The organism is Streptomyces sp. NPDC026538, assembly GCF_055567535.1.
Window position 1 is genome coordinate 1 of the sequence record NZ_JBVHQG010000001.1, and the last position, 54,351, is coordinate 54,351.

Consider the following 54,351-nt stretch of genomic DNA (forward strand, 5'->3'; position numbering starts at 1 on the left):
TGAGTTCTCAAGGAACGGTCGCTTCCTTTGTACTCACCCTCTCGGGCTTTCCTCCGGGCTTCCCTTCGTTCTTGCGTTTCCGACTCTATCAGATCCTTTCGGCGTCCGATTCCCGGTCGGCGGGATTGTCTGGGGCTTTCCGGCTTTCGCCTGTCGGCCTTTCGACATTCACTACGTTAGCCGATTCCCGTCGAGACTCATAATCGAGTTCCGCGAGTTCGAATTCGGGCATGCAGGCACGACGAATCCGACCCCGTCAGGGGAAGTCGTAGGTAGTGGGTGGCCGCTTCCGGCTGCTGGCGAATGCCGTACCCGGTTCAAGCGGCTCGGGCTACGTTACGCACCTTCCAGGGACGCGTCAACTTGAGCGGCGCCGGGGTACATGGGCCCGATAGGGGCTGACTGTCGGGTCATCCGCGATCCAGTATCGCCAGGGATGGACCTCACCGTTTCCTCCCTCGCCGGCGACTCCCGTGCGCGGACCGTTGCGTACCTGGTCGGAGGGGACGGGGGAACCGGTCAGCATCCGCAGCGGTGTCTCGCCGGCGGCACACGCGTCCGTGCCGTCCAGAGCCCGGTCGACGCCCAGGGCAGTGGCCAGCCGGGCCGGGCCTTTGGCCAGTTCCCTGTCGTATCGGGCCGAAAGTCGACGTTTGCGTGCGAGGTCGACGCCCTCGACGATCTCGCCGGCGCGCAGCAGGACCGCGCTGGCGGTGCCCACCGGACCGCAGACGAGGTTCATGCAGAACCACATGCCGTAGGTGAAGTAGACGTACACATGTCCGGGCGGACCGAACATCACCTCGTTGCGGGGTGTGGGCCCGCGATAGGCGTGCGACCCGGGGTCGTTCGGGCCGTCGTACGCCTCCACCTCTGTGATGCGGACCGCGATCGGACCGTCCGGGGTGGTGCGGAGGAGGATGCGGCCGAGGAGGTCGGGGGCGACCTCCAGTACAGGGCGGTCGAAGAAGTCCCTGGGGAGTGACGTACGGTCCGGGGGCGCGATCATGGCGTCCGAGCCTAGTCCAGGCCGAGGATGCCAAGGGGTGGTCAAGGATTCGTCTCCTTGCCAGGGTGTGGGCCGGAACCGGTCGCGGCCGGATCGCGTTTCTAGGGATCAAGGGTCCGTACTTAAAGGGAGAGTCATGGGGTTCAAGAAGCTGCTCGCGAGCCTGGGGGCCGGTGGGGCATCCGTGGAGACGGTGCTCACCGAGATCAACGTCGTGCCGGGTGGCGTCGTCCAGGGTGAGGTGCGGATCCAGGGCGGGTCGGTGAACCAGGAGATCCAGGGGCTGTCCGTCGGTCTGCAGGCGCGGGTCGAGGTGGAGCACGGCGACGAGGAGTTCAAGCAGAACATCGACTTCGGCAAGGTGCGGCTCGGCGGTGCCTTCGAACTGCAGGCCGGGGCGGTGCACGCGGTGCCGTTCGGGCTGGAGATCCCCTGGGAGACGCCGGTCACGATGATCGACGGGCAGGCGCTGCGCGGGATGCACATCGGGGTGACGACCGAGCTGGAGATCGCGCGTGCCGTGGACTCCGGTGACCTGGACCCGATCAACGTGCACCCGCTGCCGGCGCAGAAGGCGATCCTCGACGCCTTCATCCAGCTGGGCTTCCGCTTCAAGAACGCGGACCTGGAGCGCGGTCACATCCGGGGGACCCGGCAGACGCTGCCGTTCTACCAGGAGGTGGAGTTCCACCCGCCGTCCCAGTACCGGGGGCTGAACCAGGTCGAGCTGAGCTTCGTGGCGGACGCGCACGCCATGGACGTCATCCTCGAAATGGACAAGAAGCCGGGGCTGTTCAGTGAGGGCAGTGACACCTTCCGGTCGTTCCAGGTGGGTCTGCACGACTTCCACGGGACCGACTGGGCGGCTTATCTCAACCAGTGGCTGTCCGAGGTCGGCAGCAAGCGCAACTGGTTCTAGGCTCGGGAACCGCGGAGTCCGTTACGGCTTCCGTAAGCGATCAGTATCGATCAGGAGGTACCGAGGTGACCGAGCTCAAGCGGCGGCCGCTCCCCCATGACTTCCATCCGCCCGTCCCGTCGTTCACGGTGACGAGCGAGGACATCGAGGAAGGGGCGACGCTCAAGGACGCTCAGGTCTACGCCAAGGGCAACACCTCGCCGCAGCTGCGGTGGGAGGGCTTCCCGGCCGGGACCAAGAGCTTCGCCGTGACCTGCTACGACCCGGACGCCCCGACAGGGAGCGGGTTCTGGCACTGGACCGTGTTCGACATCCCGGCCTCGGTGACCGAGCTGCCGGCGGGCGCGGGCAGCGGCAAGTTCGAGGGCCTGCCCGATGGCGTGGTGCAGGTGCGCAACGACTACGGGTCGAAGGACTTCGGCGGTGCCGCGCCGCCGCCCGGGGACGGGCCGCACCGGTACGTCTTCACGGTGTACGCGGTGGACCAGGAGAAGCTCGGTCCGGACGCCGACGCGTCGCCTGCCGTCGTCGGGTTCAACCTGCGGTTCCACGCGATCGCCCGTGCGCAGTTGATCGGCGAGTACGAGAACCCCGAGAAGGGCTGACGCACCTCGCGAAATCAGCCAAGCGTTCATTGAACGTTTGCCCGTCCCTGGTCTTGGAAGTGATCAGGGGCGGGCAGTTTTTATTGCGTTGTCCATCTCGGCGCGCCCGTCCAGAGTTGATCCAAGCCCGCCGGGGGTGGGCACGGTGCACATGGGAGGTGGGCTGGATGCGTGACACGCTGGTGCTGAACGCGAGCTTCGAGCCGCTGTCTACGGTGACTTTGAATCGAGCCGTCGTCCTGGTGCTCCAGGACAAGGCCGTCGTGGAGCAGGCCCACCCCGAACTGCGCATGCGCGGTGCGGATGTGGACATACCCGCGCCCCGGGTGATCAGGCTGTGCCGTTATGTACGGGTGCCGTTCCGGAGACAGGCGCCCTGGTCGAGGCGGGGGGTGCTGGTCAGGGACCGGCACCGGTGCGCGTACTGCGGGCGGCGGGCGACGACCGTCGACCACGTGGTGCCTCGGGCCCAGGGCGGACAGGACTCCTGGCTGAACACCGTGGCCTCGTGCGCGGAGGACAACCACCGCAAGGCGGACCGGACGCCTGAGCAAGCGGGGATGCCGCTGCTTCAGAGGCCGTTCGAGCCTTCGCCGCAGGATGCGATGCTGTTGGCGATGGGGGCCGAGGACTTGGCCGCGCTTCCTGAGTGGCTGTCCGGAGATGTTGCGGCCTAGCCGTCTGCCTGGCTGAGTTCGTCGGGCGGCTGCAGGTCGTTCGCGCCCACGCGGCGGAGCCGCAAATCGAACAGCGCCCCGCGCCCCCAAAAATGGTGGGCACGGGGATCGTTCGTCTTCGGGAACCGTCAGTCGATGTGGGGCTTCTCCCGGCGTTCCTGGGCCGGGACGCTGCCGCTGCCACTACCGCCCGAACCGCCGCCCAGGTTGCCGAAGTTGCCCATCGCGCCGGACAGGCCCTTGAGGGCGTCCCCGATTTCGCTGGGCACGATCCAGAGCTTGTTGGCGTCGCCCTCGGCGATCTTCGGGAGCATCTGGAGGTACTGGTAGGAGAGGAGCTTCTGGTCCGGGTCGCCGGCGTGGATCGCCTCGAAGACCGTGCGGACCGCCTGCGCCTCGCCCTCGGCCCGCAGGGCGGCCGCCTTGGCCTCACCCTCGGCGCGCAGGATCTGGGACTGCTTCTCACCTTCGGCGGTGAGGATCGCGGCCTGCCGCGTACCTTCCGCGGTGAGGATCGCGGCGCGCTTGTCACGGTCGGCGCGCATCTGCTTCTCCATCGAGTCCTGGATGGAGGTCGGCGGCTCGATCGCCTTCAGCTCGACGCGGTTGACGCGGATGCCCCACTTGCCGGTGGCCTCGTCGAGGACGCCGCGCAGGGCCGCGTTGATCTCCTCGCGGGAGGTCAGGGTCCGCTCCAGGTCCATGCCGCCGATGATGTTGCGGAGCGTGGTGACCGTGAGCTGCTCGATGGCCTGGATGTAGCTGGCGACCTCGTAGGTGGCCGCTCGCGCGTCGGTGACCTGGTAGTAGATGACCGTGTCGATGTTCACGACCAGGTTGTCCTGGGTGATCACCGGCTGGGGCGGGAACGGTACGACCTGTTCGCGCAGGTCGATGCGGTTGCGGATGGTGTCTATGAACGGGACGACGATGTTCAGGCCCGCGTTCAGGGTCCGCGTGTAGCGGCCGAAGCGCTCCACGATGGCGGCGCTCGCCTGTGGGATGACTTGGATCGTCTTGATCAAGGCGATGAAGACCAACACCACCAGAATGACCAGGACGATGATGACCGGTTCCATCGTCGCTCCCCGTACCCTTCTCCGCCTCGGCGCTTCGGCAGATCTTATGGTTGTCGAAGATCTTGCTGGACGAGTCTGACAGACCCTCGCCCAACTCGGGAGTCCTTCCGCTGAGTTGCGTCGTACGAGGTCAGATGACGATGGCCGTGGCTCCCTCGATCTCCACGACATCCACTTCCTCTCCGGCTTCGTAGGCGCGCCCGGTGTCGAGCGAGCGTGCCGACCAGACCTCGCCGGCCAGCTTGATCCGTCCGCCGGAACCGTCGACGCGTTCCAGTACGACGGCCTGCTTGCCCTTCAACGCGTCTATGCCCGTGGCGAGTTGGGGTCGCTGGGCGGCGTGCCGGGCTGCGATGGGGCGTACGACGGCGATCAGGGCGACGGAGACGACGACGAAGACGAGTACCTGGATGACGACGCCCGCACCGAGTCCTGCGGTGGCCGCGGCGGCCAGTGCGCCGACCGCGAACATGCCGAACTCCGGCATCGCGGTCACCACGAGCGGGATTCCGAGCGCCGCCGCGCCGACGAGCCACCACACCCATGCGTCGATGCTGTTCACCTTGTCATGGTAGGGCCGCGGGTGCCGCCCCCGACAGGGTGCTTTCCCGGGACGGAGCGCCCGTCAGGAAGCCGTCAGGAACCCTCAGGACAGGGGGAGTCCGTGGGCCGTCCAGCGGTCGCCGAGCTGCTCGACGACGAGCGGGAGGCCGAAGCAGAGGGAGAGGTTGCGGGAGGAGAGTTCGAGCTCCAGCGGGCCGGCGGTGAGGACCTTGCCCTGGCGGATCATCAGGACGTGGGTGAAGCCGGGGGCGATCTCCTCGACATGGTGGGTGACCATGATCATGGAGGGGGCGATCGGGTCCCGGGCGAGCCTGCCGAGGCGGCGGACCAGGTCCTCGCGGCCGCCGAGGTCGAGGCCGGCGGCGGGCTCGTCGAGCAGCAGCAGCTCGGGGTCGGTCATCAGGGCGCGGGCGATCAGGGTGCGCTTGCGCTCGCCCTCGGAGAGGGTGCCGAACTTCCGGTCCACGTAGTCGGTCATGCCGAGGCGGTCGAGGAAGGCGCGGGCGCGCTGCTCGTCGACCTCGTCGTACTCCTCCTGCCAGTGGGCGGTCATGCCGTAGGCGGCGGTGAGCACGGTCTCCAGGACGGTCTGGCTCTTGGGGAGCTTCTCGGCCATGGCGATGCCGGCCACACCGATGCGGGGGCGCAGGTCGAAGACGTCGACCTTGCCGAGGGTGTCGCCGAGGATGGTGGCGGTGCCCTTGCTGGGGAAGAGGTAGCTGGAGGCGATGTTCAGGAGGGTGGTCTTGCCGGCGCCGTTGGGGCCGAGGATGACCCAGCGCTCGCCCTCCTTCACCGACCAGGAGACCTGGTCCACCAGAGCCCGGCCCTCCCGGACCACGGATACGTCCTGAAGCTCCAGAACATCGCTCATGAGCGCGTTGTCTCCCCTTGCAGTGTGGCCGGTCTCGGCTGGCGCGTACGCCTGTGGCTCGGGCGGCGGCGCCGGTGGGCGCGGCCCTTATGAAATCTACGCCACGAGTGCGGCGCTCCATTCCATCGGTCCGGTCCTTAGGGTGGAGGCATGCTTTCGGAACCACGCTCAGGACGCCTCGCCGCCTGGGGAAATGCCCTATTGGCCGGAGTTGTCTCTCCGGATGACGCCGTGCTCGCCATCGTCGACGAGGACGCGGTGCATCGGGTGGCGGGGCTGCCCGGGGAGTCCGCTCCGGTCGGGCTCACGCTGGCGCTCGGGCGGCTGCGGACGCTCGGGGCGACCGGGCTGCGGGTGGCACTGCCGGCGCCGGGGCATCCGCTGGGGCTGAGCGGTCCGCCGGAGTTCAACGCGCGGGCTCTGGAGGCCGAGGAGGCGGTGATCTGTTACGGCACCGCGTTGGGGCTGGTGCCGGAGGTGTCCGAGGCCGGTCCCGCCGGTGATGTGCATGTCGAGGTGGTCTGGCATGTGCTGCCGGTGCGGGAGGCGCCCCCCGCGGACGTGCCGTCGCTGGGCGAGGCCGAGCGGGAGCTGGCGGAGGCGCTCAGGGACGCGACCGAGATCTTGTCGAAGATGGACGTCGCCGGGTCGGGCCCGTTGGCGGAGGCGGCGATCGACGCCTACCGGGCGCGGGCCGAGCGGGGGCGGGAGGTACTGGCCCCCGGGTATCCCCCTCGGGCGGTGCGGGTCCTCGAGCTGGCGCAGCGGGTCGGGCTGCTGATCTCGCTGGCGCACGAGAACGGGCACGGGGGCGCGGTGAGCGCGTCGGAGATGGCGGCGCGGTCGCTGGCCCTGCGGCCGGTGGAGCGGACGGCCCGGCGCGCGCAGGTGGCGGCGTACAACTCGGTGGTGGAGGAGCGCGAGCGGGGGCGCTAGGACGCCCGGGCTGCGTGTGCGGGTCCGACCCGGCCGTGGGTCGTGCGCTGATCAACGCCGGAGGGGTCCTGGGTGGTACGGGGCGTCTGGCCGTGACTGCCCGTTCGGGCCATTGGGCGTAACAGTCACTGGACCTAGGAGCCGCCCAGCCCAGGAGTCGTCGGCCGTAAAGCCGATGGGAGTGAAAGCCGACCGGCCTTCCGGGGGCGCCCGGAAGGCCGGAGGTCGATGCCGCGGTGCGGCGCGGTCTCAGTGGTTGAGGCCGAGGTTGCCGAAGGCGGGGTTCAGCACGCCGATGACGTTGACGCTGTTGCCGACGGCGTTCACCGGGATGTGCACCGGCACCTGGATGACGTTGCCCGAGACGACGCCCGGAGAGCCGTGGGCCCCGCCGTCGGCGTGCGAGCCGCCGGTGTGGGCGGAGGCCATCCCCGCGCCCGCGGCCACGATCCCGCCGGCCACCATCGTCACGGCCGCTGCCTTCTTCAGGTTCTTCACTTCTTGAGCCTCCTTGGCGATCGCCACGGCGGTCGCCGCGGCACGCACTGAAGAACGCCCACGGCCGGGAGAGGATGCGCCGTCCGGGTGACATTCCCACGACGGTATGAATCTCAGCCCGTAGGACGACCCTTCATGTTGCCGTCGGTGAAGCGTTCCGGAGGACGTTTCAGCCGGTCACGCCATGGCGTACGGCCCACAGGGCGGCCTGGGTGCGATCGGCGAGGTCGAGTTTCATCAGGATGTTCGAGACGTGCGTCTTGACGGTCTTCTCGGAGAGCACCAGGGCGCGTGCTATCTCACGGTTGGAGCGGCCGTCGGCGATCAGCCCGAGCACCTCGCGCTCCCGCTCGGTGAGCGACCCTCCCCTGCCCTGGCCGGAGTTGGCCTCCTCCTGGGAGAGCAGGGCGCCGGCCACCTCGGGCTGGAGCAGGACGTGCCCCGCGTACACCGAGCGGATGGCGGTGGCGAGCGCGTCGGGATCGACGTCCTTGTAGACGTATCCGGCGGCGCCGGCGCGCAGCGCCGGGACCACCGTGCGCTGCTCGGTGAAGCTGGTGACGATGAGCACGCGCGCGGGGTTGTCGAGCTCGCGGAGCCGGCGCAAAGCCTCCACGCCGTCCATGCCGGGCATCTTGACGTCCATGAGGACGACGTCGGGGCTCAGCTCCTGGGCGCGCTCGACCCCTTCGGCGCCGTCGGCGGCCTCGCCGACGACCTCTATGTCGTCCTGGACCTCCAGGAAGGTACGCAGGCCCCGGCGGACGACCTGGTGGTCGTCGACCAGCAGGACCCTGATCGCGTCAGCCACCGGGGACCTCCATCTCGATCGTGGTGCCCTTGCCGGGCGCCGATTCCACGGTCAGCGTGCCGCCGGCCCCGCTCGCCCGGTCCCGCATGGAGACCAGGCCGAGGTGGCGTCCGGCACTGCGGGTGAGGTGCGGGTCGAAGCCGCTGCCGTCGTCCGTGACCCGCAGCACGGCCCCGCCGCCGCGCCGGTTCACGGTCACGTCGACGTGCTCGGCGCCGGAGTGCCGCAGGGCGTTGTGCAGGGCTTCCTGGGCCACCCGGAGCAGCGCCTCCTCCTGGGCGGCGGGCAGGGCGCGGACGCCACTGGCGGCGAAGGTCACGCGCGCGGCGTGGGCGCGGTCGAGGACCTGGATCTGGGTGCGGAGGGTGGCGACCAGTCCGTCCTCGTCGAGGGCGGCGGGGCGCAGCTCCACGACGGCCGCGCGCAGTTCGTCGGTGGCCTCGGCGGCGAGCGCGGCCACCTGCTGCAACTCACCCTTGGCGCGGGAGGGGTCGCGGTCGACCAGGGCGGCGGCGGCCTGGGCGGTCAGGCGCAGGGAGAAGAGTTTCTGGCTCACCGCGTCGTGCAGCTCGTGGGCGAGCCGGGAGCGTTCCTCGGCGATGGTCAGCTCGCGGCTGCGCTCGTAGAGGCGGGCGTTGGTGAGGGCGATCGCGGCGTGCTGGGCGAGGATGGAGAGCAGTTCCTCGTCCTCGGCGGTGAAGCCGCAGCCGCCCTCGGGTTTCCGGCAGTCCTTGTTGGCCAGGAACAACGCGCCGATGATCTCGTCGCCGTCCCGGATCGGCAGGCCCAGGAAGTCGGACATCTCGGGGTGCGCCGACGGCCAGCCCTCGAAGCGGGGGTCCTTGCGGACGTCGGCGAGCCGCTCGACCTTCGCCTCGTGGAGCATCGCGGCGAGGATGCCGTGCTGGCGCGGGAGCGGGCCGATGGCCTTCCACTGGGCGTCGGTGACACCGTCGACGACGAACTGGGCGAAGCCGCCGTGGTCGTCGGGGACCCCGAGCGCGGCGTACTGCGCGTCGAGCAGCTCACGGGCGGAGGCGACGATCGTCTTGAGGACGTCGCGCACCTCCAGGTGCCTGCTCATGGCCAGCAGCGCGGCGCTGACCGCGGCGAGGCCGGACCGGGGACCTTGACTCATGCCCTCACGGTACCGGCGGGGTGTGACACCGCGGATCGGCCGATGGTGGCGGGGAGCGGGCCAATGGCCGTAGGTCCCGGGTCCTAGGGCGCAGGCCCCGGACCGGCGGCGTAGTCCTAAGGGCCCCGCCGGATTGCGCCCCGCGTCCGAGGCGGCCGGGGCGGTGCCGTTCCTAGGTTGAGGTCACCGCCGACGCGGGCGGACGGAGCCGAGGGGACGGTTGTCATGCCGGTAGCGATCATCACGGGGGCGTCGAAGGGACTGGGGCGTGCGCTGGCGGAGGCGCTGGCGGCGCGGGGTTGGGACCTGGTGCTGGACGCCAGGGGTGTGGGGGCGCTCAAAGAGGCGGCGGAGGCCGTCGCGGGGGCCGGGACGCGGGTGGCGGCGCTGCCCGGCGACGTCACGGACGCCGGGCACCGGGCCGAGCTGGTGGCCGCGGCGCGCCGGCTGGGCGGGCTGGACCTGCTGGTGAGCAACGCCAGCGCGCTGGGTGCCGAGCCGCTGGTGCGTCTCGGCGAGCTGCCCCTGGCGGGGCTGCGCCGGGCGCTGGAGGTGAATGTGGTGGCCGCGCTGGGCCTGGCCCAGGAGGCGCTGCCGCTGCTGCGGGAGTCGGCGGCGGGGGCGGTGATCGCGGTCAGCTCGGACGCGGGCGCGGAGGCGTACGAGACCTGGGGCGGGTACGGCGCCTCGAAGGCCGCCCTGGACCAGCTGGCGGCGGTGCTCGGGGTGGAGGAGCCGGGGCTGCGGGTGTGGGCGGTGGATCCCGGGGACATGGCGACCGGCCTGTACGCGGCGGCCGTACCGGACGACGACGACCCACGGCCGGCACCGGAGAGCGTCGTACCGGCGTTCCTGCGGTTGCTCGACGAGCGTCCGGCGAGCGGCCGGTACGGGGCGCCGGCTCTGGTGGAGGGACGATGACGACAGCTCTGCGGGTGCCGGAGGAGTTGTCCGCGCGGGTGCCGGCCGAGCAGCGCGGGCCGGGGCTGGAGCGGGATGCCGTACGGCTGCTGGTGTCGCGCGGGACGGAGGTGTCGCATCACGCCTTCGCCGAGCTGCCGGTGCTGCTGCGGGCCGGGGACCTGCTGGTCGTGAACACCTCGCCGACGCTGGCGGCCGCCGTGGACGGACGGATCGGACACGCGCGCGTGGTGGTGCACTTCTCCACCCGCGGGGACGACGGGCGGTGGGCCGTCGAGCTGCGGGAGCCGGACGGCAGGGGGACGACACGCGCGCGTGCGGGCGCGTCCGCGGGGAGTGAGGTGCGGCTGCCCGGGGGCGGCCGGCTGGTCCTGACGGAGCCGCTGAGTGCGCGGGGCGAGCGGCTGTGGTGGGCGCGGGCCTCGGGGGACGTGCCGGGGATGCTGCGGGAGCACGGGCGGCCCATTCGTTACTCCTATACGGAGCGGGACCAGCCGCTGTCCGTCTACCAGACGGTGTTCGCGCTGCCCTCGGCCGACGGAGCCGGGAGTGCGGAGATGCCGAGTGCGGCGCGGCCCTTCACCGCGCGGCTGGTGGCGGAGCTGGTGAGCCGGGGCGTGCAGTTCGCGCCGATCACGCTGCACACGGGGGTGTCGTCGGCGGAGGCGCACGAGCCGCCGTACGCGGAACGTTTCGCCGTTCCGGCCGCGTCGGCGCGGCTGATCAACGCGGCCAGGGCGGGCGGCAGGCGGGTCGTCGCCGTCGGGACGACGGCCGTGCGGGCCGTGGAGTCGGCCGCGGGCGCCGACGGGGTGGTGCGGGCGGCCGAGGGCTGGACGGAGCTCGTCGTGACGCCCGGGCGCGGGGTGCGGGTGGTGGACGGGCTGCTGACGGGGCTGCACGAGCCGGAGGCCTCGCATCTGCTGATGCTGGAGGCGGTCGCGGGGCGGGCCGCGATCGACCGCAGCTACGAGGAGGCGCTGAGCGGGCTCTACCTGTGGCACGAGTTCGGCGATGCGCACCTCATCCTGCCGGAGGAGAGCCCTCACGCAGAGCATTGCGAGAGCAACTCCCGGTGAGATTCATGTCCCGCCGATGTGAGGCCGCACATAGGGCGCACATCACGTACGAACGGACATAGGAGATAAAGGGTCCTGCGGTGAACGGGACAGACGACCTAGTCTGTCCCGTTTTGCCCTTCCGGGGTGTACTACCGCGGATCGTACGTCACACCTTTGCCAGGGAATTTTGCGGCCGCTAAGAATTGCTCTCGTCGCTCAGCACCGCGGATTCCCCCCGCGGTGTTCGTGCAGGAGGAGCCGGTCTCCCCCGCGGACAACGAGCGACCTCCGCGCTATTCGAAGAGGTCCACTGCTATGCCCAAGCACGCCCACAGTCCCACGCTGACCAAGCATCACAAGATCGCGCTCGCCGGTGTCGCCACGCTCGGCGCCGCCGCCCTCGCCTTCTCCGCCGTGCCCAGCAGCGCGGAGACCGTCGCGACCGGGGCCCCCCAGGCCGCGGCCCGGGTGGCCTACGGCACGGAGCAGATCAAGGACGTCAAGGGCACGGTCACCGACCAGCTCGCCATGCAGAACGTCAAGGTCGAGGCGATCGCCGCCAAGAAGAAGGCGGCCACGCCCCACACCCGGCACCTGGCCCACGTGAAGCAGGCCCACGCCCTGCACGTGGCCCACGTCAAGAAGGTCCAGGCGGCGCACGCGGCCCACACGGCGCACGTGAAGAAGGCCCACGCGGCCCACACCGCCAAGGTCAAGGCCGCCCACACCGCCCACGTGAAGCACGTCGAGGCCGCCGCCAAGCAGGCCGCCCACGCCGCGCACGTGAAGCACGCCGCCAAGCAGGCCGCGAGCCGGTCCGCGCAGCGCCCGCAGATCCAGCAGGTCGCCGCGAAGACCTACTCGAACACCCTCGACGGCTGGATCCGCCAGGCCCTCGACATCATGAACGCCAAGGGCATCCCGGGCTCCTACAACGGCCTGCACCGCAACATCATGCGGGAGTCCTCCGGCAACCCGAACGCCATCAACAACTGGGACATCAACGCCATCAACGGCATCCCCTCCAAGGGGCTGCTGCAGGTCATCCCGCCGACCTTCGCCACGTACCACGTCAACGGCACGTCCTGGAACATCTACGACCCGGTAGCCAACATCACCGCGGCCGCCAACTACGCGGCGCACCGGTACGGCTCGATCGACAACGTCAACAGCGCGTACTGAGGCCTGCGCGGACCTCTTCTCGCCGACGCCGAAGGGCGGCACCCCCACTGCGGGGTGCCGCCCTTCGGCGTCGTACGGGCGACTACTTGCGCATGACCTCGGGCTCGTGGCGGCGCAGGAAGCGGGCCACCAGGAAGCCGCAGATCACCCCGAGGACGATCAACGCGGCCATGTCCATGGTCCAGGCGCCGGCCGTGTGGTTCCACAGCGGGTCCGTGCTGGTCGGGTCGTCGGTGTTGGGCGCGATGTTGTTGAAGTCCAGCGTGGCGCCGTCGGCGCCCACCGCCCAGCGGGACGGCATCAGGTACGAGACCTGGTTGACGCCGACCGCTCCGTTCAGGTTGAACAGACAGCCCGTGAAGACGACCTGGATGATCGCGAACATCACCAGCAGCGGCATGGTCTTCTCGGACGTCTTCACCAGCGAGGAGATGACCAGGCCGAACATCATCGAGGTGAAGCCGAGCCCCATGATCGGGATACAGAGCTCGAAGAGGGTGGAGTGGCCGAGGACCACGCCCTCGCCGGGGATCTCGCGGCTGGAGAAGCCGATCAGGCCGACCATCAGGCCCTGCAGCACGGTGATCACGCCGAGCACGACCACCTTGGACATCAGATACGCCGACCGGGACAGGCCGGTCGCCCGCTCCCGTTCGTAGATGACCCGTTCCTTGATCAGCTCGCGCACGGAGTTCGCGGCGCCCGCGAAACAGGCGCCGACGGCGAGGATCAGCAGGACCGTGGTCGCCGTGCCGTTCGGGACCGGCACCCCGGTCTTCGAGTTCACCGGGTTGACCAGCAGACCCTTGTCACTGTCGATCAGCAGGCTGACCGCGCCGAGCACCGCCGGCAGGATCACCGTCAGCAGCAGGAAACCCTTGTCGGAGGCGATGACCGCCACGTACCGGCGCACCAGGGTCAGCAGCTGCGACCCCCAGCTCTGCGGCTTCTTCGGCCGCATCGCCTGCATCGCGGGGATCTGTACGGACTGCGGGGCGATCGCGTCGATGTCCGCGGCGTACATCTGGTAGTGCTGCGAGCCCTTCCAGCGGCCCGCCCAGTCGTAGTCGCGGTAGTTCTCGAAGGCGGAGAAGACATCGGCCCAGGTGTCGTAGCCGAAGAAGTTCAGCGCCTCCTCGGGCGGGCCGAAGTAGGCGACCGCACCGCCCGGCGCCATCACCAGGAGCTTGTCGCACAGCGCCAGCTCGGCCACCGAGTGGGTGACGACGAGGACCGTGCGGCCGTCGTCGGCGAGGCCGCGCAGCAGCTGCATGACATCGCGGTCCATACCCGGGTCGAGACCCGAGGTGGGCTCGTCGAGGAAGATCAGCGACGGCTTGGTGAGCAGCTCCAGGGCCACCGAGACCCGCTTGCGCTGGCCGCCCGAGAGGGACGTGACCTTCTTGTCCTTGTGGATGTCGAGCTTCAGCTCGCGCAGCACCTCGTCGATGCGGTCGTCGCGCTCCTGCCCGGTGGTGTCGGCCGGGAAGCGCAGCTTGGCCGCGTACTTGAGGGCCTTCTTGACGGTCAGCTCCTTGTGCAGGATGTCGTCCTGCGGGACCAGACCGATGCGCTGGCGCAACTCGGCGAACTGTTTGTACAGGTTGCGGTTGTCGTACAGCACCTCGCCCTCGTTGGCGGGGCGGTAGCCGGTGAGTGCCTTGAGCAGGGTCGACTTGCCGGATCCCGAAGGACCGATGACCGCGATCACGGACTTCTCCGGGACGCCGAAGGACACGTCCTTGAGGATCTGCTTGCCGCCGTCGACCGTGACCGTCAGGTGCCGTGCGGAGAAGGAGACTTCACCGGTGTCGACGAACTCCTCCAACCGGTCGCCGACGATCCGGAAGGTGGAGTGGCCGACGCCGACGATGTCGTTCTGGCCGAGCAGCGCGGTGCCGCCCTTGGCGATCGCGACACCGTTGACGTACGTGCCGTTGTGCGAGCCCAGGTCGCGGATCTCCATGCGGCCGTCCGGCGTGGAGTGGAACTCCGCGTGGTGGCGCGAGACCTGCAGATCGGACACGACCAGCTCGTTCTCCAGGGCACGGCCGATGCGCATCACACGGCCGATGGAGAACTGGTGGAACGTGGTCGGGCTGCGGTCGCCGTAGACCGGCGGCGCCCCCGCGCCACCACCGGAGGCCATGGCCGGGGCGCCCTGCTGCTGCGGGATCGCCGGCGAGGCCTGCTGCCAGTCCTGTTGCGGAGCCGATGGCTGCGCAGCCGGCGGCTGGGACCAGCCCGGGCCGCCCGCGCCCTGCGCCGCGTACGGCTGCTGCTGAGGCTGGGGCCGGGCCACCGCGGCCGTGCCGGACAGGTTGAGCCGCGGTCCGTCGTTCGCGTTGCCCAGGTGTACGGCCGAGCCCGGGCCGATCTCGGTCCGCTGGACCCGCTGGCTCTGCACGAAGGTGCCGTTGGTACTGCCGTGGTCCTCGATGACCCAACTGCGGCCGTCGAAGCTGATCGTGGCGTGCCGCCAGGAGACCCTGGCGTCGTCGAACACGAGGTCCCCCTGCGGATCGCGTCCGAGGGTGTATGACCTGGACGGGTCGAGCGTCCAGGTGCGTCCGTCTGATTCCAGTACGAGTTCCGGCACTCCAAGCCCCATGAGTAGTCCCCCGAGTTACCCCCATCACAGGGAGTCTAGGGATGTCGAACATCGTCGGGAACTATTTCAGGCTCGGCCCTCTGACCGGAAGTCGGGCCTTGCGGAGGCCTCTTACGAGCGCTTCAACTCTTTCCGTTGACGGGGTTGAAACCGGGCCGGAGAGTGGTAATCCACGCGAGGGGGACAAGCGCGGCGGAGCGACCCGGCGCGTCCGCGGATCGGGGGGTCGGCGATGGGTTCTGGCACGTCCGGCACGGGAGTCGAGAACACGGGGCACGGCGCGCGGCTGCCGTGGGGCGACATCCTGCTGTCCGCGATCGCCGCGGTGAGCTGGGCGTTGATCGGCATGGCGGGTACCGCGGCGCTGGGTCTGCATCTGCTGCGGGCCGACGCCGCGGGCTCACTGGGCCCGATGACAGCGGCGGTTGTGGCACTCGGGGCAGGTGGTTCGGTCACGCCGGACGGAGATCTGTCCGCATTCGGCCTGAAAGGGGCTCAGGCCACCACGGCCATCGAGATCACGCCACTGGGTGTGAGTCTGGTGGGAGCCCTGCTCCTGTCCTGGTTCTTCTTACGGTCCCTGCGCACGGCCGGAGTGGTGATCGCACCGGCCGAACTGCTGGCCCGCGGGGGCGCGGTGGTGGTGCTGTTCGTGGCGATGCTGGGCGGGCTGGCCTGGGCCGGGCACTCGGTCGTGACCATCGACGGCGGTGCGCTGGGGCTGGACAAGCTGCCGGGTACCGGCGGTGGCGGCGGGGGTCTCAGGATTCCCGGCATCGGGGATGTCGGCGGGCTGCTGCCGGACCGCCTCGGCGACCTCGTGCACGCGAACGCGGCGGTCGGCTTCAGCGTGGACACGGCGGCGACCCTGCTCGGCGGCCTCGGCTGGTCGGTCGGGATCCTGCTGATCGCCCTGCTGGCGTCACGCCGCACTCCGCTGCCACGCGGCTGGGAGCCGGTGCACCGGGTGGTACGGCCGGCGGTCTCGGCGCTGGTGACGGTCCTGCTGGTGGCGGTCGCGGCGGGCTGGGCGGCGGCGGCCTTCGCGGCGGTCGGCGACCCGCATCCGGCCCGGATCATGGGCGCGGCCCTGCTCGGCGCCCCGAACGGCGTCTGGCTCGGCATCCCGATCGGCCTCTTCGTGCCCTTCGACGGCAGGGCGGCGGGCATCCTCACCATGTTCCTGCCGCACCCCCTGGACGACCTCCTGAACTCCCCGTCCGGCCAGTCGGTGACCCTGGGACACCTGGCCGACCTGGACGGACGGGTATGGCTGCTGGGTATCGCCGCGGCCCTGCTGATGCTGCTGGCCGGTGTGTTCACGGCGGTACGGACGCCGGTGACCGGCCGTGGCGCCGGTGCCGGTGCCGGTGCCGGTGGGGCGGAGATGCCGCGGGGCTCGCGTTCCGGCGCGCTCGGTTTCGCCGGGCGGTGCGCGGTGCGGCTGGGCATCGCGACCGCGCTCACGCTGCCGTTGCTGGCCTGGCTGACGGACGTGTCCGTGGACGCCTCCCTGTCGGTGCTGGGCTTCGACGCCTTCGGCGCCGGCATCCGACTGCACGGGCAGCTGGGCATGGCCCTGCTTCTCGGCGCGGCGTGGGGTGCGGCGGCGGGGGCGGCGGGCGCGCTGCTGGCGTGGGCCACCGGCGCCGCCGGCACGCGCACGGCACGGTTGGCACGGGGTGACGCGGCCGGCGAGCCGCTGGGTCCACCACCCGGAAGCGGCGGGAGGGAGGGACCTTACGCGCCGACGCCTCCGTACCGCCCGCCGAATCCGCACACCAATCCCTACCTCCGGGTACCGGACGAACTACGGGAGCCAGGGAGCGGCGACCGGGAACCCTGGCCCGACGCGCCGCGGGGCTCCGGGGCTGGGGGCGGACGGGGCGGTCGACCTGGGGATGCCTGGGAACCGCGGGATTCCCGGCCGGGAGACGGTCGGGGCCGCTGGTCCGAGGGACCGCAGGAACCCCGGGATCCGGCGGGGCCGTACGACAGTCAGCCGCAGGCGGGCGGCCGGGCGGGCGGCGCTCCGGGGTCGTCGGAGGAGTGGCCGCGCGACGGCGGCGGTGACCCCTCTGGCACACCGCCCGATGCCGGTGACGTGTACGGCGCACCCACCATGGCGCGGCCGGTCGACCCGCCGCCCCACTCGCCACGGCGCGGACCAGGGGTGCGGCGGCCGGACGGCCCGGACACGGGCCCGCCTCCCCCTCCTCCTCCCCCGCCACCCCCCAGGCGGCCCCATCGGTGAGGCTCCTCACCGCCGAGCCTCGTCTCGGCGGTGTCGCCAAGGCGTCCGGACCGTGCGTGGAGCGGCGCTGAACTGTGTGTGAAGGCGCGGGCCGGGAGTATGCCGCTCCCGGCCACCGACATCGCACGCACGTTCGCCCGTAGTGCGGACGCAAGGTCTCCGACACCGGTCCGACACTTATTGTTCCGTGTCCGTCAGGCGGACCACCTGCGCCGCAGGCACTGCGTGCCGGTTACGGTGGTTACACCATGAGCGATCCTCAGACCTCCGAGGTCCCCACTCTCCTCGTCAAGATCTTCGGCAAGGACAGGCCGGGCATCACGGCCGGCCTCTTCGACACCCTTGCCGCGTACATGGTCGACGTGGTCGACATCGAGCAGGTCGTCACGCGAGGCCGGCTGGTGCTGTGCGCGCTCGTGACCCAGCCCGCGGCGGGGCTCGAGGGCGACCTCAGGGCGACCGTGCACAGCTGGGCCGAGTCGATGAAGATGCAGGCGGAGATCATCTCCGGCCACGGCGACAACCGCCCGCGCGGTCTGGGCCGTTCCCTGGTCACCGTCCTCGGTCACCCTCTGACCGCCGAGTCGACGGCCGCCATCGCAGCCCGGATCGCCAAGGCGGGCGGCAACATCGACCGTATCTTCCGGCTCGCCAAGTACCCGGTGACGGCGGTGGAGTTCGCGGTGTCCGGCGTGGGAACCGAGGCACTGCGCACCGCCCTGGTCTCGGACGCGGCGGAACTCGGCGTGGATATCGCGGTCGTCGCGGCCGGCCTGCACCGGCGGGCCCAGCGTCTGGTAGTCATGGACGTGGACTCGACGCTCATCCAGGACGAGGTGATCGAGCTCTTCGCGGCGCACGCCGGCTGCGAGGACCAGGTCGCCGAGGTGACGGCGGCCGCGATGCGCGGGGAGCTGGACTTCGAGCAGTCGCTGCACGCGCGCGTGGCGCTGCTGAAGGGGCTGGACGAGTCGGTCGTGCAGAAGGTGCGCGCCGAGGTGCGGCTGACACCGGGCGCCCGGACCCTGATCCGCACGCTGAAGCGGCTCGGCTACCAAGTCGGCGTCGTCTCGGGCGGTTTCACCCAGGTCACCGACGATCTGCAGGAGCGGCTCGGGCTGGACTTCGCCCAGGCCAACACGCTGGAGATCGTCGACGGCAAGCTGACCGGCCGGGTGACCGGCGAGATCGTGGACCGTGCGGGCAAGGCGCGGCTGCTGCGCCGGTTCGCCGCGGAGGCGGGCGTGCCGCTGTCGCAGACGGTGGCCATCGGTGACGGCGCCAACGACCTGGACATGCTGAACGCGGCCGGTCTCGGTGTCGCCTTCAACGCCAAGCCGGTGGTCCGCAAGGCCGCGCACACCGCGGTGAACTTCCCCTTCCTGGACACGGTGCTGTATCTGCTGGGCGTCACCCGCGAGGAGGTCGAGGCGGCGGACACCCACGACGAGAGCTGAACCGCCCGGCGGTCCTGTCACAAGGGGCCCGGCACCGAGGAGACCGGTGCCGGGCCCCTTGCCGTCCGTGCCGGAGAGCGGTGGCCGTACGGTGGCGCCCGTCGCCTCAGTCGGAGGGGGCCCAGTAGTCCACGAGCGTGGTCACCCCGGGTTCCAGGCTCTTCCAGGTGCCCTCGAAGGTCACGACGGCGAAGGCGGCGGCGGGAAAGCCCCGGCTGTTCATCCGGTCGCGGGCGTCGCCCTCGGAGCTGCCGGTCAGGATCTCGGTCACGCCGTGCACGCCGGGGTTGTGGCCGATGAGGATAACGTCCTGCGCGTCGTCGGGCACCTCGTTGAGCACGGCGATCAGCTCGCCCGGAGAGGCCTCGTAGACCCGCTCCTCGTAGACTGTTTTCGGCCGGTGCGCGAGCTCATGGACGGCAAGCTTCCAGGTCTCCCGGGTGCGCACGGAAGTGGAGCACAGGGCCAGGTCGAAGGTGATGCCGCTGTCCGCCAGCTTGCGTCCGGCGACGGCGGCTTCCATTCGGCCCCGCTCAGCGAGCGGTCGCTCGTGGTCGGTCACCTGTGGCCAGTCGGCTTTCGCATGGCGGAAGAAGACGATCCTGCGGGATTCTGCGACGCTCATGTCACCCAGCTTCGCATGAAACAGGCCATCGGGCGCAGGGAGTTGACATGCGGCTTCGCCCGGCCCGGAGGGCGGTGCGGCTAACGCGTGACGATCTGCTGGACCCGCTCGACGAGATGGGTGACGGCCGGGTCACCCGTGGTCGCGTGGGCGTCCGCCGGGTTCAGTATCAGCACCAGCAGGGCGATGAAGGCGAGCGCGGGCAGGGCGAGGGCCCACCAGGGCAGCCGGACGTCGACGCTGCCCGGGGTGGCGGGGTGGGGCAGGGTGTGCGTACGGGCCGGCATGATCGCCTCCGCTGGTCTCCGGGCTTCGGTGACCGCCCCTCGCGGCCACAACTCGAAATTACGGAACCCGCGGCCGCCGGCCCATCCGGTGATCCACCCACTTCACCCTGACCCTCACCCCCTAGGGGATGGGGGTGCTAGCCCCACCACCGGCCGCCGGGGCGGTGGTCAGGGTGACGCGAGGGTCGCGATGACGGCGATGACGATGAAGATGGCGAAGAACGAGCCGAAGACGATCAGCATCTTCTTCTGACCGTTCTGGGGGTTCGGGTCGAGCACTGGCATGCGCCCAGTCTGGCACCCCCCACAGGGGACGCACCGGGCGGGGTGGCCCGACACGCCGCGGGGCGTCGACGGGTCCGGACCGGCTCGCCGGGGCGCGACGGGAGGCCGGACCGCCTCGCCGGGCGCCGAAGGGGCCGGACCGGTGCCCGCGCACGGCCCGCGTCGGTGTCAGGCGGCCCGGACCGGTGCCCGCAGGGCCCGCACCGCACAGCCTCGGGTCAGTACCCGCACGGGCCGCACCGCACGGCCCGCACCGCACGGCCCGGGCCGGTGCCGTCACGGCCCCCGTCGGTGTCAGGCGGCCGTCGCCTCGTCCTCGACCGTGCGGTCGCGGCCCGCCAGGACGCCGACGGCCATCTGCGGGATCATCAGGCCGGCCATGAGGGCGATCGGCAGGCCCCAGCCGCCGCTGTGCTGGTAGAGCACGCCCACCAGCAGCGGGCCCGGGATGGAGATGAGGTAGCCGACACTCTGGGCGAAGGCGGAGAGCTGCACGACGCCCGCGCCGGTCCGGGACCGCATCCCGACCATGGTGAGGGCCAGCGGGAAGGCACAGTTGGAGACGCCGAGCAGCAGGGCCCAGGCCCACGCGCCGCCGGCGGGGGCGGCCCACAGGCCGGCGTATCCGGCGAGGCCGCAGACGCCGAGCGCGATCACGATCGGACCCTGGTGCGGCAGCCGGGTGGCCACGCGCGGGATGACGAAGGCCAGCGGTACGCCCATCACCATGGTGACGGCCAGCAGCAGTCCGGCGGTGCCCGCGGGCACGCCCGCGTCCCGGAAGATCTGCGCCATCCAGCCCATGGTGATGTAGGCGGCGGTGGCCTGGAGTCCGAAGAAGACGGCGAGCGCCCAGGCGGTACGGCTGCGGGTGATCCGCAGGGCGGCCGGCTGCCGGTCCGCACGCGCGCGTGCCTCGGTCACGGGCGCCGGTGCCGGTCCCCGGTCCCGGACCAGCGGAAGCCACGGCAGCACCGCGGCCGCCGCCAGCCCCGCCCACACGGCGAGCCCGGACTGCCAGCCGCCGCCCAGCGCGTCGGTCACGGGCACGGTCACCGCGGCGGCGATCGAGGTGCCGGCGGCGAGTGCCATCGAGTACAGGCCGGTCATGGAGCCGACCCGGTCGGGGAACCAGCGCTTGACGATGACCGGCATCAGGACGTTGCTGACGGCGATGCCCATGAGCGCGAGCGCGCTGCCGGCCAGGAATCCGGCCGTACCGCCGACGTAGGGCCGTATCAGCAGGCCGGCCGTGATGGCGACCATGCCGGCGCAGACCACCGCCGGCGGCCCGAAGCGGCGGGCCAGGCGGGGGGCCATGACGCCGAAGACGGCGAAGCAGAGCGGCGGCACGGAGGTGAGCAGTCCGGCCACGCTGCCGCTCATGCCGAGCCCGTCGCGGACCTCCTCCAGGAGGGCGCCGAGGCTGGTGATGGCGGGCCTCAGGTTGACGGCGGCCAGCAGGATGCCGACGACGAAGAGCCGTGTCGTCCACGCGCGCGTGCCGTTCACCGGGCCCCCGCCGGGTTCCGTGGGACGTGCTGTCGTCGATGTCGTCGTGGTGGTTTCCTCGGCTCCCATGACGCCCATCATAGAATCATGGGATGATTGGTTGTCCAGTTTCCGGACGGCGGACCACGGCTGACCCCGCCGCTGCTGCCCGGCCCCCGCGTGCGAAGGTGTGTCATGCCTCTGAGCCACCCGCGCCGCTCGGCGCTGTCCGAGCAGGTCATCGCCGAGCTGCGGAACCAGATCGCCTCCGGCGAATGGCCGGTCGGCTCGCGCATCCCCACCGAGCCGGAACTGGTCGAGCAGCTCGGGGTGGCCCGCAACACCGTCCGGGAGGCCGTGCGCGCGCTGGCGCACAACGGCCTGCTGGACATCCGGCAGGGCTCCGGCACCTACGTCGTGGCGACCAGTGAGCTGGCCGGCGTGATGCACCGCCGGTTCGCCGGGGCCGACCCCCGGCACATCGCCGAGCTGCGCTCCACGCTGGAGTCCTCGGCGGCCCGGCTGGCTGCGGCCCGGCGCACCGAGAAGGACCTCAGGCAGCTCGACGCGATTCTGGCCCACCGGGAGCAGGCCTGGGAGTCGGGCGAGGCGGAGGCCTTCGTGACGGCGGACGCGACCTTCCACCTGGCCGTGGTGGCCGCCTCGCACAACGACGTGATGACGGCGATGTACGCCGACCTGGGCGAGGTGCTGCGGGACTGGCTGCGCGCGGACGTCGGCGCCGAGCTGACACCGGAGACGTACATGGACCATGCCCGCCTGGTCGACGCGATCCGCACGGGCGACGCGGACGCGGCCGCCAAGGAGGCGGCCAGCTACCCGTACCTGTGCCGTCCGGGCAGGTTCAGCTCACCTTCTGGTGACTGATCCACACCGAGCGGACGTCCTGCCAGCAGCGGCCGGTGAGCCGTACGGTCAGCGCGGGCCCGGTGTCGACCGGGGAGCCGTCGGTGTCGATGTCCCACCACTCGGCGCACTCGATGTGCAGCCGTACCCGGTCGGTGTCCACGTAGGGGTTGTGGCAGTAGGCCACCACATGGGAGCCGCGGACGGTCGTCCGGCACGACGCGCCGAACAGTTGCGGGGCCGGCCGGTGACCGCCGCCCACGCGCACGTGGGACACGGCGTCGTACGGCAGGGCCAGCACGAGGGCGAGGGCCACGGTCACTGGGGCCAGGCTGCGGGACAGGCGCACAAGGGGACCTCCTCGGCCGGCCTGGGGAGGGAATCGCGCGGTGAACGCGTAATCCGACGCGTAGTCCCAGGGTGCGCCGCCCGGGCGGCGACGGCCCGGCCGGTGGGCCGAACGGGTGAGGCCCGCACCCCTTGTGGGATGCGGGCCCCGGAACGTCCGTGCGGAGGGCGTCCGTGCCGATGAGATCGGTGCGGACGAGGTCGGCGCGGGTCGGGCGCCGAGGGGTCCGTGCGGGTCAGGCGCCGATGGCGTGCAGGCCGCCGTCCACGTGGACGATCTCGCCGGTGGTCTTCGGGAACCAGTCGCTCAGCAGGGCGACGATGCCCTTGCCGGCCGGCTCGGGGTCCTTGAGGTCCCACTCCAGGGGGGAGCGGTGGTCCCAGACGGCGGCCAGGTCGCTGAAGCCCGGGATGGACTTGGCGGCCATGGACCCGATCGGACCGGCGGAGATGAGGTTGCAGCGGATGTTCTGCTTGCCCAGGTCGCGTGCGATGTAGCGGCTGGTGGCCTCCAGGGCGGCCTTGGCCGGGCCCATCCAGTCGTACTGCGGCCAGGCGTACTGGGCGTCGAAGGTGAGGCCGACGACCGAGCCGCCGTTCTGCATCAGCGGCAGGCAGGCCATGGTCAGCGACTTCAGGGAGTACGCCGAGACGTGCATGGCGGTCGCGACGGACTCGAAGGGCGTGTTGAGGAAGTTGCCGCCGAGCGCGTCCTGGGGAGCGAAGCCGATGGAGTGCACGACGCCGTCGAGGCCGCCCAGCTCCTCGCCGACGAGGTCGGCCAGCCGCCCGAGGTGCTCGTCGTTGGTGACGTCCAGCTCGATGACCTTGGTGGGCTTGGGGAGCTTCTTGGCGATGCGCTCGGTCAGCGTGGGCCGCGGGAACGCGGTGAGGATGATCTCGGCGCCCTGCTCCTGGGCCAGCTTGGCCGCGTGGAAGGCGATGGAGGACTCCATCAGCACGCCCGTGATCAGGACACGCTTGCCCTCGAGGATTCCGCTCATGGTGATCAGTGACCCATTCCCAGTCCGCCGTCAACAGGGATGACGGCTCCAGTGATGTACGAGGCGTCGTCCGAGGCGAGGAACCGCACCGTCGCGGCGACCTCCTCGGGCTCCGCGTACCGGCCGAGCGGCACCTGCGACACGATGGCGGCGCGCTGCTCGTCGCTGAGCACCTTGGTCATGTCGGTGTCCACGAAGCCGGGGGCGACGACGTTGAAGGTGATGTTGCGCGAGCCCAGCTCACGGGCGAGGGACCGCGCGAAGCCGACCAGGGCGGCCTTGGAGGCCGCGTAGTTGGCCTGACCGGGACCACCGTAGAGGCCGACGACCGACGAGATGAGGACGACACGGCCCTTCTTGGCGCGCAGCATGCCGCGGTTGGCGCGCTTGACCACGCGGAAGGTGCCGGTGAGGTTGGTGTCGACGACCGAGGTGAAGTCCTCCTCGGACATACGCATCAGAAGCGTGTCCTTGGTGATGCCGGCGTTGGCGATCAGGACCTCGACCGGGCCGTGGGCGTCCTCGATCTCCTTGTAGGCCTGCTCCACCTGCTCGGTGTCGGTGATGTCGCACTTGACGGCGAGGCAGCCCAGTTCCTTGAGGACGGCGGGCGGCTCACCCGAGCGGTATGTGATGGCAACCTTGTCGCCGTTGTCGGCGAATGCGCGGGCGATGGCGAGGCCGATGCCCCGGTTGCCTCCAGTGACGAGAACCGAGCGGCTCAACGGATCACCCTTTCGTTCGGTCTGACCACCGGCCGGAACAGCTGGCACGACAGGCGGCTTCATCGAAAACCTATCGGTCCCGCCATCACGGCGAGCAAGCGGGCACCGACAGTGGCTCGGGGGTGTCGCTGTCGGGTCCCTACAGAAAGGCCCGACGCCGGGCCGAAACCTGTGGTCCGTACACCCGCGGGCGCGACATGATCGGACGGACAGGCCACGACAGCAGGGAGACCTCCGTGCCTCATTCCATCGACGAAGCCTTCACGGCGCTTCCGCTACGGGCCCTGGCCGACGCCGCGCTGGCGCGTGCGCGTGCGCTGGGGGCCCAGCACGCGGACTTCCGGTTCGAGCGGGTGCGTAGCGCGTCCTGGAGTCTCAGGGACGCCAAGCCCGCCGGATCGTCGGACACCACCGACCTCGGATACGCGGTCCGGGTCGTGCACGGCGGTACCTGGGGCTTCGCCTCCGGCGTGGACCTGAGCCTGGACGCCGCCGCCAAGGTCGCCTCCCAGGCGGTGGCGATGGCGAAGCTCTCGGCGCAGGTGATCAAGGCTGCCGGGTCCGAGGAGCGGGTCGAGCTGGCCGACGAGCCGGTGCACGAGGAACGGACGTGGATCTCGTCGTACGAGATCGATCCGTTCACCGTGCCCGACGAGGAGAAGGCCGCGCTGCTCGCGGACTGGAGCGCCCGGCTGCTGGCGGCGAACGGCGTCGACCACGTCGACGCCTCGCTGCTCACCGTGCACGAGAACAAGTTCTACGCCGACACGGCCGGGACCGTGACCACCCAGCAGCGGGTGCGGCTGCACCCCCAGCTGACCGCCGTGTCGGTGGACGAGTCGAGCGGTGAGTTCGACTCGATGCGGACCATCGCGCCGCCGGTCGGCCGCGGCTGGGAGTACCTCACCGGCACCGGCTGGGACTGGGACGCCGAGCTGGAGCAGATCCCGGTGCTGCTCGCCGAGAAGATGCGGGCGCCGAGCGTCGAGGCGGGGCTGTACGACCTGGTGGTCGACCCGTCCAACCTGTGGCTGACCATCCACGAGTCCATCGGCCACGCCACCGAGCTGGACCGCGCGCTCGGCTACGAGGCCGCCTACGCCGGCACCTCCTTCGCCACCTTCGACCAGCTCGGCAAGCTCAGGTACGGCTCCGAGCTGATGAACGTCACCGGCGACCGCACCGCGGAGCACGGCCTGGCGACCGTCGGCTACGACGACGAGGGCGTCGAGGCTCAGTCCTGGGACCTGGTGAAGGACGGCACGCTCGTCGGCTACCAGCTGGACCGCAGGATCGCGAAGCTGACCGGCTTCGAGCGCTCCAACGGGTGCGCCTACGCCGACTCCCCCGGGCATGTGCCCGTGCAGCGCATGGCCAACGTCTCGCTCCAGCCCGATCCGGCCGGGCTGTCCACCGAGGACCTGATCGGCGGGGTCGACCGCGGGATCTACGTCGTCGGCGACCGTTCCTGGTCGATCGACATGCAGCGCTACAACTTCCAGTTCACCGGCCAGCGGTTCTTCAGGATCGAGAACGGGCGGATCACCGGACAGCTCCGGGATGTCGCCTACCAGGCGACGACCACCGACTTCTGGGGCTCCATGGCGGCCGTCGGCGGCCCCCAGACCTACGTCCTCGGCGGCGCCTTCAACTGCGGCAAGGCCCAGCCGGGGCAGGTCGCCGCCGTGTCCCACGGCTGCCCCTCGGCCCTCTTCAAGGGCGTCAACATCCTCAACACCACGCAGGAGGCCGGTCGATGAGCGCCAGCACGAGGATCTGCTGGGGGTCCGGGGGTTATCCCCCGGGAAAGCACAGTCTCAACACCACGCAGGAGGCCGGTCGATGAGCGCCCGTGACAACAAGCCGCACGAGATCGTCGAGCGCGCGCTGGAACTCTCCCGCGCCGACGGCTGTGTGGTCATCGCAGACGAGCACTCCACCGCCAACCTGCGCTGGGCCGGCAACGCGCTCACCACGAACGGCGTCACGCGCGGCCGTTCGCTCACCGTCGTCGCGACCGTCGACGGCAAGGAGGGCAGCGCCTCCGGTGTCGTGTCCCGGTCGGCGGTGACCGCCGACGACCTGGAGCCGCTGGTACGGGCCGCCGAGGCAGCCGCGCGCGGCGCCGGTCCCGCCGAGGACGCGCAGCCGCTGGTCACCGGCGTGCCGGAGGCGCAGGACTTCACGGACGCGCCCGCCGAGACCTCCTCGGCCGTGTTCGCCGACTTCGCCCCGGCGCTCGGCGAGGCCTTCGCACGCGCGCGTGCCGGTGGCCGCGAGCTGTACGGCTTCGCCAACCACGAGCTGGTCTCGACGTACGTCGGCACCTCGACCGGGCTGCGGCTGCGCCACGACCAGCCCACCGGCACCCTTGAGCTGAACGCCAAGTCGCCGGACCGTACCCGGTCGGCCTGGGCCGGGCGGTCCACCCGGGACTTCAAGGACGTCGACCCGGGCGCGCTCGACGCCGAGCTGGCCGTGCGGCTGGGCTGGGCGGAGCGCCGGGTGGAGCTGCCGGCGGGCCGGTACGAGACGCTGCTGCCGCCGACGGCCGTGGCCGACCTGCTGATCTACCAGCTGTGGTCGGCGTCCGGGCGGGACGCGGCCGAGGGGCGGACGGTGTTCTCCAAGCCGGGCGGTGGCACCCGCGTCGGCGAGCGGCTGACCGAGCTGCCGCTGACCCTGCGCAGCGACCCGAACGAGCCGGGTCTGGAGTGCGCGCCGTTCGTCGTGGCGCACTCCTCCGGCGGTGACCAGTCGGTCTTCGACAACGGGCTGCCGGTCGGCGCCACCGAGTGGGTGGCGGGCGGCGAGCTGAAGCACCTGACCACCACCCGGCACACGGCCGGTCTGACCGGGCTGCCGGTCGCCCCGGCGGGCGGGAACCTGATCCTGGACGGCGGCGACGACCGCTCCCTGGACGAGATGGTCGCGGCCACCGAACGCGGGTTGCTGCTGACCTGCCTCTGGTACATCCGCGAGGTCGACCCGGCGACGCTGCTGCTCACCGGCCTGACCCGGGACGGCGTGTACCTGGTGGAGAACGGGCAGGTCACCGGGCAGGTGAACAACTTCCGGTTCAACGAGTCGCCGGTGGACCTGCTGGGGCGGGCCACCGAGGCCGGGCGCACGGAAAAGACGCTGCCGAGGGAGTGGAGCGACTGGTTCACTAGGGCTGCGATGCCCGCGCTGCGCGTGCCCGACTTCAATATGAGCTCTGTCAGTCAGGGCGTATAACCTCGTAGCCGGTGGTCGCACGACTGCCCCGAGATCATCCAAAGATCATCCGAGATCGCCCGAGGAGATACGAGAACCGTGACGGACATCGTCGACGAGCTGAAGTGGCGGGGGCTCATCGCCCTCTCCACGGACGAGGACGCATTGCGCAAGGCGTTCGCGGACGGTCCTGTCACGTTCTATTGCGGCTTCGACCCGACCGCGCCCAGTCTGCACCTCGGCAACCTCGTGCAGATCCTGACGATGCGCCGGATCCAGCAGGCGGGCAACCGCCCGCTGGGCCTGGTCGGGGGCGCCACGGGCCTGATCGGCGACCCGAAGCCGAATGCCGAGCGCACGCTGAACGCGCCCGAGGTCGTCGCCCAGTGGGTCGAGCGGCTGCGCGCGCAGATCGCCCCCCTGCTGGACTTCGAGGGGCCGAACGCGGCGATCATGGTCAACAACCTGGACTGGACCCAGGGCATGTCCGCCATCGAGTTCCTGCGCGACGTCGGCAAGCACTTCCGCGTGAACAAGATGATCGCGAAGGAGGCCGTCGCCCGGCGTCTGGAGTCCCAGGAGGGCATCAGCTACACCGAGTTCAGCTACCAGATCCTCCAGGGGATGGACTTCCTGGAGCTGTACCGGCGGTACGGCTGCACGCTGCAGACCGGCGGCAGCGACCAGTGGGGCAACCTCACCTCGGGCACCGACCTGATCCACAAGGTCGAGCCCGACGCCGTGGTGCACGCGCTGGGCACGCCGCTGATCACGAAGGCCGACGGCACCAAGTTCGGCAAGACGGAGTCCGGCACGGTCTGGCTCGACCCGGAGATGACCACGCCGTACGCCTTCTACCAGTTCTGGCTGAACGCGGACGACCGGGACGTCTCCAAGTTCCTGCGGATCTTCAGCTTCAGGTCGCACGAGGAGATCGAGGACCTGGAGAAGCAGACCGAGGAGCGTCCGCAGGCGCGGGCGGCCCAGCGGGCGCTGGCCGAGGAGCTGACGACGCTGGTGCACGGCGCCGAGCAGACGGCCGCGGTGATCGCCGCGAGCCGGGCGCTCTTCGGGCAGGGAGAGCTGGCGGAGCTGGACGAGAAGACGCTGGCCGCGTCGCTCTCCGAGGTGCCGCACATCCAGGTCGCCGAACTGGTACCGGTGGTCGACCTGTTCGCCGAGGTCGGGCTGGTGGCGAGCAAGTCCGCCGCCCGGCGGACGGTGAAGGAGGGCGGGGCCTACGTGAACAACGTCAAGGTGACCGCCGAGGACGCGGTACCCGTCGCGGACGAGCTGCTGCACGGGCGGTGGCTGGTGCTGCGGAGGGGCAAGAAGAATCTGGCGGCTGTGGAGGTCGTCGGTTCGTAGGCGCCGTGCCTTGAGCGTCGGGTTCTGAGCGCCGTAGGGGTGCGGGTGCGTCGGCGGCTGCGGGTTCGCCGTGGCTCGTCGCGTCCACACGGCGGAGCCGCACACGGACACAGCCCCGCGCCCCTGACGGGGCGCTTCCGTTCGGGGTGCCTTCAGGTTCAGGCGCCTCAGACCCGGTACTTTCGCCTGCCCAGCGTCGCCATGTACAGCATGTCGCCCAGGAAGACGATGATGATCGCGGCGACCAGCTGGAAGAGGTGGCGGCTCCAGTCGATGCCTCTCGTCGCCTCCACGCCCAGCGCGCGGGCGATCGCGTTGCCGGCGATCGCGCCCAGCATGCCGAAGATGGTCGTCAGCCAGAGGGGGCTGTGCTGCTTGCCCGGGATGACCGCCTTCGCGATCAGGCCCAGCACGAATCCCACGATGATCGCCCACAACCATCCCATGGCTGCCTCCTCGTACGGCTCGACGTGAGCATTACGCCAAGTTTCGGCCTGTCCGCCGTACGGCGCATGTCGGTACACCCGTACGCGGTACGGCGCAGAACGTTCACGCAGGCGGGCGGGCGACCCGGTCTCGAAGGCGGCGCAGGCGCGGCGTAACGTGGGAGACGTCCTGGCCCGGTTCCCCGTACGGGTGTGGGCAGGGTAGGGGCCGGGGAGAGTCCGATGCGGGCGGATGGTGGAATGTGATGCGGAAACAGCGCGGCGGCGGCAGCGTCCAGGTGTTCCGGATCACCGGGGCCCGCACCGGCCTTGCCGAGGACGTGCGCGGCCGGCAGCGGCGGTATGTCATCTCGATGTCCGTGCGGACCGTGTCGGTGATCCTCGCGGCCACGTTGTGGAACGTCGAACGCTATGTCGCCGTCGTGGCGTTGGTGCTCGGGGCACTGCTCCCCTATGTCGCGGTCGTGATCGCCAACGCGGGCCGGGAGCGGCCGTCCTCGCTCCCGTCGACGTTCGGTGTGGCACCGACCCGGCTGATGATCGCGCCGCCGCGCGCGGAGGAACCGCACCCGGAACCCGTCCCGGAGGACGTGGTGGCCGACCCGGCGGCGGGTGTGCGCGGTGAGCGGCCGGAGTCGGTCTGAGCACCGGGGACACGGCGTGAACGGACGACGGCCGCACACAAAGCTCAAGAAAAGCTCAGATCAATCGTGCTGTTCCGGTGCCGGGCGGAGGGTGACCCATGACATACTGCGTACGCGCTCCGCATCCCCCGTCGGAGCGACGGACCGACGCCGGGCAGCTCCCCCCGTGGCTGCTCGGCGTCGCCTTGTTCGGGGCTCTTTTTGCAGGACGACGCGGTGCGGGACGAAGCAGTGAGTGACGTTATCTGTTCAGCGAAGGGTTGCCGGGCCGACGCGGTGTGGGTGTTGGCGTGGAACAACCCGAAGATCCACACGCCGGAGCGGCGGAAGACCTGGCTCGCGTGTGAGGAGCACCGGGAGCATCTCTCCCAGTTCCTGGGCGTGCGGGGGTTTTTGAAGGATGTCGTGTTGTTGAAGGAGTGGGAGCCGTCCCCGTAGCGCTCCCACCAGGCTCCGCCGGGCGGCGCTAACCCCCGATCGCGGACATCGGCCGGTCCGGCTGGACGAACGATGGATCATCCAGACCCGCGCCCGCCTTCTTCCCCCACATCGCCAGTCGCCAGATGCGGGCGATCTCCTCGTCGGACCCGCCCGAGCGGAGCGCGCCGCGCAGGTCTGTCTCTTCCCTGGCGAACAGGCAGTTGCGTATCTGGCCGTCGGCCGTGAGGCGGGTGCGGTCGCAGGCGGCGCAGAACGGGCGGGTGACCGAGGCGATGACGCCGACGCGGTACGGGCCGCCGTTCACCAGCCAGCGCTCCGCCGGGGCGGCACCTCGCTCGTCCGCGTCCTCGGGGGTGAGGTCGAAGCGGGTGTGGAGCGAGGCGAGGATGTCTCCCGCCGTCACCATGCTGTCGCGTTTCCAGCCGTGCTGGGCGTCCAGCGGCATCTGCTCGATGAAGCGCAGCTCGTAGCCGTGCTCAAGCGCCCAGGCCAGCAGGTCGGGAGCCTCGTCCGCGTTCAGGTCCGGCATCAGGACCGTGTTGACCTTGACGGGGGTGAGGCCGGCGTCGCGGGCGGCCTGGAGGCCGTCGAGGACGTCCTGGTGGCGGTCGCGTCGGGTGAGGACCTTGAAGACGGCCGGGCGCAGGGTGTCGAGGGAGACGTTGACCCGGTCCAGACCGGCCGCCTTCAGGGCCGTGGCGGTGCGCCGCAGGCCGATGCCGTTGGTCGTCAGGGACATCTGGGGGCGGTTGGCCAGCGCCGCGACCCGCTCCACGATGGAGACCAGGCCGGGGCGCAGCAGGGGCTCGCCGCCGGTGAAGCGGACCTCCTCGATGCCCAGCAGGCGGACGGCGATGTCGATCAGGCGGACGATCTCGTCGTCCGTGAGCAGGTCGGACTTGGTCAGCCACTGCAGGCCCTCCTCGGGCATGCAGTACGTGCAACGCAGATTGCACCGGTCGGTCAGCGAGACCCTCAGGTCGGTGGCCACCCGGCCGTAGGTGTCGATGAGCACGTGGGCCCCCTCCCTCGTTACGGATCGGTTCTCTTCCGTCACTGGCGAGCCTACGTGACAGCGCTGACATCGCGAGGGGGCCGATGCCACGAGGTACGACGCGGCCGCGTCGTAGGACCCTACGACCCCTGGACGCGGCCAGTCGTACGAAGGTCAGTGCGCTCCCGTGCCGGTCAGGGACCGCACCTCCAGTTCCGCGTACTTCGCGGTGTCCGGGACCTCCTTGGACAGGTAGGTGCCCACGACGCCGAGGAGGAAGCCGACCGGGATCGAGATGATGCCGGGGTTCTCCAGCGGGAACCAGTGGAAGTCGACGCCCGGGAACATCGAGGTCTCCTTGCCGGACACCACCGGTGAGAAGAGGACCAGGCCGACCGCGGTGACCAGGCCTCCGTAGATCGACCAGAGGGCGCCGGCGGTGGTGAACCGCTTCCAGAAGAGGCTGTAGAGGATGGTCGGCAGGTTCGCGGAGGCGGCGACCGCGAAGGCGAGCGCGACCAGGCCGGCGACGTTGAGGTCGCGGGCCAGGGCGCCGAGCACGATCGACACCGCGCCGATGCCGACGGTGGCGTAGCGGGCCGCGTTGATCTCCTGCTTCTCGGAGGCCTGGCCCTTCTTGATCACGTTGGCGTAGATGTCGTGCGCGAAGGACGAGGACGAGGCCAGGGTGAGGCCCGCGACCACGGCGAGGATCGTCGCGAAGGCCACCGCCGAGATGGTGGCCAGCAGGATCGCGCCCCAGTTGGAGTCGACGCCGCCGAGATGCAGGGCGAGCAGGGGCGCCGCGGTGTTGCCCGACTTGTTGGAGGCGATGATCTCGTCCGGTTTGATCAGCGCGGCGGCGCCGAAGCCGAGGGCGAGGGTCATCAGGTAGAAGGCGCCGATCAGGCCGATCGCCCAGAGCACGGACTTACGGGCGGCCTTCGCGGTGGGCACGGTGTAGAAGCGGATCAGGATGTGCGGCAGGCCGGCGGTGCCGAGGACCAGGGCGATGCCGAGGGAGAGGAAGTCCAGCTTGCTGGTGCCGGTGGCGCCGTACTTCAGGCCGGGCTCCAGGAAGGCGGTGCCCTTGCCGCTGTTGTCGGCGGCCTTGCCGAGCAGGTCGGAGACGTTGAAGTGGAACTTGGCCAGGACCATGAAGGTCAGCAGCAGGGCGCCCGCGATGAGCAGCACGGCCTTGACCATCTGCACCCAGGTGGTGCCCTTCATGCCGCCGATGGTCACGTAGACGATCATCAGAATGCCGACCAGGGCCACGATGCCGATCTTGCCGCCGTCGCTGGTGATGCCGAGCAGCAGGGAGACGAGAACGCCCGCTCCCGCCATCTGGGCCAGCAGGTAGAAGATCGACACCACGATCGTCGAGGTGCCGGCCGCGGTGCGGACCGGGCGCTGGCGCATGCGGTAGGCGAGTACGTCGCCCATGGTGTAGCGGCCGGAGTTGCGCAGCGGCTCGGCGACCAGGAGCAGGGCGACGAGCCAGGCGACCAGGAAGCCGATGGAGTAGAGGAAGCCGTCGTAGCCGAAGAGCGCGATGGCGCCGGCGATGCCGAGGAAGGACGCGGCGGACATGTAGTCGCCGGAGACGGCGAGGCCGTTCTGGAAGCCGGTGAACTGGCGGCCGCCCGCGTAGAAGTCGGCGGCGTCCTTGGTCTGCCGGCCGGCCCAGATGGTGATGACGAGGGTCGCGGCGACGAACACCGCGAACAGGGTGATGATCAGTGTCCGGTGCTCGCTGGCCTCGCCGGCCGCCAAGGTGATCGCGGGGTTCATGCGCCGTCCTCCATCCGGGACTTGATGGCCTCGGCCTGGGGGTCGAGCTTGGCCGCGGCGTGGTGCGCGTACCACCAGGCGATGAGGAACGTGGTGAGGAACTGAGCGAGGCCGAGGACCAGGGCCACGTTGATGTTGCCGACGACCTTGGTGCCCATGAAGTCGCCCGCGTAGTTGGAGAGCAGGACGTACAGCAGGTACCAGGCGATGAAGCCGACGGTCAGCGGGAAGGCGAAGGAGCGGTAGGAGTGCCGCAGTTCGGCGAACTCCGGACTCTGCTGCACCTCGGCGAACTCCTCGCTGGAGGGGAGCCGGGTCTGCGTGTTCGAGGGCGGTGGTGTCTCGGTGGCCACGGAGTCTCCTCGCGATACGGACATGCGGATTCTGACCTCACAGACATGTGGATCACCTACCCGGAGTGACGAGCCGACTCCGTCAGGTGATTCCGACGGGGGGCCTCGATCCTGCTGTGGCTCCCTCCTCAAGGTCACGGCGCCACGCGTGGACAGGTTCAACTCGCCCGGCTTCTTTCGGAAGTCGTCGGCGTGAGTCGCCTCCGGTCATTGCTGGCCGGTGAGTGCGGGAGATAGCTTCGCCCTGCACCACCCGTCATGTACCTGCCCAGGCGGCAACCCGCGGCCCGGGCGGGCCCGTTTTCGGTTGATGTTCCGGATGATGTGGAGACCCCATGGCTCATCTGCGTTCCAGACGCGCGCTGGCGCTCGCCGTACCGGTTGCCCTGTCACTGACCGCCTCGCTCGGCCTCCTGCCGGCGGCGGCTTCGGCGGCACCGCTGACGGCCTCGGCGACGCCGGCGGCGGACGGGCCGACCCTGGCCTATGTCGTCAACACCAGGACGGACCACCGCACGATCGAGTCGGTGCGGCAGGCGATCGCCCGCAACGGCGGCACGATCGTCGAGTCGTACGACAGGATCGGCGTGATCGTCGTGCACTCGGCGAATCCGGACTTCGGCGCCGCGATGCGCACGGTGCGCGGAGTGCGCTCGGCGGGAGCGACGCGGACCGCTCCGCTGAGCGCGGCGGGGACCACGGCCGAGGGGGCCGTGCAGGTCCTGTCCAAGGCGGACGCAGCCAAGGTCGAGAAGAGGGCGGCGGCCGGACAGGAGCCCTTGGAGGCCGACCAGTGGGACCTGCGGAGCATCGGTGCCGACAAGGCCGCCACGGTCAACCCGGGGAGCCGCTCGGTGACGGTCGGCATCATCGACACCGGCGTCGACGACACCCACCCGGACATAGCCCCGAACTTCTCCGCCGCACAGTCCGCCAACTGTGTGAGCGGCAAGGCCGACACGACGTACGGAGCCTGGCGGCCGGTGGACGCCGACCACTACCACGGCACACATGTCGCGGGTGAGATAGCCGCCGCCCGCAACGGCATCGGCGTGGCGGGCGTGGCACCAGGGGTGAAGGTCGCGAGCATCACCGTGGCCCAGCCCGACTCGACGCAGCTGTTCTACCCGGAGAGCGTGGTCTGCGCCTTCGTGTTCGCCGCCGACCACGGCGTGGAGATCACCAACAACAGCTACTACGTTGATCCATGGCTGTACAACTGCATGGACGACCCGGATCAACGTGCCATCGTTGACGCGGTCAACAGAGCGCAGCTGTACGCCCGGAGCAAGGGCACGCTCAACGTGGCCTCGGCGGGCAACTCGAACGACGACCTCGACGCTCACGCCCTCACGGACGCCTCCAGCCCCGACGACTCGACGGCCACGACCCGCACGGTCGACCCGCACGAGTGCTTCGACGTGCCGACCCAGCTGCCCGGTGTGGTCACCGTGAGCGCCGTCGGTGTCAAGAACACCAAGTCGTACTACTCCAGCTACGGACAGGGCGTCGTCGACGTGGCGGGCCCGGGCGGCGACAAGTACCAGATCCCGGACACGCCGTCGCAGAACGGCCGCATCCTGTCCACCCTGCCGAACGACCAGTACGGCTTCCTCCAGGGCACCTCGATGGCGTCCCCGCACGTGGCCGCGGTCGCCGCGCTGCTGAAGTCGACCCATCCGCACGCCTCCCCGGCCCGGCTCCTGGCCCTGCTGAAGGCCGAGGCGGACAACCCGGGCTGCCCCGCCGGCCCCTACGACGGGGACGGCGACGGCGTCGTGGACGCCACCTGTGTGGGCGGGAAACACGTCAACGGCTTCTACGGCTCGGGGGTCGTGAACGCGCTCCGCGCGGTCAAGTGACCGCCCCGCAGCAGGACTTCCCGCACGGCATGCTCGTTTCGCGAACGAACCGGAGGCTCACCCACATGACAGCGCCCCAGTCGCGCCACCGCCGCGCGCTCGCCATCCCGCTCGGCATGGCCATGGCCACGGCCCTCGCGTTCCTGCCCAACGTCTCGGCGTCCGCCGCCGGCACCACGACCACGACCACGGTCACGGGCACCTCGGACGCGAGTGACGCGACGTCCCTCAGCTATGTCGTCAACGTCCGCCCCGGACACGGCACCTCGCAGCGCGTCCAGCGGGCGATCGGCCGGGCCGGCGGTTCGGTGGTGATCGCGTACGACGAGATCGGCGTGATCGTGGTCCACTCGTCGAACCCGGACTTCGCCAAGACCCTGCGCAAGGTGCCCGGCGTGGACTCGGCGGGCGCCACTCGCAACGCGCCGCTGCCCGCCCAGTCGACCACCGACGTCGGCACGCCCCAGGTGCTCAGCTCCGAGCAGGTCGCGAAGGCGGACGCGCAGGCGGCCCAGGGGCAGGACCCGCTGGAGCCTTTGCAGTGGGACCTGCCCGCCATCAAGGCCGACAAGGCGCACGAGAAGACCCTCGGCAGCTCGAAGGTCACCGTCGCCGTCATCGACACCGGCGTCGACGACACCCATCCGGACATCGCCCCGAACTTCTCCGCCGCGCAGTCCACCAACTGCGTGTCGGGCAAGCCGGACACGACGTACGGGGCCTGGCGGCCCAGCGCCGCCGAGAGCCCGCACGGCACCCATGTGGCGGGTGAGATCGCGGGCGCCAGGAACGGGATCGGCATCACCGGTGTGGCGCCGGGCGTCAAGGTGGCGGGCATCAAGGTCGCCACCACCGCCGGGTACTTCTACACGGAGGCCGTGGTCTGCGGTTTCGTGTGGGCGGCCGAGCACCACATCGACGTCACCAACAACAGCTACTACACCGACCCCTGGTACTTCAACTGCACCACCGACCCGGACCAGAAGGCGCTCGTCGACGCCATCACCCGGGCCTCCCGGTTCGCGGAGCGGAAGGGCACCGTCAACGTGGCGGCGGCCGGCAACGAGAGCTACGACCTGGCCTCCGACTCGATCACCGACCCGGTCTCACCGAACGACGGCACGCCCAGCGACCGGGTGATCGACCCGCACAAGTGCTACGACATACCGACCCAGTTGCCGGGCGTCGTCACGGTAGCCGCCACCGGCGCGAAGGGCCTCAAGTCGTCCTTCTCCAACTACGGCCTCGGAGTGATCGACGTCGCCGCGCCCGGCGGCGACTCGACCGCCTACCAGGCCCCGGCGCCCCCGGCGACCAGCGGCCTGATCCTGGGCCCGCTGCCGGGCGGCACGTGGGGCTACATGGCCGGTACGTCGATGGCGACCCCGCATGTCGTCGGTGTCGCCGCATTGATCAAGTCAACCCACCCGCACGCCTCTCCCGCCCTGGTGAAGGCCCTGCTGTACGCGGAGGCGACCGCCACGCCGTGCACCGACCCGTACGACATCAACGGTGACGGCAAGGTCGACGCCGTGTGCGAGGGCTCCAAGAACCACAACGGTTTCTACGGCTGGGGCACGGTGGACGCGCTGGCGGCGGTGACCCGGTAGGCACCTACATATATTGATTCAGTCAATACTGCATAGTGCAGTCATGACTGAAATCAACTACGCGTGGTCCGCGCTGGGTGGCGATCCGTCGTTGCCCGCGCGGATCACGACCGTGGCGCGCGCGGACACGCTCCGGTCACGCCTTCCCGTACGGCGGCTGGCACGCGCGTGTGTCGGCGCCTGCGCGCTGGCCGCCGCCGAACTGGGGGCGCGCCGGACCGGTGCCACTCAGGTGCCGGGGGTCCGGGTGGACGACGGGGCGGTGGCGACGGCGTTCACCAGCGAGCGGCAACTCCTGGTCGACGGGCGGCCTCCCGTGCAGTTCGCCCCGCTGTCGCGGTTCTGGCGCACGGCCGACGGGTGGGTGCGTACCCATGCCAACTACCCGCACCACCGGGCCCGGCTGCTGGCCGCGCTGGGACTGCCGGAGGGAGCCGCGGTCGAGGACGTGGCGGCCCGGATCGCCGAGCGGCCCGCCCTGGCGGTCGAGACCGCCGTCCATGGAGCCGGCGGGCTGGCGGTGGCGTTGCGCTCGCCCGGGGAGTGGGCCGCGCACGAGCAGGCGGCCGAGGTGGCCGCCCGCCCCCTCGTCGAGCGAGGCCGTCCGGACACGGCCCACGCGCGCGTGCTCCCGCCGCTCGACTCCGGCACCTCTCCCCTGCTGCCCGCAGCCGGGCTGCGCGTCCTGGACCTGACCCGGGTCCTGGCCGGCCCGGTGGCCACCCGCACCCTGGCGCTGCTGGGCGCCGACGTCCTGCGCCTGGACGCGCCCTGGCTGCCCGAACTCCCCGACCAGCACGCCGACACGGGCTTCGGGAAGCGCTCGGCGACACTCGACCTCACGACCGGCCGGGCGGCCTTCGAGGAGCTGCTGGCCTCGGCGGACGTCGTGGTCACGGGCTACCGGCCTGGCGCCCTGGACCGGTTCGGACTCTCCCCCGAGGCGCTGGCCGAACGGCGGCCGGGGCTGGTCGTGGCCCAGGTGTCCGCGTGGGGCGGGTACGGGCCGTGGGGCGGGCGGCGCGGCTTCGACAGCCTGGTGCAGGTCGCCACCGGTATCGCGGAGACCGAGGGCTCGGTGGACCGGCCGGGCGCGCTGCCCGCGCAGGCGCTCGACCACGGCACGGGGTATCTGCTGGCGGCGGGAGTGCTGCGAGCACTGACCGAGCAGTCGTACGACGGCGGGAGCAGGTTCGTACGGCTGGCACTGGCGCGCACGGCACGGTGGTTGACGGCGGAGCTGGAGCCCGACCCCGAGGGTGGTGAGCCGTACGAGGGACCGGACGCCTGGCTCGCCGGGACGGACAGTGCGCTGGGGCGGCTGCGGTACGCACGGCCGCCGGTGTCCTTCGCGGGCGGCCCGGCCGACTGGGCGCGGCCGCCGGTGCCATGGGGATCGGATCCGGCCAAGTGGGCATGACCGCACCGCCCGGATGGCCGGAAACATACGAATAGACGGAATGACGATCCGTCAGTTGTTTTCCGGCACTTGCCCGGTTCTGTCACGGCTGGCGAAGATCGTGGGGTGACGGCGACAGGACCGACCACCGAAGCTGCCGACGCGAGCGGCCCCGCGAGACGCCCCGGTACCGGCCGGGCCGTCGCCGTCCTGCTCCTGGTGGCGCTGGCCGCCCTGGTACCGCTGCTCGGGCCGTCCGCCGCGTTGCACGACACCGGGGAGGCCGCGGCGCCGGGGGTGGGCGGCATCGCTCTGCTGCGCGGGGTGCTGTTCGCCGCCCTGTGCGTACCGCTGGGCGAGCTGTTCGTGGACCGGCTGGCCCGCCGGCTGCCCGACGCTCCGCCGGAACGGCCGTCCAGCTGGGCGGTGTTCGCGGCCGCCGCCGGTTTCGTCGCCGCGCTGGCGCTCGCGTCGGTCGTGTCGACGGGCAACCTGGTGCCGCACTGTCTCGCCGACATCGACGTGGGCGGCCTGTACCGGTCACGGGACGGCAAGTTGGCGCTGATCGAGGTCAACGCCTTTCTGCTGGCCGGTCTGTGCGCCCGCGCACGCCGCCCGGCGATCCAGGTGTGGCCGCTCGCCGCGGTGGTCGTCGCCGAGGCGCTGCGCGCCCATCCCGCGCCCGAGCACAGCCCGTTGCTCGGCTCGGCGCTGACCCTGGCGCATCTGACGTGCGCGACGCTGTGGGCGGGCGGTCTGCTGCACGCGCTGCGGCTGCTGCACCGGTGGCGCGGCCGGGAGGCCGGAGCGGCGCTGCTCGGTCTCTACGCGCGCGTGGCCGCCGTCCTGCTCGCGGCCATCACCGCGACGGGCGTGTGGAGTTCGCTGCGGCGGATGCCCGCGGGCACGATCCTGGACCAGCTGACGACGACGGCGTACGGGCGCACCCTGCTGGCCAAGGTGGTCCTCGTCGCCGCCGTCGCCGCGCTCGCGCTGTGGGCGCGGTTCCGGCTGCGCCGGGCGGCCGATCCGCTCACCGCGTACGTCCCCGCGCGGGCCGAGGTGGCCGTGCTGGCGGTCGTGGTCGCGGTGTCGGGCGTGCTGACGGCGCTGCCGGTACCGATCAGATGGACTTGATCATCCCGTGACCGGCACGTCGGTTCAGCCGTTGGTGACGAGCACCTTCAGGGCGGTGCGCTCGTCCATCGCCTTGTAGCCGTCGGGCACGCCCTCGATGCCGACGGTCAGGTCGAAGACCGGCGAGGGATCGATGGTGCCGGCGAGGACGTCGGGCAGCAGGTCGGGGATGTAGGCACGGACCGGGGCGACACCGCCGCGCAGGGCGATGTTCCGGTCGAACATCACGCCGAGGTCGAGGCCGGTGCCGCTGCCGTGCGGGACGCCGACGAAGCCGATCGCCCCGCCGTCCCGGGTGATCTCGACGGCCGTCCGCATGGACTGCTCGGTGCCCACGGCCTCCACGACGGAGTGCGCGCCCTGGCCCCGGGTGAGCTCGCGTACGGCGGCCACCGCCGCCTCTCCCCGCTCGGCGACGACGTCGGTGGCGCCGAAGCGGCGCGCGATGTCGGTGCGGACCTCGTGCCGGCCCAGCGCGATGATCCGCTCGGCGCCCAGCCGCTTGGCGGCCAGCACCGCGCACAGGCCGACCGCGCCGTCCCCGACGACGGCGACCGTGGCACCGGGGCGGGCGCCCGCGCCGAGGGCCGCGTGGTGGCCGGTGCCGAGGACGTCGGAGAGGGTGAGCAGGGCGGTCAGCAGGTGGTCGTCGGAGGCCGCGTCCTTGGGCAGCTGGACCAGGGTGCCGTCGGCGAACGGGACCCGCACGGCCTCGCCCTGGCCGCCGTCGTACCCCACCGAGCCCCAGAAGCCGCCGTGCTCGCAGGAGGTGGTCAGGCCCTCGCGGCAGTAGTCGCAGACGCCGTCGGACCACATGAAGGGGGCCACCACCAGGTCGCCGCGCCGGACCGTGCCCACCTCGGAGCCGGTCTCCTCGACGACGCCCAGGAACTCGTGCCCGATGCGCTGCCCCGGCTGCCGGGCCGCCTCGCCCCGGTAGGCCCACAGGTCGCTGCCGCAGATACAGGCGCGCAGCACGCGTACGACGGCGTCGGTGGGCAGTTGCACCACCGGCTCGGGCACGTCCTCCACGCGCATGTCGTACGGGGCGTGGATGGTGGTGGCGCGCATGGCGAGGATCCCTCTCGTGCGGTGTCGTGGGTGCGCTCAGGGGGTGGTCGGGCGCACTTCACGGTACGCCGTCGCCGGTGCGGGCCGCGCATCGAGGGTGCCCCGGACCAGCAGGAACTGCCCTACCGCATAGGTGAGCATGATCCAGAAGTCGGGCCTCGGCAGCTGCGGCCAGTCGGCGACGCCGGTCGCGATGAGGGTGTCGGAGAGCATGAAGAGCGCGCCGCCGAGCCCGGCGACCGGGCCGAGCCGGGTGACCGCCGTGTACGCCATGGCGGTGAGCAGGGTGCTGTAGCCGGCGACGGGGACGCGGAGACCGGCGGGCAGGTCCGGCCACAGCAGGGCGACCAGGGTGATGAGCGCGGCGGCGTAGGCGGCGGCGAGAACGCGGGCACGCGCGTGTGCCGGTCCGTGGCGGCGGAACAGGACGAGGTAGCAGACGTGCCCGGCGGCGAAGCAGGCCATCCCCGCCATGAAGGCGGGGTCGGCGTCGGAGAGCAGCAGCACATCGCCGCCCCAGCCGCACAGCAGGGCGGCGACGAGCAGCCGCGGGCCGCCCGTGCGGGCGGTCCAGGCGGCGAGCAGCGGCATCAGGAGCACCTTGGCGACGGCGTGCCCGGCGTGGAAGCCGGCGGCGAGGCAGCCGAGGTCGACCGCGAGGGCCAGGGCGAAGGCGGCGAGCAGCGCCCGGGACGCTCTCACGCGGCCACGGACTCCTCGGTCTTCTCGACAGCGGGCGCCGGCGCCCAGCCGGGCCCCCGGAACAGCCGTCCGGCCCGCTCCCGCCAGCTGCGCGCGGCCTTCAGGTCCCTGCCGATGGCCAGGTACTCGTGGGTGGCCACCTTGATCGGGTTGAACGTGTTGATGTTCTTGGTCAACCCGTACACCGGCCGCTCGACCTCCGGCACCCACGACCCGAACAACCGGTCCCAGACGATGAGGATCCCGCCGAAGTTACGGTCCAGGTAGCCGCCCTGGGAGGCGTGGTGCACGCGGTGGTGGGACGGCGTGTTGAAGACGAACTCGAACCACCGGGGCATCTTGTCGATGCGTTCGGTGTGGATCCAGAACTGGTAGACGAGGTTCGCGGAGGAGCAGAAGGCGAGCGCGGCCGGGTGCACACCGACGGCGACGAGCGGGACGTAGAACGGCCAGACGGTCAGCGAGGTCCAGGGCTGGCGCAGCGCGGTGGTGAGGTTGAACTTCTTGCTGGAGTGGTGGACGACGTGGCAGGCCCACAGGATGCGGATGACGTGGTGACCGCGGTGGGACCAGTAGTAGAAGAAGTCCTGCGCGAACAGCATCAGCGGGACCGTCCACCACAGGACGGGGATGCGCAGCGGGGTGAGTTCGTAGACCGCCCAGTAGATCGCGACGATCGGGATCTTCCAGACGAAGTCGAAGACGAGCGACCCAAGGCCCATGCCGACGCTGGTGGCCGCGTCCTTGGCCTCGTACCCGTCGCTGTCGTCGTCGGGATGAATGCGGTAGCTGATCACCTCGATCACGGTGAGCAGCACGAAGGCGGGTATCGACCACAGCACGACATCGGGCAGGTTCGGCATGGGGGCACCGTAGAACCGCTGGTCGGCTGCCGCTAGACGTTGTTACCCACAAGTATTGCCTGCGGTATGCGCTTGCTTGTTGGCGATCTCCGCCAACGGGCGGGCGGCCGTCACACCCCCACCGCCCCCAGCAGGCTCCCCGCCGCGTAGGTCACGCCCATGGCCAGCGCGCCGCCCACCACGTTCCGCACCATCGCCGGACCCCCCGCGGCCGCCCCCAGCCGCGCGCTGCTCCATCCCGTCAGGACCAGCGCGGCCAGCACCGACCCCACGGTCACCGGAAGCCGCCACTCGGCGGGCGGCAGCACGATCGCCAGCAGTGGCAGCAGCGCCCCGACGGTGAACGCCAGGAAGCTCGCCAGCGCCGCGTTCCACGGGTTGGTCAGCTCGTCCGGATCGATGCCCAGCTCCACGCTCGCGTGGGCCTTCAGGGCGTCCCGTTCCGTCAGCTGGACCGCTGCCTCACGCGCCACGTCCCGGGAGAGCCCGCGCCGCTCCAGCAGCTCGGTCAGCTCTTCCAGTTCCGCCTCGGGCTGCTCCCTGAGTTCCCGCTTCTCCAGGGCGAGGGCGGCCAGTTCCGAGTCGCGTTGGGTGGACACCGACACGTACTCCCCCGCCGCCATCGACATCGACCCGGCGAGCAGCCCCGCCAGGCCGGCCGTCAGCAGGGCGCTGCGGTCCCCGGTGGCGCCTGCGACGCCGACGACGATGCCGGCCGTCGACACGATGCCGTCGTTGGCGCCCAGTACCGCCGCCCGCAGCCAGTTCAGCCGGGAGCCGAGCGCGCCCCCGTGGGCCTCGTTGTCGTGCGTCTGTTCCGTCACGACACGGAGGATCGCACTCCGGCCCCGGCGTGGGGAGTACCGACGTCACCGGACCCGTACCGAGGCCCCCCGCGCGAACACCGGACTCGTGAGTGCGGTGGTGGTCGTTGGCAACAAGGAGTGGTCCGCCAAGTCCCCGGGCGCATGAAGCCGGCGCCGACGAAGGGGAATACGGTCGCCCTCGCGCCCGACGGTCACCTCGCCGAGCTTCCTGGGCTCGCCGAAGACCTCACGGCCGCCGGTGAGGGCGCGTTCGTGGGTCATCGGCATCACCGGCGGATACCAGCCCTCGGCCCTGCCGTGCGCGGCGGCGACCGCGAACGAGCCCGCGCCCAGCGGGTATCCGGGCAGCTGGACCTGGCTGATGCCGACGCGGACCAGGGCGCCGTACCGCCCTTGCGTCGACCGTCCGAGCGCCGCGCCGCCGCGGAGTCGTCGCCGCGTCAGCGCCGGGCGGGGTGCTCGGTGGCACCGAGCGGCGAAAAGGTCCATAGCCACGCGAAGGGCAATCAGGACATGCGAACGGGCGGTGGCGGCGGGTGACCTGACGGACCGGACTGTCGGTCGGGGCCCGTATCCTCAATGACCATGCTCGAAGACCAGACGACCGCAGTCTCCGCCGGCGCCCCGTGGCCGGCCGCGTATCCCGAGGGGTACGCGGTCGTCGACGTGGAGACCACCGGACTGGCCCGCGACGACCGGATAATCTCCGCCGCCGTCTACCGGCTGGACGGGCGCGGCGAGGTCGAGGACCACTGGTACACGCTGGTCAATCCCGAGCGCGACCCTGGCCCGGTGTGGATCCACGGTCTGACGAGCGAGGTGCTCGAAGGGGCGCCGCTCTTCACCGACATCGCCGAGGAGTTCGCGGCCCGGCTCGACGGCCGGGTACTGGTCGCGCACAACGCGGTCTTCGACTGGCAGATGATCGCGCGCGAGTACGCGCGCGCGAAGAGCGAGCCCCCGGTGAAGCAACGGCTGTGCACGATCGCGCTCTCCAAGGAGCTGGGGCTGCCGCTGCCCAACCACAAGCTGGAGACCCTGGCCGCGCACTTCGGTGTCGTACAGCGGCGGGCGCACCACGCGCTGGACGACGCGCGCGTGCTGGCGGAGGCGTTCCGGCCCAGTCTGCGGGCCGCGGCGGCGGGCAGCGTACGGCTGCCGCTGCTCGAATGCCGGCCTCTGACGGAGTGGTCGGAGACGCCCCGGATCGGGCAGCAGGCGAACGGCGGCCACGGCGGCGGCTACCGCCCGAACAGCTGGCGGCCGGCCCGCAGGCGGCCGGCCTGTCCGTATCCGAACCCGGGGCGGTACGAGGACGGCGGGCCGCTCAGGCAGGGCATGCGGGTGGCGTTCTCCGGGGACACCTCCATCGAGCGGGAACTCCTGGAGGACCGGGCCGTCGAGGCCGGTCTCCATGTGTCGACGAGCATCTCGCGGCTCACCAGCCTGCTCGTCACCAACGATCCGGACTCGGGCACCTCGAAGGTGCTCAAGGCACGCCAGTTCGGCACGCCGGTCGTCGACGAGGCGGCCTTCGGGCAGTTGCTGCGGGACGTGGCGCCCGCATCGACCCGGGCGGCGGGGAAGTGACCGCGCGGCGGGGCCGTACGGACGGGTGATTGCCGGGCGACTCGCCCGGCGCCCACTCGCCCGCGCGGGGACGACCGCCCACCCTGAGGCTCATGGCGAAATGTGAAGTTTGCGGCAATGACTACGGAATGACCTTCGAGGTGCACGCGCAGGGCGCGGTCCATGTCTTCGACTGCTTCTCCTGTGCGATCCACCGCATGGCCCCCGTCTGCGAGCACTGCAAGGTCTCGATCATCGGCCAGGGCGTCGAGGCCGAGAACCAGTGGTACTGCGGCGCCCACTGCGCCCGCGAGGCCGGGAAGGCGGGCATCGTCGACCGGGTGTGACCCGGCACCCGCCCGCTCGTGCCCCACGACCGAGTTGTACGGTCGTGGGGTGTACCGCTTCCTCTTGACCCGGCAGTGGGTGATCCTCACCCTGATCTCCCTGCTTCTGATCCCCACGATGATCCGACTGGGGTTCTGGCAGAAGCACCGGTACGAGGAGCGCAGCGCCCGTAACGCACTGGTGACCCAGGCACTCGGCGCCAAGCCGGTGCCGGTGGAGCAGGTGACCGAGCCGGGGCACGCCGTGACCCGCAAGGAGCGGTACCACACGGTCACCGCGACCGGCACCTTCGACACCGCCCACGAGGTCGTCGTCCGGCGCCGTACCAACGGCGACGACGAGGTCGGCTACCACGTCCTCACCCCCTTCGTGCTGGCCGACGGCAAGGTGCTGCTGGTCAACCGGGGCTGGATCTCCTCGGACGGCCCGAGCCAGACCGCGTTCCCCAAGGTCCCGGCTCCGCCCGGCGGCCGGGTCACCATCCAGGGCCGGCTGATGCCCGACGAGACCACCGCGGCGAGCGGCATCAAGGACATCAAGGGTCTGCCCGACCGGCAGATCATGCTGATCAACAGCGAGGAGCAGGCGCGCCGGCTCGGCAAGCAGGTGCTGGGCGGCTACATCCAGCAGACCGCGCCGGAGCCCAAGGCGGACACCCCGGAGCAGATCTCCGACCCGGGCAAGGAAGACGCCCCGCTGAACTACGCGTACATGATCCAGTGGTGGCTGTTCGCCGCGGGTGTCCCCTACGGCTGGTTCGTGCTGGTCCGCCGGGAGGCCCGCGCCCGCGAGGAGGCCGCGAAGGCCGAGCCCGCGCCGGAAGCGGAACCGGCGGCCGCCGTCTGATCATGGGGTCACTCCCCCGGCCCACCCCCTGATTGGCCCACCGGCCCGGCGGGAAACCGGAACCCGTGGACCGACGCATCGAGGACTACGCCCTCATCGGCGACGAACAGACCGCGGCCCTGGTCGGCCGGGACGGCTCCATCGACTGGCTGTGCGTGCCACGGTTCGACTCGGCGGCCTGCTTCGCCAGGCTCCTGGGCGACGAGGACAACGGTCACTGGCGGATCGCCCCCAAGGACGCGACCACCTGCACCCGGCGCGCCTACCGGCCCGACACGCTGGTCCTGGACACCGAGTGGGAGACCCCCGAGGGCACGGTCCGGGTCACCGACCTGATGCCCCAACGCGACCACGCCCCCGACGTGGTGCGCATCGTGGAGGGCGTCAGCGGCCGTGTCACCGTGCACAGCACGCTCCGCCTCCGCTTCGACTACGGGTCGGTCATCCCCTGGATGCGCCGCTCGGGCGGTCACCGGGTCGCCGTCGCCGGCCCCGACTCGGTGTGGCTGCGCAGCGAACCGTCCGTACGGACCTGGGGCGAGGACTTCGGCACGCACTCGGAGTTCACCGTGGAGGAGGGTGAGCGGGTCGCGTTCGTGCTCACCTGGCACCCCTCGCACGAACCGCGGCCGCCGCTGTTGAACCCGTACGAGGCGCTGCGCTCCAGCGTCACCGGCTGGCGGCACTGGACCGCCCGCTGCACCTACCACGGCCCCCACCGGGACGCGGTGTTGCGCTCCCTGATCACCCTCAAGGCGCTCACCTACGCGCCGACCGGCGGTATCGTCGCCGCCGCCACCAGCTCGCTGCCCGAGGAGCTGGGCGGGGTGCGCAACTGGGACTACCGCTTCTGCTGGCTGCGCGACTCCACCCTCACCCTCGGCGCCCTGCTCTCGGTCGGCTACCACAAGGAGGCCCAGGCCTGGCGCGACTGGCTGGTGCGCGCGGTCGCCGGCGACCCGGCGGACCTGCAGATCATGTACGGCCTGGCCGGCGAGCGCCGGCTGCCCGAGTTCGAACTGCCCTGGCTGCCCGGCTTCGCCGGCTCGGCGCCGGTACGCGTCGGCAACGGCGCCGTCGACCAACTCCAGCTGGACGTGTACGGCGAGGTCATGGACTCGCTGTCGCTGTCCCGCGACGCCGGCCTGTCCACCAAGCCGCACATGTGGGCCATCCAGTGCTCGCTGATGAAGTTCCTGGAGAAGATCTGGCGCCAGCCGGACGAGGGCCTGTGGGAGGTGCGCGGCGGCCGCCGGCACTTCGTGCACTCCAAGGTGCTGGTGTGGGTGGCCGCGGACCGCGCGGTGCGGACCCTGGAGGAGCACGCGGAGCTGGAGGGCGAACTGGAGCGCTGGCGCGGCCTCCGCGACGAGGTGCACCGGGAGGTGTGCGAGAAGGGGTTCGACCCTAAGCGCAACACCTTCACCCAGTACTACGGTTCGCGCGAACTCGACGCCGCCCTGCTGCTGATCCCCCGCTTCGGCTTCCTGCCGCCGGACGACCCGCGGGTGATCGGCACGGTGGACGCGATCCGCGACGACCTGGGCCACGACGGCTTCGTGCGCCGCTACGACACCGACGCGATCGGCGTCGACGGCATGCCGGGCGGCGAGGGCGCCTTCCTGGCCTGCTCGTTCTGGCTGGCCGACGCGCTGCACATGACGGGCCGTACCGACGAGGCGAAGGAATTGTTCGAACGGCTGGTGGGACTCGTCAACGACGTGGGACTGCTCTCCGAGGAGTACGAACCGGAGCTCGGACGCCAGCTGGGCAACTTCCCCCAGGCGTTCAGCCACATCGGACTGGTGAACACCGCCCTCACACTGTTCGGCGGCGACGAGGCAGGATAGGAATCATGGATCTTGGACTGAAGGACCGGGTGTACGTCGTCACCGGAGCGACCCGCGGGCTGGGCAACGCGACCGCGCGCGAGCTGGTCGCCGACGGGGCGAAGGTCGTGGTGACCGGACGGGACGAGAAGCGGGTCGCCGAGGCGGTGGCCGAGCTGGGGCCGAACGCGGCGGGCATCGCCGTCGACAACGCGGACGGGGACGCTCCGGAGCGGGTGATCGCGGCGGCGCGTGAGCGGTTCGGGCGGTTCGACGGCATTCTCGTGAGCGTGGGTGGGCCCCCTGCCGGGTTCATCGCCGACAACACGGACGAGGAGTGGCAGACCGCTTACGAGGCGGTGTTCCTGGGAGCCGTACGGCTCGCACGCGCGGCCGCGGCCGAGTTGGCGGACGGTGGTGTCATCGGGTTCGTGCTGTCCGGGTCGGTGTACGAGCCGATTCCCGGGCTGACGATCTCGAACGCGCTGCGGCCGGGGCTCGCCGGGTTCGCCAAGTCGCTGGCGGACGAGTTGGGGCCGCGCGGGATCCGGGTGGTGGGGCTGCTGCCGTCGCGGATCGACACGGACCGGGCGCGGGCGCTGGACGCGCTGTCGGCCGACCCCGAGGCCACCCGGATGGAGAACGAGTCCCGGATCCCGCTGCGGCGGTACGGCACGCCGGAGGAGTTCGGCCGGGTGGGCGCGTTCCTGCTGTCGCCGGGGGCGTCCTACCTGACGGGGATCATGGTGCCCGTCGACGGGGGTATGCGGCACGGTTTCTGACGGTCGGGAAGCCATAGGGATTCCCTATGGCAGTCGCTGCTATTTCGTCTTTGCCTCTGGTTCTTTTCCCTCCGTACCGTGAACAGCGAACGGAAACGCGAGGGAAAGGATCGGTGGCATGGCCACGATCGAGAACGGATCGGAAACACGGGAACTCGCCGGAAAGCGGGCCCTCGTCACGGGTGGTTCTCGCGGAATCGGCGCGGCTGTGGTGCGCCGACTCCTGGACGCGGGCGCCGAGGTGCTCACCACCGCCAGGTCGGCGTCGGCCACGGTGCCGGAGGGGGCCGCCTTCGTGGCGGCCGACGTGCGGACCCGGGCCGGCGCCAAGGCGCTCGCCGAGGCCGCGCGGGAGGTGCTCGGCGGGGTGGACATCCTGGTCCACAACGTGGGCGGGGCCCGACCGTACGAGGGCACGTCGGCCATCCCCGACGAGGAGTGGCAGGACGCTCTGGACCTCAACTTCCTGGCGTCGGTGCGGCTGGACTCGCTGCTGGTACCCGGGATGCGGGAGCGGCGTTCCGGGGTGATCGTGCATGTCTCGTCGGCCGCGGTGCTCACCCCGGTCGCGCCGTTCCTGCACTACACGGCGGCGAAGGCGGCGCTGGAGAACTACAGCCGGGGACTGGCCTCGGAGCAGGCCCCGTTCGGGATCCGGGTCAACACCGTGACCCCGGGCAGGGTCGCCACTCCCGGCGGTGAGGAGGCACGGGAGCAGTGGGCACGCCTGGACCTGAAGCCGGGCACCGTCAACGCCGGCGACACGGCCCCGCTGGGGCGCGACGGCCGGCCCGACGACATCGCCCACGCGGTGCTGTTCGTCGCCTCCGAACGGGCGAGCTGGCTGACCGGAAGCAATCTCATCGTGGACGGCGGCGAATTCCCCAGGGGCTGACGCCCACGGAATTCCGGGGCTGATTTCCGCAACAGGAATACGGTGACGTTTCCCCAGCAAAATCCGGTGGCGTCCGCGTCCTTCCCGGCCGTCAGGAAATCGGCGCGAAGAACGCGGAATCGGACCAGTTCTCCTTGCGTAGGAATGCGAGCAGGGCCGCCTCCGCCGGGCCCGCGCCGGGCCGGAGCACGGCGATGACGGGCCGGGACACGACCGGGAACACCGGGCGTACCAGATGCTCGTGCCCCTGGGGCACCGCGGAGGCCGGGACGAGTGTCACCCCGAGCCCGTGGGCGGCCCAGCGTACGGCCGTCGCCGTCTGGGACACCCGGGCGGCCGTGGCCGGGGCCAGTCCGTTGGTCCGCAGCACGTCCAGCAGCACGGCGTCGAGCGCGCTGTCACGGTCGAAGCGCACCCAAGGCTCCCCCGCCAGTGCACGCAAGTCGACGCGGTCCGCGGCGAGTTGCGGGTGCCCGGCGCCCAGCACCACGACGAACTCCTCGTCGCCGAGGCGGTGGGCGTCGGAGGGGGTCCGCTCGCACGCCGCCATCAGGGCGAGGTTCAGCACGCCCTGGCGGCACAGCCGCTCCAGCTCGGCGGAGCCCGGCTCCTCGAAGACGGTGATCTCCAGGCGCGGGTAGCGGTGGCGCAGCCCGCCGAGCGCGCCCGGCAGCTGCCGCGTGCCGAAGCCCATCTGCACGGCGACCACCAGCTCGCCCACCAACTCGTCGGCACCGCCGCGCGCCGTCGCCCGCGCCCGTCGTGCCGCGCTCACCGCGACCTCCGCCTCCCGCAGGAAGGCACGGCCGACGACGGTGGGCACCAGTCCGGTAGGCGTACGGGCGAACAGCTCCACGCCGAGTTCCCGCTCGAGGGCGCGGATCTGCTGGGACATCGACGGCTGGGCGACGCGCAGCCGCTCCGCGGCCGCGGTCACCGAGCCCTCCTCGGCAACGGCCAGGGCGTACTCGAACTGACGAAGGCTCATCGGCTCCCGTCCCCTCCCGCTGTCCCGAGGTCATCGCTGCAATGGCGGACAACCCGGTTCCGCGGGCGGAGATTCCCGTGGCCACGGCCGGCGCCGACGGCGTCTTCGGTGCCGTGCGGCAGGTATGCCGGACGCTGTCTCAAGTGACCCTCTCCACGCGGTGTTTCACGGATGTCAGCCGGACCTCCGCCGGCAGCTTCTTCAGGGCTGCCGAGTCCCGGGCGTGGGCCAGTGCCTGGGTGGTGAGGCCGTCCAGGGCCTCCCGCGGTGGCACGTCCGGGTGCAGCTGGAGCCAGACCCGTACCTCCGGAGCCGTCCGCCTGCCCCTGAGCACCGCCTGGGCGTGGGCGACGCCCTGCTGGTGGGCCGCGTCGGTCGCCAGCACCGTCTCCAGAGCCCTGCCGCGCAGCAGCGCGCCCTCACCGTCCCCGGTGTCCACCAGGACCTCGGTCAGACGGCGTCGGCGCAGTTGTGCGGTCAGCCACCACAGGGACAGCAGGAGCAGGACCGCCAGAGCGGCCAGGACCGTCGGCCACCACCAGCCCGCTCCACGCCAGTGGGTGCGTTCGGCGGTGGTGAGGAGAACGTCGTGACGGCCGTCGTGGATCCACCAGGAGGGGGGCGGGGCGCCGAGGCCGACGGCCAGGACCGCGCCGCCCAGGGCCAGGAGCACCAGGCCCGCCAGACCGATCAGTACGCGGTTGATCGCCGTGAGCATCGTCATCCCTTCCGTCCGGGGCGGACGACGTGCAGGGCCAGCCTGGGCGGGTGGGCCAGGCCCAGGCCGTGGATCGCGTCGGTGAGTGCCATGTCCAGGTCGGCCTGCACCTCGTCGAGTTCACGGAAGTGGGAGACGGCGAGGACGTGGGCGCGGGAGCGGTGCAGTCGTACGCGTACCCGGCGTACGCCCGAGATCTCCATGGCCCGGTCGCGCAGCGCCATCGCGGCCGCGTCGCGGCGCAGCCCGGCGCGGACGTCGGGGTGGCTGCGGCGCATCGGCAGGACGTCCCGCAGGCCCGGCGTGACGGCCAGGGTCAGCAGCCATACGCCGAGGGCGGCGGCGATGCCCGCGCCGACCATGACCCAGGTGTCGTCGAGGGGGCGCGTCGCGAGCTGCCGGGCCAGTGCGCGGCGCCAGTGCATCGCGGGGTGGCGGGCCCGTACGGCCCCGATGTCGTACAGGAAGGCGGCCGCCGTCACCAGGAGAACGACGGCGGCCAGGGCCGCGGGTGTGCGGCGTGGCGACCAGAAGCGGGCCGCGTGGCCGGCCGGGGGCGGCGGGGCCTCGGGTGGCTTCTCGATGACCTGTGTCTGCTCGGTGCTCATCACGTCCTCCCCTGGGGCTGGGCGGGGTGCAGCCGTTCGACGTGCACGGCGACCTCCCGGACCTCCATGTCCACCAACGCGCCTACCCGCTCGACCACATGCCGACGCACAGTCGCGCACCGGGCGCCGATGTCTGACGGATAGTCCAGTTCGAGGTGGACGCGGACGCGGGCGGTACCGCGGTGGACCGCCACCGTGGCGTGCGGGGGTACGGCGTCCTCGGGGAGGGGGCCGAGGGCCTCGCGGGCCGCTTGCGCGGCGATCTTCGCCACCACCCGGTCGGCGATCCGGACGGCCCCGCGCTCGCCGGGCGCCACGACCGTCGCAGGCCTGCGCGTCTCACCGCTCGAGGTGGTCATCGCCGCCGGTCACGCCGGTCGTCGCGACCGCGGAAGAAGTCACCGAGTTCGAGGTCTCCCTCCGCGAGCCTGCCGATGACGAACCCGACGGCCCCCAGCGCCGCCACCAGCAGGAAGGCGCCGAAGCCGCCGAAGTACCCGGCGAAGCCCAGCGCCATGCCGGCGATCATGCCGACCACGGCCAAGCTCATGGTGCGATCCCCTCAGCCGTCACTGAAGCCGGGACTCCGGCTCCTCTTCCTCTTCCTCGGGCAGCTTCACATCACTCACCGCGATGTTGACCTCGACCACTTCGAGCCCGGTCATGCGCTCCACGGCCGCGATCACGTTCTCCCGTACCGCGCGGGCCACATCCGCGATCGAGACGCCGTAGTCCACGACGAGCTCCAGGTCGAGCGCGGTCTGCACCTCACCGACCTCGGCCTTCACACCACGGGTGACCGACTTGGAGCCGCCCGGCACCCGGTCGCGCACCACACCGAAGGTGCGGGCCAGTCCGCTGCCCATCGCGTGCACGCCGACGACGTCCCGGGCCGCCAGTCCGGCGATCTTCTCCACCACACCGTCGGCGATCGTGGTCCGGCCCCGGGTCGACGGGTCACCGCCACCGCGTCTGACGGTCTTCCGGGTCTGTACCGTCGGTTCCTTCGGCTCCTTCTCCGGCTCCGCCGTCATCTCCGTCATCGCCGTACGCCCCTTCCGGTGGTCGTCCTGCGACCAAAGGTAAGTGCGGATGCCCTGTCATGCCCCTGTGATGCGGCAGGCTGGAGCAATGACGGCGGACCGGTGGGCAGACGCGGTACGGCATCCCCTGGGCTCGGGCAGGCTGCTCCCGCTGGGCGGGCGGCACGACGGTGCGTGGGTGACGGAGTCGGTGGCCGACGCGGTGCTGCGCCGGGCGGCGGCCGGGGTGCCGGGGGTGCGGCTGGGGGCGGTGCGGATCGCGCCGGCGGATCCGGATGACGTCCAGGAACCCGTCGTACCGCCGCCGCCCGGTGCCGTGCCGCCGGGGCCGCTGCGGGTGGCGGCGGACTTCGCGGCGACGGCCGCCGAGCCGCTGCCGACGACGGCGGCACGGCTGCGCCGGGCGCTGGCGGTCGCGGCGACGGCACGGCTCGGGCTGGCGGTGGCCGAGGTGGACCTGCGGGTGACCGACCTGCTGACGACGGACCGGACGGAGCCGGAGGCCGTACGTCCGCCTCGGCCGCCGTCGGTCCGGGAGGGCAGGGATCCGGACGGGGCACGGGTGACGGCGGCGGCGCTGGCGGTGCCGGGGGTGGCGCGGGTGACGGGGGCGCTGAGCCGGGAGGTGCACTTCGAGGCGGCGTTGCCGCGCCGGCATGTGCGGGTGGAGGTGGCGCTGGCCGACGGGCCCAGGGCCGTGGACGTGGCGAGGGGGGTCCGTACAGCGGTCGGCGCGGCGCTGGGGGACCACCCCACGGTGGCCGTGCTGGTGACGGACGTCGACTGAAGCGCCTCGAAAGGGGCGCGGGGAACCTGAAGCGACTCGAAAGGGGCGCGGGGCGGTATCGATATGCGGCTGTCGCCGCGTGGGCGCGACCAGCCCCGCCCCACTCGCCCGCGCCGAACTACTCGCCCACGCCCGCCAAGTCCCGCAGCCGCCGAGCCTGCGCCTGCCGCTCGGCAGCCCGCTGCTCCTCGTAGGTACGGTCGCCGGCGCCCCGCAGCAGCGCCTTGGTCTCCACCACCGCGTCCCGGGGCGCGGCCAGCAGCGCCGCGGCCAGGTCGCGTACCGCGGCGTCGAGTTCGGCACCGGGCACCGCGAGGTTGGCGAGCCCGGAGGCCACCGCCTCCTCGGCCTGTACGAACCGTCCGGTCGCGCAGATCTCCAGCGCGCGGGCGTAGCCGACGAGAGAGACCAGCGGGTGCGTACCCGTGAGGTCCGGCACCAGGCCCAGGCTGGTCTCGCGCATGGCGAACTGCACGTCGTCCGCGACGACGCGCAGGTCACAGGCGAGGGCGAGCTGGAAGCCGGCCCCGATGGCGTGGCCCTGCACGGCGGCGATCGACACCAGGTCGTTGCGCCGCCACCAGGTGAACGCCTGCTGGTATTCGGCGATGGCCGCGTCGAGCCCGGCGTCGTCACGGCGCGCGAGTTCGATGAACGTCGGCTCGCCCGGGATCCCCTCCGGCGAGAACATCTGCCGGTCGAGGCCCGCGGAGAAGGACTGGCCCTCACCGCGCAGCACGACGACACGGACCGACCCCGGCAGCGACCGCCCGGCTTCGGCCAACGCCCGCCACAGCGCGGGGCTCTGGGCGTTTCGCTTGGCCGGGTTGGTCAGCGTCACCGTGGCGAGCGTGTCGTCCACGGTGAGCCGTACGCCGTCCTTGTCGAGAACAGGAACGAGGTCCTGGTCGGGCGAAGCCATGGGGCGCCTCCGATGTGTGCGGTCATCACGCATTGCCGTACGGCATGCTAAGTGACTGCAC

General features: G+C 71.3%; 56 protein-coding genes and 1 pseudogene. 26 read left to right on the forward strand and 31 right to left on the reverse strand.

Annotation, left to right across the window (positions count from 1 at the left end; all coding sequences use genetic code 11):
• Positions 1 to 358: 358 nt before the first annotated feature.
• A complete protein-coding gene (locus ACZ4N4_RS00005) occupies positions 359 to 1,009 on the reverse strand; it encodes a DNA-3-methyladenine glycosylase (RefSeq protein WP_450763186.1) in 651 nt (216 codons plus the stop codon).
• A 136-nt stretch (positions 1,010 to 1,145) separates the two neighbouring features.
• Between ACZ4N4_RS00005 and ACZ4N4_RS00010 the strand changes: the two genes are divergently transcribed.
• From ACZ4N4_RS00010 to ACZ4N4_RS00020, 3 genes are all read left to right on the forward strand, one after another.
• Positions 1,146 to 1,928: a sporulation protein gene (locus tag ACZ4N4_RS00010; protein ID WP_450763184.1), complete on the forward strand. Its 783-nt coding sequence runs from the start codon at positions 1,146 to 1,148 to the stop codon at positions 1,926 to 1,928.
• A 65-nt stretch (positions 1,929 to 1,993) separates the two neighbouring features.
• Positions 1,994 to 2,533, forward strand: coding sequence for a YbhB/YbcL family Raf kinase inhibitor-like protein (locus ACZ4N4_RS00015; RefSeq protein WP_467582678.1), 540 nt, complete (start codon positions 1,994 to 1,996; stop codon positions 2,531 to 2,533).
• Positions 2,534 to 2,700: 167 nt separating this feature from the next.
• On the forward strand, positions 2,701 to 3,210 hold the full coding sequence (locus ACZ4N4_RS00020; protein WP_360481358.1) for an HNH endonuclease: 510 nt from the start codon (positions 2,701 to 2,703) through the stop codon (positions 3,208 to 3,210).
• Between the two features lie 128 nt (positions 3,211 to 3,338).
• On the opposite strand, the gene ACZ4N4_RS00025 is transcribed toward ACZ4N4_RS00020, so the two are convergent.
• The 3 genes from ACZ4N4_RS00025 to ACZ4N4_RS00035 all read right to left on the reverse strand — a co-directional run bounded on the left by ACZ4N4_RS00025 (position 3,339) and on the right by ACZ4N4_RS00035 (position 5,727).
• Positions 3,339 to 4,289, reverse strand: coding sequence for an SPFH domain-containing protein (locus tag ACZ4N4_RS00025; RefSeq protein WP_384988304.1), 951 nt, complete (start codon positions 4,287 to 4,289; stop codon positions 3,339 to 3,341).
• A gap of 130 nt (positions 4,290 to 4,419) precedes the next feature.
• On the reverse strand, positions 4,420 to 4,851 hold the full coding sequence (locus tag ACZ4N4_RS00030; protein ID WP_362568513.1) for an NfeD family protein: 432 nt from the start codon (positions 4,849 to 4,851) through the stop codon (positions 4,420 to 4,422).
• 84 nt (positions 4,852 to 4,935) lie between these two features.
• Entirely contained in the window at positions 4,936 to 5,727 is a 792-nt protein-coding gene (locus tag ACZ4N4_RS00035) for an ABC transporter ATP-binding protein (protein WP_384484360.1), read from the reverse strand.
• Between the two features lie 150 nt (positions 5,728 to 5,877).
• On the opposite strand from ACZ4N4_RS00035, the gene ACZ4N4_RS00040 reads away from it, so the two are divergent.
• On the forward strand, positions 5,878 to 6,663 hold the full coding sequence (locus tag ACZ4N4_RS00040) for a hypothetical protein (RefSeq protein ID WP_467582683.1): 786 nt from the start codon (positions 5,878 to 5,880) through the stop codon (positions 6,661 to 6,663).
• Positions 6,664 to 6,912: 249 nt separating this feature from the next.
• On the opposite strand, the gene ACZ4N4_RS00045 is transcribed toward ACZ4N4_RS00040, so the two are convergent.
• The 3 genes from ACZ4N4_RS00045 to ACZ4N4_RS00055 all read right to left on the reverse strand — a co-directional run bounded on the left by ACZ4N4_RS00045 (position 6,913) and on the right by ACZ4N4_RS00055 (position 9,110).
• Complete coding sequence (locus ACZ4N4_RS00045) at positions 6,913 to 7,161, reverse strand: chaplin (protein ID WP_365283670.1); 249 nt, start codon at positions 7,159 to 7,161, stop codon at positions 6,913 to 6,915.
• 169 nt (positions 7,162 to 7,330) lie between these two features.
• Positions 7,331 to 7,972: a response regulator gene (locus ACZ4N4_RS00050; protein ID WP_450763171.1), complete on the reverse strand. Its 642-nt coding sequence runs from the start codon at positions 7,970 to 7,972 to the stop codon at positions 7,331 to 7,333.
• Positions 7,965 to 9,110, reverse strand: coding sequence for a GAF domain-containing sensor histidine kinase (locus tag ACZ4N4_RS00055; RefSeq protein WP_453573699.1), 1,146 nt, complete (start codon positions 9,108 to 9,110; stop codon positions 7,965 to 7,967). Before ACZ4N4_RS00055 ends, ACZ4N4_RS00050 begins: the two co-directional genes overlap by 8 nt.
• 225 nt (positions 9,111 to 9,335) lie before the next feature.
• Between ACZ4N4_RS00055 and ACZ4N4_RS00060 the strand changes: the two genes are divergently transcribed.
• The 3 genes from ACZ4N4_RS00060 (at position 9,336) to ACZ4N4_RS00070 (ending at position 12,274) form a co-directional block, all read left to right on the forward strand.
• The gene (locus tag ACZ4N4_RS00060) at positions 9,336 to 10,031 is read left to right on the forward strand and encodes an SDR family NAD(P)-dependent oxidoreductase (protein WP_467582687.1); all 696 of its coding nucleotides are present in this window, start codon (positions 9,336 to 9,338) and stop codon (positions 10,029 to 10,031) included.
• Positions 10,028 to 11,110, forward strand: coding sequence for an S-adenosylmethionine:tRNA ribosyltransferase-isomerase (locus ACZ4N4_RS00065; protein WP_467582690.1), 1,083 nt, complete (start codon positions 10,028 to 10,030; stop codon positions 11,108 to 11,110). The genes ACZ4N4_RS00060 and ACZ4N4_RS00065 overlap by 4 nt, the downstream gene beginning before the upstream one ends.
• A 297-nt stretch (positions 11,111 to 11,407) precedes the next feature.
• A complete protein-coding gene (locus tag ACZ4N4_RS00070; RefSeq protein ID WP_467582693.1) occupies positions 11,408 to 12,274 on the forward strand; it encodes a transglycosylase SLT domain-containing protein in 867 nt (288 codons plus the stop codon).
• Between the two features lie 82 nt (positions 12,275 to 12,356).
• Here ACZ4N4_RS00070 and ACZ4N4_RS00075 read toward each other — a convergent pair whose 3' ends face one another.
• Positions 12,357 to 14,885: an ABC transporter ATP-binding protein/permease gene (locus tag ACZ4N4_RS00075; RefSeq protein ID WP_453573710.1), complete on the reverse strand. Its 2,529-nt coding sequence runs from the start codon at positions 14,883 to 14,885 to the stop codon at positions 12,357 to 12,359.
• A 232-nt stretch (positions 14,886 to 15,117) separates the two neighbouring features.
• Between ACZ4N4_RS00075 and ACZ4N4_RS00080 the strand changes: the two genes are divergently transcribed.
• Together ACZ4N4_RS00080 and serB are read left to right on the forward strand one after the other, a co-directional pair.
• Positions 15,118 to 17,139 (forward strand): streptophobe family protein, encoded by a 2,022-nt coding sequence (locus tag ACZ4N4_RS00080; protein ID WP_467582696.1) that lies wholly within the window; start codon positions 15,118 to 15,120, stop codon positions 17,137 to 17,139.
• A 248-nt stretch (positions 17,140 to 17,387) separates the two neighbouring features.
• Positions 17,388 to 18,596 (forward strand): phosphoserine phosphatase SerB, encoded by a 1,209-nt coding sequence (serB, locus tag ACZ4N4_RS00085; RefSeq protein WP_467582699.1) that lies wholly within the window; start codon positions 17,388 to 17,390, stop codon positions 18,594 to 18,596.
• Positions 18,597 to 18,702: 106 nt separating this feature from the next.
• Here serB and ACZ4N4_RS00090 read toward each other — a convergent pair whose 3' ends face one another.
• The 4 genes from ACZ4N4_RS00090 to ACZ4N4_RS00105 all read right to left on the reverse strand — a co-directional run bounded on the left by ACZ4N4_RS00090 (position 18,703) and on the right by ACZ4N4_RS00105 (position 21,374).
• Positions 18,703 to 19,221, reverse strand: coding sequence for a SixA phosphatase family protein (locus ACZ4N4_RS00090; protein WP_450763157.1), 519 nt, complete (start codon positions 19,219 to 19,221; stop codon positions 18,703 to 18,705).
• 80 nt (positions 19,222 to 19,301) lie between these two features.
• Positions 19,302 to 19,508 (reverse strand): hypothetical protein, encoded by a 207-nt coding sequence (locus ACZ4N4_RS00095; protein ID WP_467582702.1) that lies wholly within the window; start codon positions 19,506 to 19,508, stop codon positions 19,302 to 19,304.
• A 168-nt stretch (positions 19,509 to 19,676) separates the two neighbouring features.
• The gene (locus ACZ4N4_RS00100; protein ID WP_089107830.1) at positions 19,677 to 19,793 is read right to left on the reverse strand and encodes an SGM_5486 family transporter-associated protein; all 117 of its coding nucleotides are present in this window, start codon (positions 19,791 to 19,793) and stop codon (positions 19,677 to 19,679) included.
• 294 nt (positions 19,794 to 20,087) lie between these two features.
• Positions 20,088 to 21,374, reverse strand: a complete 1,287-nt coding sequence (locus ACZ4N4_RS00105) for a CynX/NimT family MFS transporter (protein ID WP_467582705.1) — start codon at positions 21,372 to 21,374, stop codon at positions 20,088 to 20,090.
• A 105-nt stretch (positions 21,375 to 21,479) separates the two neighbouring features.
• Between ACZ4N4_RS00105 and ACZ4N4_RS00110 the strand changes: the two genes are divergently transcribed.
• The gene (locus tag ACZ4N4_RS00110; RefSeq protein ID WP_453573727.1) at positions 21,480 to 22,172 is read left to right on the forward strand and encodes a FadR/GntR family transcriptional regulator; all 693 of its coding nucleotides are present in this window, start codon (positions 21,480 to 21,482) and stop codon (positions 22,170 to 22,172) included.
• Here the strand turns inward: ACZ4N4_RS00110 and ACZ4N4_RS00115 are convergent.
• The 3 genes from ACZ4N4_RS00115 to fabG form a co-directional block, all read right to left on the reverse strand.
• Positions 22,150 to 22,500: a hypothetical protein gene (locus tag ACZ4N4_RS00115; RefSeq protein ID WP_467582708.1), complete on the reverse strand. Its 351-nt coding sequence runs from the start codon at positions 22,498 to 22,500 to the stop codon at positions 22,150 to 22,152. The genes ACZ4N4_RS00110 and ACZ4N4_RS00115 overlap by 23 nt on opposite strands.
• A gap of 235 nt (positions 22,501 to 22,735) precedes the next feature.
• Positions 22,736 to 23,503 (reverse strand): enoyl-ACP reductase FabI, encoded by a 768-nt coding sequence (gene fabI, locus ACZ4N4_RS00120; protein ID WP_453573731.1) that lies wholly within the window; start codon positions 23,501 to 23,503, stop codon positions 22,736 to 22,738.
• Positions 23,504 to 23,508: 5 nt separating this feature from the next.
• Positions 23,509 to 24,228 carry a 3-oxoacyl-[acyl-carrier-protein] reductase gene (fabG, locus tag ACZ4N4_RS00125; RefSeq protein WP_453573733.1) on the reverse strand — a complete coding sequence of 240 codons (720 nt, stop codon included), beginning with the start codon at positions 24,226 to 24,228 and terminating at the stop codon, positions 23,509 to 23,511.
• Positions 24,229 to 24,425: 197 nt separating this feature from the next.
• On the opposite strand from fabG, the gene ACZ4N4_RS00130 reads away from it, so the two are divergent.
• The 3 genes from ACZ4N4_RS00130 to tyrS all read left to right on the forward strand — a co-directional run bounded on the left by ACZ4N4_RS00130 (position 24,426) and on the right by tyrS (position 28,812).
• The gene (locus ACZ4N4_RS00130; RefSeq protein WP_467582711.1) at positions 24,426 to 25,988 is read left to right on the forward strand and encodes a TldD/PmbA family protein; all 1,563 of its coding nucleotides are present in this window, start codon (positions 24,426 to 24,428) and stop codon (positions 25,986 to 25,988) included.
• A gap of 82 nt (positions 25,989 to 26,070) precedes the next feature.
• Positions 26,071 to 27,465: a metallopeptidase TldD-related protein gene (locus ACZ4N4_RS00135; RefSeq protein ID WP_453573739.1), complete on the forward strand. Its 1,395-nt coding sequence runs from the start codon at positions 26,071 to 26,073 to the stop codon at positions 27,463 to 27,465.
• 78 nt (positions 27,466 to 27,543) lie between these two features.
• Complete coding sequence (gene tyrS, locus ACZ4N4_RS00140) at positions 27,544 to 28,812, forward strand: tyrosine--tRNA ligase (protein WP_467582714.1); 1,269 nt, start codon at positions 27,544 to 27,546, stop codon at positions 28,810 to 28,812.
• A 167-nt stretch (positions 28,813 to 28,979) separates the two neighbouring features.
• On the opposite strand, the gene ACZ4N4_RS00145 is transcribed toward tyrS, so the two are convergent.
• The gene (locus ACZ4N4_RS00145) at positions 28,980 to 29,258 is read right to left on the reverse strand and encodes a GlsB/YeaQ/YmgE family stress response membrane protein (RefSeq protein ID WP_453573744.1); all 279 of its coding nucleotides are present in this window, start codon (positions 29,256 to 29,258) and stop codon (positions 28,980 to 28,982) included.
• 245 nt (positions 29,259 to 29,503) lie between these two features.
• On the opposite strand from ACZ4N4_RS00145, the gene ACZ4N4_RS00150 reads away from it, so the two are divergent.
• Together ACZ4N4_RS00150 and ACZ4N4_RS00155 are read left to right on the forward strand one after the other, a co-directional pair.
• Positions 29,504 to 29,902, forward strand: coding sequence for a DUF3099 domain-containing protein (locus ACZ4N4_RS00150; RefSeq protein ID WP_467582717.1), 399 nt, complete (start codon positions 29,504 to 29,506; stop codon positions 29,900 to 29,902).
• Between the two features lie 216 nt (positions 29,903 to 30,118).
• Positions 30,119 to 30,340, forward strand: coding sequence for a hypothetical protein (locus ACZ4N4_RS00155; RefSeq protein WP_453573749.1), 222 nt, complete (start codon positions 30,119 to 30,121; stop codon positions 30,338 to 30,340).
• A 28-nt stretch (positions 30,341 to 30,368) separates the two neighbouring features.
• Here ACZ4N4_RS00155 and moaA read toward each other — a convergent pair whose 3' ends face one another.
• From moaA to ACZ4N4_RS00170, 3 genes are all read right to left on the reverse strand, one after another.
• On the reverse strand, positions 30,369 to 31,358 hold the full coding sequence (gene moaA, locus ACZ4N4_RS00160; protein ID WP_467582720.1) for a GTP 3',8-cyclase MoaA: 990 nt from the start codon (positions 31,356 to 31,358) through the stop codon (positions 30,369 to 30,371).
• A gap of 153 nt (positions 31,359 to 31,511) precedes the next feature.
• Positions 31,512 to 33,131: a solute symporter family protein gene (locus tag ACZ4N4_RS00165; protein ID WP_467582723.1), complete on the reverse strand. Its 1,620-nt coding sequence runs from the start codon at positions 33,129 to 33,131 to the stop codon at positions 31,512 to 31,514.
• A complete protein-coding gene (locus ACZ4N4_RS00170) occupies positions 33,128 to 33,484 on the reverse strand; it encodes a DUF485 domain-containing protein (protein WP_453573758.1) in 357 nt (118 codons plus the stop codon). The genes ACZ4N4_RS00165 and ACZ4N4_RS00170 overlap by 4 nt, the downstream gene beginning before the upstream one ends.
• Before the next feature lie 335 nt (positions 33,485 to 33,819).
• Here ACZ4N4_RS00170 and ACZ4N4_RS00175 point away from each other — a divergent pair, with 335 nt between their 5' ends.
• The 4 genes from ACZ4N4_RS00175 (at position 33,820) to ACZ4N4_RS00190 (ending at position 39,492) form a co-directional block, all read left to right on the forward strand.
• Positions 33,820 to 35,346: a S8 family peptidase gene (locus ACZ4N4_RS00175; protein WP_467582726.1), complete on the forward strand. Its 1,527-nt coding sequence runs from the start codon at positions 33,820 to 33,822 to the stop codon at positions 35,344 to 35,346.
• 65 nt (positions 35,347 to 35,411) lie between these two features.
• Positions 35,412 to 36,956: a S8 family peptidase gene (locus tag ACZ4N4_RS00180; RefSeq protein ID WP_467582729.1), complete on the forward strand. Its 1,545-nt coding sequence runs from the start codon at positions 35,412 to 35,414 to the stop codon at positions 36,954 to 36,956.
• A gap of 43 nt (positions 36,957 to 36,999) precedes the next feature.
• Positions 37,000 to 38,376, forward strand: a complete 1,377-nt coding sequence (locus tag ACZ4N4_RS00185; protein ID WP_467582732.1) for a CoA transferase — start codon at positions 37,000 to 37,002, stop codon at positions 38,374 to 38,376.
• A gap of 105 nt (positions 38,377 to 38,481) precedes the next feature.
• Positions 38,482 to 39,492 carry a CopD family protein gene (locus ACZ4N4_RS00190; protein WP_467582734.1) on the forward strand — a complete coding sequence of 337 codons (1,011 nt, stop codon included), beginning with the start codon at positions 38,482 to 38,484 and terminating at the stop codon, positions 39,490 to 39,492.
• 24 nt (positions 39,493 to 39,516) lie between these two features.
• Here the strand turns inward: ACZ4N4_RS00190 and ACZ4N4_RS00195 are convergent, their stop codons facing one another.
• The 5 genes and pseudogenes from ACZ4N4_RS00195 to ACZ4N4_RS00215 all read right to left on the reverse strand — a co-directional run.
• On the reverse strand, positions 39,517 to 40,563 hold the full coding sequence (locus ACZ4N4_RS00195) for a zinc-dependent alcohol dehydrogenase family protein (RefSeq protein WP_453573772.1): 1,047 nt from the start codon (positions 40,561 to 40,563) through the stop codon (positions 39,517 to 39,519).
• A gap of 36 nt (positions 40,564 to 40,599) precedes the next feature.
• A complete protein-coding gene (locus tag ACZ4N4_RS00200; protein WP_467582737.1) occupies positions 40,600 to 41,265 on the reverse strand; it encodes a lysoplasmalogenase in 666 nt (221 codons plus the stop codon).
• Positions 41,262 to 42,128: a sterol desaturase family protein gene (locus ACZ4N4_RS00205; protein WP_453573778.1), complete on the reverse strand. Its 867-nt coding sequence runs from the start codon at positions 42,126 to 42,128 to the stop codon at positions 41,262 to 41,264. Before ACZ4N4_RS00205 ends, ACZ4N4_RS00200 begins: the two co-directional genes overlap by 4 nt.
• 110 nt (positions 42,129 to 42,238) lie before the next feature.
• The gene (locus ACZ4N4_RS00210) at positions 42,239 to 42,952 is read right to left on the reverse strand and encodes a VIT1/CCC1 transporter family protein (protein ID WP_453573781.1); all 714 of its coding nucleotides are present in this window, start codon (positions 42,950 to 42,952) and stop codon (positions 42,239 to 42,241) included.
• Positions 42,953 to 43,129: 177 nt separating this feature from the next.
• Positions 43,130 to 43,333: pseudogene (locus ACZ4N4_RS00215) on the reverse strand (acetoacetate decarboxylase family protein); the annotation flags it as partial.
• 207 nt (positions 43,334 to 43,540) lie between these two features.
• Here ACZ4N4_RS00215 and ACZ4N4_RS00220 point away from each other — a divergent pair.
• The 6 genes from ACZ4N4_RS00220 (at position 43,541) to ACZ4N4_RS00245 (ending at position 49,224) form a co-directional block, all read left to right on the forward strand.
• A complete protein-coding gene (locus ACZ4N4_RS00220) occupies positions 43,541 to 44,545 on the forward strand; it encodes a DEDDh family exonuclease (protein ID WP_453573784.1) in 1,005 nt (334 codons plus the stop codon).
• 92 nt (positions 44,546 to 44,637) lie between these two features.
• Entirely contained in the window at positions 44,638 to 44,871 is a 234-nt protein-coding gene (locus tag ACZ4N4_RS00225) for a hypothetical protein (RefSeq protein WP_351326105.1), read from the forward strand.
• A gap of 49 nt (positions 44,872 to 44,920) precedes the next feature.
• Positions 44,921 to 45,718, forward strand: coding sequence for an SURF1 family cytochrome oxidase biogenesis protein (locus tag ACZ4N4_RS00230; RefSeq protein ID WP_467582740.1), 798 nt, complete (start codon positions 44,921 to 44,923; stop codon positions 45,716 to 45,718).
• A 65-nt stretch (positions 45,719 to 45,783) separates the two neighbouring features.
• Entirely contained in the window at positions 45,784 to 47,568 is a 1,785-nt protein-coding gene (locus ACZ4N4_RS00235) for a glycoside hydrolase family 15 protein (protein WP_467582743.1), read from the forward strand.
• A 5-nt stretch (positions 47,569 to 47,573) separates the two neighbouring features.
• Positions 47,574 to 48,329 (forward strand): SDR family oxidoreductase, encoded by a 756-nt coding sequence (locus ACZ4N4_RS00240; RefSeq protein WP_453573792.1) that lies wholly within the window; start codon positions 47,574 to 47,576, stop codon positions 48,327 to 48,329.
• Positions 48,330 to 48,447: 118 nt separating this feature from the next.
• Complete coding sequence (locus ACZ4N4_RS00245; protein WP_467582746.1) at positions 48,448 to 49,224, forward strand: SDR family oxidoreductase; 777 nt, start codon at positions 48,448 to 48,450, stop codon at positions 49,222 to 49,224.
• 91 nt (positions 49,225 to 49,315) lie between these two features.
• Here ACZ4N4_RS00245 and ACZ4N4_RS00250 read toward each other — a convergent pair whose 3' ends face one another.
• The 6 genes from ACZ4N4_RS00250 to ACZ4N4_RS00275 form a co-directional block, all read right to left on the reverse strand.
• The gene (locus ACZ4N4_RS00250) at positions 49,316 to 50,212 is read right to left on the reverse strand and encodes a LysR family transcriptional regulator (RefSeq protein ID WP_467582749.1); all 897 of its coding nucleotides are present in this window, start codon (positions 50,210 to 50,212) and stop codon (positions 49,316 to 49,318) included.
• 139 nt (positions 50,213 to 50,351) lie between these two features.
• Complete coding sequence (gene amaP / locus ACZ4N4_RS00255; protein ID WP_467585243.1) at positions 50,352 to 50,930, reverse strand: alkaline shock response membrane anchor protein AmaP; 579 nt, start codon at positions 50,928 to 50,930, stop codon at positions 50,352 to 50,354.
• A gap of 2 nt (positions 50,931 to 50,932) precedes the next feature.
• Positions 50,933 to 51,538 (reverse strand): DUF6286 domain-containing protein, encoded by a 606-nt coding sequence (locus ACZ4N4_RS00260; protein WP_467582752.1) that lies wholly within the window; start codon positions 51,536 to 51,538, stop codon positions 50,933 to 50,935.
• The gene (locus ACZ4N4_RS00265) at positions 51,538 to 51,897 is read right to left on the reverse strand and encodes an Asp23/Gls24 family envelope stress response protein (protein ID WP_467582754.1); all 360 of its coding nucleotides are present in this window, start codon (positions 51,895 to 51,897) and stop codon (positions 51,538 to 51,540) included. Before ACZ4N4_RS00265 ends, ACZ4N4_RS00260 begins: the two co-directional genes overlap by 1 nt.
• The gene (locus tag ACZ4N4_RS00270; protein ID WP_467582757.1) at positions 51,894 to 52,088 is read right to left on the reverse strand and encodes a hypothetical protein; all 195 of its coding nucleotides are present in this window, start codon (positions 52,086 to 52,088) and stop codon (positions 51,894 to 51,896) included. Before ACZ4N4_RS00270 ends, ACZ4N4_RS00265 begins: the two co-directional genes overlap by 4 nt.
• Positions 52,089 to 52,107: 19 nt before the next feature.
• On the reverse strand, positions 52,108 to 52,581 hold the full coding sequence (locus ACZ4N4_RS00275; RefSeq protein WP_467582760.1) for an Asp23/Gls24 family envelope stress response protein: 474 nt from the start codon (positions 52,579 to 52,581) through the stop codon (positions 52,108 to 52,110).
• An 88-nt stretch (positions 52,582 to 52,669) separates the two neighbouring features.
• Between ACZ4N4_RS00275 and ACZ4N4_RS00280 the strand changes: the two genes are divergently transcribed.
• Positions 52,670 to 53,368, forward strand: coding sequence for a nucleopolyhedrovirus P10 family protein (locus ACZ4N4_RS00280; protein ID WP_467582762.1), 699 nt, complete (start codon positions 52,670 to 52,672; stop codon positions 53,366 to 53,368).
• Positions 53,369 to 53,486: 118 nt separating this feature from the next.
• Here ACZ4N4_RS00280 and ACZ4N4_RS00285 read toward each other — a convergent pair whose 3' ends face one another.
• A complete protein-coding gene (locus ACZ4N4_RS00285) occupies positions 53,487 to 54,290 on the reverse strand; it encodes an enoyl-CoA hydratase/isomerase family protein (protein ID WP_467582765.1) in 804 nt (267 codons plus the stop codon).
• Between the last annotated feature and the right edge of the window lie 61 nt (positions 54,291 to 54,351).

Bases quoted from the DNA above. Each gene is read 5' to 3' on its own strand.
- ACZ4N4_RS00040 (WP_467582683.1), top strand. From the start codon at position 5,878: ATGCTTTCGGAACCACGCTCAGGACGCCTCGCCGCCTGGGGAAATGCC.
- ACZ4N4_RS00260 (WP_467582752.1), bottom strand. From the start codon at position 51,538: ATGAGCACCGAGCAGACACAGGTCATCGAGAAGCCACCCGAGGCCCCG.
- ACZ4N4_RS00105 (WP_467582705.1), bottom strand. From the start codon at position 21,374: ATGGGAGCCGAGGAAACCACCACGACGACATCGACGACAGCACGTCCC.
- ACZ4N4_RS00005 (WP_450763186.1), bottom strand. From the start codon at position 1,009: ATGATCGCGCCCCCGGACCGTACGTCACTCCCCAGGGACTTCTTCGAC.
- ACZ4N4_RS00185 (WP_467582732.1), top strand. From the start codon at position 37,000: ATGACTGAAATCAACTACGCGTGGTCCGCGCTGGGTGGCGATCCGTCG.
- ACZ4N4_RS00285 (WP_467582765.1), bottom strand. From the start codon at position 54,290: ATGGCTTCGCCCGACCAGGACCTCGTTCCTGTTCTCGACAAGGACGGC.
- ACZ4N4_RS00130 (WP_467582711.1), top strand. From the start codon at position 24,426: ATGATCGGACGGACAGGCCACGACAGCAGGGAGACCTCCGTGCCTCAT.
- ACZ4N4_RS00240 (WP_453573792.1), top strand. From the start codon at position 47,574: ATGGATCTTGGACTGAAGGACCGGGTGTACGTCGTCACCGGAGCGACC.
- ACZ4N4_RS00225 (WP_351326105.1), top strand. From the start codon at position 44,638: ATGGCGAAATGTGAAGTTTGCGGCAATGACTACGGAATGACCTTCGAG.
- ACZ4N4_RS00090 (WP_450763157.1), bottom strand. From the start codon at position 19,221: ATGAGCGTCGCAGAATCCCGCAGGATCGTCTTCTTCCGCCATGCGAAA.
- ACZ4N4_RS00265 (WP_467582754.1), bottom strand. From the start codon at position 51,897: ATGACCACCTCGAGCGGTGAGACGCGCAGGCCTGCGACGGTCGTGGCG.
- amaP (WP_467585243.1), bottom strand. From the start codon at position 50,930: ATGCTCACGGCGATCAACCGCGTACTGATCGGTCTGGCGGGCCTGGTG.
- ACZ4N4_RS00280 (WP_467582762.1), top strand. From the start codon at position 52,670: ATGACGGCGGACCGGTGGGCAGACGCGGTACGGCATCCCCTGGGCTCG.
- ACZ4N4_RS00180 (WP_467582729.1), top strand. From the start codon at position 35,412: ATGACAGCGCCCCAGTCGCGCCACCGCCGCGCGCTCGCCATCCCGCTC.
- ACZ4N4_RS00195 (WP_453573772.1), bottom strand. From the start codon at position 40,563: ATGCGCGCCACCACCATCCACGCCCCGTACGACATGCGCGTGGAGGAC.
- ACZ4N4_RS00145 (WP_453573744.1), bottom strand. From the start codon at position 29,258: ATGGGATGGTTGTGGGCGATCATCGTGGGATTCGTGCTGGGCCTGATC.
- ACZ4N4_RS00175 (WP_467582726.1), top strand. From the start codon at position 33,820: ATGGCTCATCTGCGTTCCAGACGCGCGCTGGCGCTCGCCGTACCGGTT.
- fabI (WP_453573731.1), bottom strand. From the start codon at position 23,503: ATGAGCGGAATCCTCGAGGGCAAGCGTGTCCTGATCACGGGCGTGCTG.
- ACZ4N4_RS00080 (WP_467582696.1), top strand. From the start codon at position 15,118: ATGGGTTCTGGCACGTCCGGCACGGGAGTCGAGAACACGGGGCACGGC.
- ACZ4N4_RS00095 (WP_467582702.1), bottom strand. From the start codon at position 19,508: ATGCCGGCCCGTACGCACACCCTGCCCCACCCCGCCACCCCGGGCAGC.
- ACZ4N4_RS00135 (WP_453573739.1), top strand. From the start codon at position 26,071: ATGAGCGCCCGTGACAACAAGCCGCACGAGATCGTCGAGCGCGCGCTG.
- serB (WP_467582699.1), top strand. From the start codon at position 17,388: ATGAGCGATCCTCAGACCTCCGAGGTCCCCACTCTCCTCGTCAAGATC.
- ACZ4N4_RS00055 (WP_453573699.1), bottom strand. From the start codon at position 9,110: ATGAGTCAAGGTCCCCGGTCCGGCCTCGCCGCGGTCAGCGCCGCGCTG.
- ACZ4N4_RS00010 (WP_450763184.1), top strand. From the start codon at position 1,146: ATGGGGTTCAAGAAGCTGCTCGCGAGCCTGGGGGCCGGTGGGGCATCC.
- ACZ4N4_RS00245 (WP_467582746.1), top strand. From the start codon at position 48,448: ATGGCCACGATCGAGAACGGATCGGAAACACGGGAACTCGCCGGAAAG.
- ACZ4N4_RS00165 (WP_467582723.1), bottom strand. From the start codon at position 33,131: ATGAACCCCGCGATCACCTTGGCGGCCGGCGAGGCCAGCGAGCACCGG.
- ACZ4N4_RS00270 (WP_467582757.1), bottom strand. From the start codon at position 52,088: ATGAGCTTGGCCGTGGTCGGCATGATCGCCGGCATGGCGCTGGGCTTC.
- ACZ4N4_RS00075 (WP_453573710.1), bottom strand. From the start codon at position 14,885: ATGGGGCTTGGAGTGCCGGAACTCGTACTGGAATCAGACGGACGCACC.
- ACZ4N4_RS00070 (WP_467582693.1), top strand. From the start codon at position 11,408: ATGCCCAAGCACGCCCACAGTCCCACGCTGACCAAGCATCACAAGATC.
- ACZ4N4_RS00060 (WP_467582687.1), top strand. From the start codon at position 9,336: ATGCCGGTAGCGATCATCACGGGGGCGTCGAAGGGACTGGGGCGTGCG.
- ACZ4N4_RS00220 (WP_453573784.1), top strand. From the start codon at position 43,541: ATGCTCGAAGACCAGACGACCGCAGTCTCCGCCGGCGCCCCGTGGCCG.
- ACZ4N4_RS00110 (WP_453573727.1), top strand. From the start codon at position 21,480: ATGCCTCTGAGCCACCCGCGCCGCTCGGCGCTGTCCGAGCAGGTCATC.
- ACZ4N4_RS00205 (WP_453573778.1), bottom strand. From the start codon at position 42,128: ATGCCGAACCTGCCCGATGTCGTGCTGTGGTCGATACCCGCCTTCGTG.
- ACZ4N4_RS00025 (WP_384988304.1), bottom strand. From the start codon at position 4,289: ATGGAACCGGTCATCATCGTCCTGGTCATTCTGGTGGTGTTGGTCTTC.
- ACZ4N4_RS00250 (WP_467582749.1), bottom strand. From the start codon at position 50,212: ATGAGCCTTCGTCAGTTCGAGTACGCCCTGGCCGTTGCCGAGGAGGGC.
- ACZ4N4_RS00020 (WP_360481358.1), top strand. From the start codon at position 2,701: ATGCGTGACACGCTGGTGCTGAACGCGAGCTTCGAGCCGCTGTCTACG.
- ACZ4N4_RS00065 (WP_467582690.1), top strand. From the start codon at position 10,028: ATGACGACAGCTCTGCGGGTGCCGGAGGAGTTGTCCGCGCGGGTGCCG.
- ACZ4N4_RS00275 (WP_467582760.1), bottom strand. From the start codon at position 52,581: ATGACGGAGATGACGGCGGAGCCGGAGAAGGAGCCGAAGGAACCGACG.
- ACZ4N4_RS00150 (WP_467582717.1), top strand. From the start codon at position 29,504: ATGCGGAAACAGCGCGGCGGCGGCAGCGTCCAGGTGTTCCGGATCACC.
- ACZ4N4_RS00100 (WP_089107830.1), bottom strand. From the start codon at position 19,793: ATGCCAGTGCTCGACCCGAACCCCCAGAACGGTCAGAAGAAGATGCTG.
- ACZ4N4_RS00035 (WP_384484360.1), bottom strand. From the start codon at position 5,727: ATGAGCGATGTTCTGGAGCTTCAGGACGTATCCGTGGTCCGGGAGGGC.